Origin of the sequence: Methanoculleus sp., from assembly GCF_035363275.1 — an archaeon.
Classification (GTDB): Archaea; Halobacteriota; Methanomicrobia; order Methanomicrobiales; family Methanoculleaceae; genus Methanoculleus.
The window spans coordinates 1-51359 of sequence record NZ_DAOSET010000014.1 but is presented as its reverse complement, the minus strand read 5'-3'; the positions used below and the strand labels follow the sequence as shown (position 1 = coordinate 51359).

At 63.6% G+C, this 51359-nt stretch carries 49 protein-coding genes and 2 tRNA genes; 28 read left to right on the top strand and 23 right to left on the bottom strand.

Annotation, left to right across the window (positions count from 1 at the left end):
* Both PLN84_RS04560 and PLN84_RS04555 read left to right on the top strand, forming a co-directional pair.
* A partial coding sequence (locus tag PLN84_RS04560; RefSeq protein ID WP_348531933.1) for an SLC13 family permease occupies nt 1-460 on the top strand: 460 nt, incomplete at its 5' end.
* A 5-nt stretch (nt 461-465) separates the two neighbouring features.
* Nucleotides 466-915 (top strand): universal stress protein, encoded by a 450-nt coding sequence (locus tag PLN84_RS04555; RefSeq protein WP_292384901.1) that lies wholly within the window; start codon nt 466-468, stop codon nt 913-915.
* Between the two features lie 678 nt (nt 916-1593).
* Here the strand turns inward: PLN84_RS04555 and budA are convergent.
* The 3 genes from budA to PLN84_RS04540 form a co-directional block, all read right to left on the bottom strand.
* Nucleotides 1594-2418 (bottom strand): acetolactate decarboxylase, encoded by an 825-nt coding sequence (gene budA / locus PLN84_RS04550; RefSeq protein ID WP_292384903.1) that lies wholly within the window; start codon nt 2416-2418, stop codon nt 1594-1596.
* 10 nt (nt 2419-2428) lie between these two features.
* Nucleotides 2429-2851, bottom strand: a complete 423-nt coding sequence (locus PLN84_RS04545) for a nucleoside deaminase (RefSeq protein WP_299952506.1) — start codon at nt 2849-2851, stop codon at nt 2429-2431.
* 357 nt (nt 2852-3208) lie between these two features.
* Complete coding sequence (locus PLN84_RS04540) at nt 3209-3751, bottom strand: HEAT repeat domain-containing protein (protein WP_292384907.1); 543 nt, start codon at nt 3749-3751, stop codon at nt 3209-3211.
* Nucleotides 3752-3858: 107 nt separating this feature from the next.
* Between PLN84_RS04540 and PLN84_RS04535 the strand changes: the two genes are divergently transcribed.
* Nucleotides 3859-4284, top strand: coding sequence for a hypothetical protein (locus PLN84_RS04535; RefSeq protein ID WP_292384908.1), 426 nt, complete (start codon nt 3859-3861; stop codon nt 4282-4284).
* A gap of 36 nt (nt 4285-4320) precedes the next feature.
* Here the strand turns inward: PLN84_RS04535 and nadC are convergent, their stop codons facing one another.
* The 3 genes from nadC to nadX are packed head-to-tail and all read right to left on the bottom strand — an operon-like array spanning nt 4321 to nt 6838.
* The gene (nadC, locus tag PLN84_RS04530) at nt 4321-5175 is read right to left on the bottom strand and encodes a carboxylating nicotinate-nucleotide diphosphorylase (RefSeq protein WP_292384910.1); all 855 of its coding nucleotides are present in this window, start codon (nt 5173-5175) and stop codon (nt 4321-4323) included.
* A 5-nt stretch (nt 5176-5180) separates the two neighbouring features.
* Nucleotides 5181-6077: a quinolinate synthase NadA gene (nadA, locus tag PLN84_RS04525; RefSeq protein ID WP_292384913.1), complete on the bottom strand. Its 897-nt coding sequence runs from the start codon at nt 6075-6077 to the stop codon at nt 5181-5183.
* A 2-nt stretch (nt 6078-6079) separates the two neighbouring features.
* A complete protein-coding gene (gene nadX / locus PLN84_RS04520; protein ID WP_292384915.1) occupies nt 6080-6838 on the bottom strand; it encodes an aspartate dehydrogenase in 759 nt (252 codons plus the stop codon).
* Nucleotides 6839-6985: 147 nt separating this feature from the next.
* On the opposite strand from nadX, the gene PLN84_RS04515 reads away from it, so the two are divergent.
* The 6 genes from PLN84_RS04515 to PLN84_RS04490 all read left to right on the top strand — a co-directional run bounded on the left by PLN84_RS04515 (nt 6986) and on the right by PLN84_RS04490 (nt 11830).
* Nucleotides 6986-8224 carry a MiaB/RimO family radical SAM methylthiotransferase gene (locus PLN84_RS04515; protein ID WP_292384917.1) on the top strand — a complete coding sequence of 413 codons (1239 nt, stop codon included), beginning with the start codon at nt 6986-6988 and terminating at the stop codon, nt 8222-8224.
* 43 nt (nt 8225-8267) lie between these two features.
* Nucleotides 8268-8708 carry a metal-dependent transcriptional regulator gene (locus PLN84_RS04510; protein WP_292384919.1) on the top strand — a complete coding sequence of 147 codons (441 nt, stop codon included), beginning with the start codon at nt 8268-8270 and terminating at the stop codon, nt 8706-8708.
* A gap of 66 nt (nt 8709-8774) precedes the next feature.
* Nucleotides 8775-9677 (top strand): zinc ABC transporter substrate-binding protein, encoded by a 903-nt coding sequence (locus PLN84_RS04505; protein WP_292384921.1) that lies wholly within the window; start codon nt 8775-8777, stop codon nt 9675-9677.
* Nucleotides 9674-10441 carry an ABC transporter ATP-binding protein gene (locus PLN84_RS04500; protein ID WP_292384923.1) on the top strand — a complete coding sequence of 256 codons (768 nt, stop codon included), beginning with the start codon at nt 9674-9676 and terminating at the stop codon, nt 10439-10441. Before PLN84_RS04505 ends, PLN84_RS04500 begins: the two co-directional genes overlap by 4 nt.
* A gap of 4 nt (nt 10442-10445) precedes the next feature.
* Nucleotides 10446-11255 (top strand): iron chelate uptake ABC transporter family permease subunit, encoded by an 810-nt coding sequence (locus tag PLN84_RS04495; RefSeq protein ID WP_292384925.1) that lies wholly within the window; start codon nt 10446-10448, stop codon nt 11253-11255.
* Nucleotides 11256-11305: 50 nt separating this feature from the next.
* On the top strand, nt 11306-11830 hold the full coding sequence (locus PLN84_RS04490) for a hypothetical protein (RefSeq protein ID WP_292384927.1): 525 nt from the start codon (nt 11306-11308) through the stop codon (nt 11828-11830).
* Nucleotides 11831-11956: 126 nt separating this feature from the next.
* Here the strand turns inward: PLN84_RS04490 and PLN84_RS04485 are convergent, their stop codons facing one another.
* A complete protein-coding gene (locus PLN84_RS04485) occupies nt 11957-12409 on the bottom strand; it encodes a hypothetical protein (protein WP_292384929.1) in 453 nt (150 codons plus the stop codon).
* Between the two features lie 158 nt (nt 12410-12567).
* On the opposite strand from PLN84_RS04485, the gene serS reads away from it, so the two are divergent.
* Both serS and PLN84_RS04475 read left to right on the top strand, forming a co-directional pair.
* Nucleotides 12568-13845 (top strand): serine--tRNA ligase, encoded by a 1278-nt coding sequence (gene serS / locus PLN84_RS04480; RefSeq protein WP_348531934.1) that lies wholly within the window; start codon nt 12568-12570, stop codon nt 13843-13845.
* A gap of 144 nt (nt 13846-13989) precedes the next feature.
* Entirely contained in the window at nt 13990-14205 is a 216-nt protein-coding gene (locus PLN84_RS04475) for a hypothetical protein (RefSeq protein ID WP_292384932.1), read from the top strand.
* Between the two features lie 462 nt (nt 14206-14667).
* On the opposite strand, the gene PLN84_RS04470 is transcribed toward PLN84_RS04475, so the two are convergent.
* Both PLN84_RS04470 and PLN84_RS04465 read right to left on the bottom strand, forming a co-directional pair.
* Nucleotides 14668-15369 (bottom strand): ABC transporter permease subunit, encoded by a 702-nt coding sequence (locus PLN84_RS04470; protein ID WP_292384934.1) that lies wholly within the window; start codon nt 15367-15369, stop codon nt 14668-14670.
* Nucleotides 15366-16298 carry an ABC transporter ATP-binding protein gene (locus PLN84_RS04465; RefSeq protein WP_292384936.1) on the bottom strand — a complete coding sequence of 311 codons (933 nt, stop codon included), beginning with the start codon at nt 16296-16298 and terminating at the stop codon, nt 15366-15368. Before PLN84_RS04465 ends, PLN84_RS04470 begins: the two co-directional genes overlap by 4 nt.
* Before the next feature lie 245 nt (nt 16299-16543).
* Between PLN84_RS04465 and PLN84_RS04460 the strand changes: the two genes are divergently transcribed.
* Nucleotides 16544-17827: a solute carrier family 23 protein gene (locus PLN84_RS04460; RefSeq protein WP_292384938.1), complete on the top strand. Its 1284-nt coding sequence runs from the start codon at nt 16544-16546 to the stop codon at nt 17825-17827.
* A 40-nt stretch (nt 17828-17867) separates the two neighbouring features.
* Here the strand turns inward: PLN84_RS04460 and PLN84_RS04455 are convergent.
* Nucleotides 17868-17940: transfer RNA gene (locus PLN84_RS04455), tRNA-Ile, on the bottom strand.
* 231 nt (nt 17941-18171) lie between these two features.
* Nucleotides 18172-18244 (bottom strand) — tRNA-Ile (locus tag PLN84_RS04450).
* 105 nt (nt 18245-18349) lie between these two features.
* On the opposite strand from PLN84_RS04450, the gene iorA reads away from it, so the two are divergent.
* The 3 genes from iorA to PLN84_RS04435 all read left to right on the top strand — a co-directional run bounded on the left by iorA (nt 18350) and on the right by PLN84_RS04435 (nt 22306).
* Entirely contained in the window at nt 18350-20119 is a 1770-nt protein-coding gene (iorA, locus tag PLN84_RS04445) for an indolepyruvate ferredoxin oxidoreductase subunit alpha (protein WP_292384939.1), read from the top strand.
* Nucleotides 20116-20712: an indolepyruvate oxidoreductase subunit beta gene (locus tag PLN84_RS04440; protein ID WP_292384942.1), complete on the top strand. Its 597-nt coding sequence runs from the start codon at nt 20116-20118 to the stop codon at nt 20710-20712. The genes iorA and PLN84_RS04440 overlap by 4 nt, the downstream gene beginning before the upstream one ends.
* A gap of 73 nt (nt 20713-20785) precedes the next feature.
* Entirely contained in the window at nt 20786-22306 is a 1521-nt protein-coding gene (locus PLN84_RS04435) for a methyltransferase domain-containing protein (RefSeq protein ID WP_292384944.1), read from the top strand.
* 37 nt (nt 22307-22343) lie between these two features.
* Here PLN84_RS04435 and PLN84_RS04430 read toward each other — a convergent pair whose 3' ends face one another.
* Both PLN84_RS04430 and PLN84_RS04425 read right to left on the bottom strand, forming a co-directional pair.
* Nucleotides 22344-23327: a hypothetical protein gene (locus PLN84_RS04430; protein ID WP_292384946.1), complete on the bottom strand. Its 984-nt coding sequence runs from the start codon at nt 23325-23327 to the stop codon at nt 22344-22346.
* Between the two features lie 170 nt (nt 23328-23497).
* Nucleotides 23498-24130 carry a hypothetical protein gene (locus PLN84_RS04425; protein ID WP_292384948.1) on the bottom strand — a complete coding sequence of 211 codons (633 nt, stop codon included), beginning with the start codon at nt 24128-24130 and terminating at the stop codon, nt 23498-23500.
* A gap of 230 nt (nt 24131-24360) precedes the next feature.
* Here PLN84_RS04425 and PLN84_RS04420 point away from each other — a divergent pair, with 230 nt between their 5' ends.
* Nucleotides 24361-24774, top strand: a complete 414-nt coding sequence (locus tag PLN84_RS04420) for a hypothetical protein (protein ID WP_292384949.1) — start codon at nt 24361-24363, stop codon at nt 24772-24774.
* A 22-nt stretch (nt 24775-24796) separates the two neighbouring features.
* On the opposite strand, the gene PLN84_RS04415 is transcribed toward PLN84_RS04420, so the two are convergent.
* Together PLN84_RS04415 and PLN84_RS04410 are read right to left on the bottom strand one after the other, a co-directional pair.
* On the bottom strand, nt 24797-27220 hold the full coding sequence (locus PLN84_RS04415; RefSeq protein ID WP_292385256.1) for a DNA-directed DNA polymerase: 2424 nt from the start codon (nt 27218-27220) through the stop codon (nt 24797-24799).
* Between the two features lie 19 nt (nt 27221-27239).
* Nucleotides 27240-28106, bottom strand: a complete 867-nt coding sequence (locus tag PLN84_RS04410) for a lactate dehydrogenase (protein WP_292384951.1) — start codon at nt 28104-28106, stop codon at nt 27240-27242.
* Between the two features lie 204 nt (nt 28107-28310).
* Between PLN84_RS04410 and PLN84_RS04405 the strand changes: the two genes are divergently transcribed.
* Nucleotides 28311-29198, top strand: a complete 888-nt coding sequence (locus tag PLN84_RS04405; protein WP_292384953.1) for a dihydroorotate dehydrogenase — start codon at nt 28311-28313, stop codon at nt 29196-29198.
* On the top strand, nt 29191-29955 hold the full coding sequence (locus PLN84_RS04400) for a dihydroorotate dehydrogenase electron transfer subunit (protein WP_292384955.1): 765 nt from the start codon (nt 29191-29193) through the stop codon (nt 29953-29955). The genes PLN84_RS04405 and PLN84_RS04400 overlap by 8 nt, the downstream gene beginning before the upstream one ends.
* Nucleotides 29956-29973: 18 nt before the next feature.
* On the opposite strand, the gene PLN84_RS04395 is transcribed toward PLN84_RS04400, so the two are convergent.
* From PLN84_RS04395 to PLN84_RS04375, 5 genes are all read right to left on the bottom strand, one after another.
* On the bottom strand, nt 29974-31209 hold the full coding sequence (locus tag PLN84_RS04395) for a WD40 repeat domain-containing protein (protein WP_299952530.1): 1236 nt from the start codon (nt 31207-31209) through the stop codon (nt 29974-29976).
* 197 nt (nt 31210-31406) lie between these two features.
* Complete coding sequence (locus PLN84_RS04390; RefSeq protein ID WP_292384959.1) at nt 31407-32042, bottom strand: molybdenum cofactor guanylyltransferase; 636 nt, start codon at nt 32040-32042, stop codon at nt 31407-31409.
* Nucleotides 32043-32058: 16 nt separating this feature from the next.
* A complete protein-coding gene (locus PLN84_RS04385; protein WP_292384961.1) occupies nt 32059-32970 on the bottom strand; it encodes a ketopantoate reductase family protein in 912 nt (303 codons plus the stop codon).
* Between the two features lie 21 nt (nt 32971-32991).
* Nucleotides 32992-33462: a methylated-DNA--[protein]-cysteine S-methyltransferase gene (locus tag PLN84_RS04380; RefSeq protein ID WP_292384962.1), complete on the bottom strand. Its 471-nt coding sequence runs from the start codon at nt 33460-33462 to the stop codon at nt 32992-32994.
* Nucleotides 33450-35462, bottom strand: coding sequence for an ATP-dependent DNA helicase (locus PLN84_RS04375; RefSeq protein WP_292385258.1), 2013 nt, complete (start codon nt 35460-35462; stop codon nt 33450-33452). The genes PLN84_RS04380 and PLN84_RS04375 overlap by 13 nt, the downstream gene beginning before the upstream one ends.
* Nucleotides 35463-35737: 275 nt before the next feature.
* On the opposite strand from PLN84_RS04375, the gene PLN84_RS04370 reads away from it, so the two are divergent.
* The 9 genes from PLN84_RS04370 (at nt 35738) to PLN84_RS04330 (ending at nt 46471) form a co-directional block, all read left to right on the top strand.
* On the top strand, nt 35738-35989 hold the full coding sequence (locus PLN84_RS04370; RefSeq protein WP_292384964.1) for a DUF5654 family protein: 252 nt from the start codon (nt 35738-35740) through the stop codon (nt 35987-35989).
* A 61-nt stretch (nt 35990-36050) separates the two neighbouring features.
* Entirely contained in the window at nt 36051-37091 is a 1041-nt protein-coding gene (corA, locus tag PLN84_RS04365; protein ID WP_292384966.1) for a magnesium/cobalt transporter CorA, read from the top strand.
* Between the two features lie 29 nt (nt 37092-37120).
* A complete protein-coding gene (corA, locus tag PLN84_RS04360; RefSeq protein ID WP_292384968.1) occupies nt 37121-38344 on the top strand; it encodes a magnesium/cobalt transporter CorA in 1224 nt (407 codons plus the stop codon).
* A gap of 132 nt (nt 38345-38476) precedes the next feature.
* Nucleotides 38477-40513: an acetyl-CoA decarbonylase/synthase complex subunit alpha/beta gene (gene acsB, locus PLN84_RS04355; protein WP_292384969.1), complete on the top strand. Its 2037-nt coding sequence runs from the start codon at nt 38477-38479 to the stop codon at nt 40511-40513.
* 12 nt (nt 40514-40525) lie between these two features.
* A complete protein-coding gene (locus PLN84_RS04350) occupies nt 40526-41437 on the top strand; it encodes an acetyl-CoA decarbonylase/synthase complex subunit delta (protein ID WP_292384971.1) in 912 nt (303 codons plus the stop codon).
* A 3-nt stretch (nt 41438-41440) separates the two neighbouring features.
* On the top strand, nt 41441-42775 hold the full coding sequence (gene acsC / locus PLN84_RS04345; RefSeq protein ID WP_292384972.1) for an acetyl-CoA decarbonylase/synthase complex subunit gamma: 1335 nt from the start codon (nt 41441-41443) through the stop codon (nt 42773-42775).
* Entirely contained in the window at nt 42775-44697 is a 1923-nt protein-coding gene (locus PLN84_RS04340) for an ASKHA domain-containing protein (protein WP_292491918.1), read from the top strand. The genes acsC and PLN84_RS04340 overlap by 1 nt, the downstream gene beginning before the upstream one ends.
* Entirely contained in the window at nt 44685-45719 is a 1035-nt protein-coding gene (locus tag PLN84_RS04335; RefSeq protein ID WP_348531932.1) for a hypothetical protein, read from the top strand. The genes PLN84_RS04340 and PLN84_RS04335 overlap by 13 nt, the downstream gene beginning before the upstream one ends.
* The gene (locus tag PLN84_RS04330) at nt 45716-46471 is read left to right on the top strand and encodes an AAA family ATPase (RefSeq protein ID WP_292384978.1); all 756 of its coding nucleotides are present in this window, start codon (nt 45716-45718) and stop codon (nt 46469-46471) included. The genes PLN84_RS04335 and PLN84_RS04330 overlap by 4 nt, the downstream gene beginning before the upstream one ends.
* Nucleotides 46472-46993: 522 nt before the next feature.
* On the opposite strand, the gene PLN84_RS04325 is transcribed toward PLN84_RS04330, so the two are convergent.
* The 3 genes from PLN84_RS04325 to PLN84_RS04315 form a co-directional block, all read right to left on the bottom strand.
* On the bottom strand, nt 46994-47383 hold the full coding sequence (locus PLN84_RS04325) for a cupin domain-containing protein (RefSeq protein ID WP_221058091.1): 390 nt from the start codon (nt 47381-47383) through the stop codon (nt 46994-46996).
* Nucleotides 47384-47423: 40 nt separating this feature from the next.
* Nucleotides 47424-48416, bottom strand: a complete 993-nt coding sequence (locus tag PLN84_RS04320; RefSeq protein ID WP_221058090.1) for a TIGR03557 family F420-dependent LLM class oxidoreductase — start codon at nt 48414-48416, stop codon at nt 47424-47426.
* A 455-nt stretch (nt 48417-48871) separates the two neighbouring features.
* On the bottom strand, nt 48872-50278 hold the full coding sequence (locus PLN84_RS04315) for a PAS domain-containing protein (protein ID WP_221058089.1): 1407 nt from the start codon (nt 50276-50278) through the stop codon (nt 48872-48874).
* A gap of 281 nt (nt 50279-50559) precedes the next feature.
* Here PLN84_RS04315 and PLN84_RS04310 point away from each other — a divergent pair.
* Nucleotides 50560-51359 (top strand): lyase family protein (locus tag PLN84_RS04310; protein WP_348531931.1); only part of this gene is annotated, 800 nt, incomplete at its 3' end.

The window sequence follows — 51359 nt, the reverse complement described above, 5'->3', positions numbered from 1 at the left end:
GATCTTTGAGAAGATCGAGTGGCCGGCCCTCTTCTTCTTCGGCGGGCTCTTCGTCATCGTCGGCGCCCTCGTCGAGACCGGGATCATCTCAAGCATCGCCCAGGTCATGGTCGAGAACGTCGGATCGACCGGGGAGGCGATGTTCATCGTGACCTGGTTTGCCGCCATCGCCTCGGCGATCGTGGACAACATCCCCCTGACCGCGGCGATGATCCCGCTCATTCACGACCTGGGGGCGACAATGGACGTCTACCCGCTCTGGTGGTCCCTCGCCCTCGGTGCGTGTCTCGGCGGGAACGGCACCGCCATCGGTGCGTCAGCAAACGTTGTGGTCATCGGTATCGCCGAGCGCGAGGGGATCGGCATCACCTTCATCGACTTCCTGAAGGTGGGGATGCTCGTACTCTTCGTGACGGTTGCAGTAGGATTTGGAATACTCTGGCTGAAATTTGCGGTGTGAATGACATGAAGATTCTGGTGCTTATCGACGGTTCGAAGTGGAGCCAGAAAGCGGCTCTGCACGCGATTGGACTGGCAAAGCGGAAGAATGCCGAGGTGGTCCTCTTCTCGGTGCTGGATATCGCGGAGGCAAAAGCGATGACGTTCAACTTCTGCGCTCAGAGCGGCATCTGCGGGCAGTTGAAGGACTATGAGGGCAGGATCTGGAGGGACATGCATAAGAGCATCGAGGACGACCAGAACAGCCTCCTCTCCCGCTACAAGGGGGAGAAGGTCCTGTGCTCGGGAAAGATTGTCGAGGGCAACGTCCGTGATGAGGTCGTCAGGGAGGCGAACACCGGTGCATACGGCCTGGTTGTCATGGGCGCGTTCGGCAAAAGCGGGAAGACCCGCATCAGTGCCCTGCTTGAAGAGATCGGAGGTGCGGTCAGACCGCCGTTGCTCGTCGTCCGATAACCTCCCTTTTTCCAGCAGGATCTCAACCCCGCCCACATCTTTCTCTCACGCGAAGAACGACTTCCCCGGAAGTGCGACGGTTCAGGATCATGGGCCGAGGAGCCCCCCGACTTGAGTCGGGGGAGGAATCGGCCCCCCGCATATCCCGATACACTTTCACCCCGCAGGGACGCCCATTATGTCGGATGAGCACGAAGAGAGATCTGGTTGCGCCGCAGAAGGCACGAAGCAGGAACCCTCTCCTGTGGATTACCGTTCCATGCGATTGGCGCAAACGACACCACAGTGCAGCGATCTTGCTGCCAGGGCCGCCGTCAACCGGCCTATTGCGGTCCGCTCCCCCGACGCCGGGGGAGAGGTGGAATCGCAAGCCTACAAAGAGCATGGTGCCACCCACGGCAGCATGCCCCCGACTGAAGTCGGGGGTAGTTGACAACGTGACAGGCCAGAGGGCAGGAGCGTGAGCACCGTTAGGTGCGAGGAAAGAGTTCGAGCACCACGAGGCTGCGAGCCGCAGAGAATATGACATCCGGTTGATGAGGGGTGGCAGCCCTCTTCTCGGCTCGAGGCCTGAAGGCTTCTCAAACTCAGCCCATCGCACTTCGCGGACTTCTTCCGTGTATGACTTGCGCCTGTTCAGGCAAAGATGCGAAAGAAAAAGAGGGATTTTTCCCGGGTTTACTCGACCCGCTCAAGGTCGTCCGAGAGGTCTGCCGAGAGGTCGACCGTCCAGAAGTCGCCGCTCGCGGGGAACGCCATGGTGAAGTTCGTCGTGGTGTCAACCTGCGCGCTGCTGCCCGCAGGCACCATCATATCAAGCAGGTGCCCGCCGGCGGTGCGATCGGCAGTGATGAAGTGGAGATGGTAACCCGGGACGTTGATCCCTTCTGCGAGCGTCGGTGTCCAGAACCCGACGAAGGTCCCGGTGACATTCTCGAACGTAAAGACCGTCTGGTTTGCCGTCACGTCGACGAGCCGCGGATAGGGCTTTTCCTGGGCGGGCACGCTCCGGGTCACCACCCGCGGGAAGGTGCCGTCCATCCGGATCGCATAAAAGAGGTTCTCGGAGGGGAGCTCCGCCTCCAGGCAGCGCCCGAGATCGGTCAGGTTCATCGGTTCATCGATCGTGACGGAGAGATCCGGGTCAAAGAACGTCGTGGCCGCAAACGGCGTCGTCGCATTCCCGGTGGCAGGGTAGGCCCGCCCATCAACCCGTACCAGGTACCATTCGCCGTCGATGCCGATCAGTTCTCCGTCGAGCCGATCGCCGCACCCGATCCCGAGATCCCCGTAGGTCGCGAGATTGTCGTATGTCACACTCCCGTCATACGCGCCCTGCAGGAGTGCATCGATCGTCGAGACCTGAAAGAGTGTCTCCCGATCGACGTCATTGCCGGATACAGGCCCGGCAATGATGGGCGCGACCGCAAGGGCGACCCAGGCGCCGATGAGGAAGAAGACGACGGCAACGACGGCGCAAGGAAGCAATGCACGTTTAGCCATGGAACTTCACTCACAGCACCCCGATATCCTCGTACCAGAGCTGGGGATGAGCCTCGATGAACGCATACATCATTGTTTTGCAGATATCGAGATCAAGGTCGAGCACCTCGACCCCGTGGGACTCAAGGAATTCCCGTGCTCCCGGGAAGTTTGCCGACTCCCCTGCCACGACCTTCCCGATCCCGAACTGGACGGCTGCTCCGGCACAGAAGTAGCAGGGCATCAGCGTGGAGTAGAGGGTACACCCCGCGTAGTTCCGGATCCTCCCGACGTTTCTCAGACAGTCGATCTCGGCATGGAGCAGGGGATCGTTGCACTGGACACGGCGGTTCCGCCCCCTTCCGATGATCCGACCGCCGCGAACCAGCACCGCCCCGATGGGTATCCCACCTTCCTGCAAGCCCTCTTCCGCCTCTTCAATGGCACACTTCATGAATAAGTCCATCTGACATTCTCCCGGGACGCTACTCTTACTATATAAATGGAGCGCAACTGGTAGTCAAATACATGAAGTTGTTACTAGATTATAAACCCATATGGGACGAAGGCCGCATACCCGGGCTATGATAGGCAGGATGGCCTTCCTGGTGGAGGGTACCACCTCTGATGGGAAAGTGAACGGCCGGGACCGCATCATAGAATGTCCGGCAAGGTTGAATGGTTCTGGAAACAGGGCTCTGAAGAAATGCTCCATACAACCCCCGGCACTACCGGTTGCAGACCCCGAACACGATCTCGTATTTCGCGTGAGCCGTAATGGCCCGGCCGCTGGAGAGAGACGGCACCCCCGTCAGATGCTCGGGATCTCCCGCTCGGTCCCGAGCTCGTCGAGCGCCTGACGGGCAGCAAGCCTGACGTCGCGGTCGGCATCGCCAAGGAGGCGCGCCAGAGGTTCCCTGGCTCGCGGATTGCCTATCCGACCGAGGGCCCGTGCTGCCAATCTCCGGACCCGGGGCTTTGCGTCGTCGAGCGCCCGGATCAGCGGCTCGACAGCCCTGGGGTCACCGATGTTTCCGAGCGCCCACGCCGCCCCCGACCGGACCCAGGAACTCTCGTCCTCCAGGCCCCGTATCAGCGGAAGCACAGGTTCGCGTTCATCGAGGCTCCCGAGCGCTCTCGCCGCCTTCCAGCGGACATCGACATGCTCGTCCTCCAGCGCCCGGATTAGTGGCTGCACCGCACGGTGGTCCCCCAACTCTCCGAGAGCATCCGCGGCCCGCCACCGATCGTTGAGATCCCCGGACTCCAGCATCGAGAGATACCGATGAAGTTTCTCCTCCCTGCTGAGGATCTCGACCTCTCCCCCCGGCAGCAGCGAATCCTTCCCCGCCATAGGCCACCTCGCGGCCATCTTGAACCGCCGGAGTATAAGGTTTTGCCCCGGCAGGGGAGACGCTCCCGTGAGGTGCATTTTTCTACTTTCCCGGCCATCTCCATAGTATGGAGAGTCCGACCGGCACACTGGAGGGTACGGCGTTCCCGCCGGACCTGGAACGCCTCGGTATCGTCCTGGGAGCGAAGATCGACATCAGAGAACTCGATAACCTGGGAAAGCGTCACAACTTCCAGGTCTTCCTCTATTTTGAGGAGGATCTGGCCCGGTCTTCCACGCTCCGGAAAGACCTGCAGGAGTACGGTGACGTTCCGGACCTCGAGCGCCCGTTCATCAGGCTGGATGCGTTCCTCCGATTTGCCAGCGAGTCGGACCCACTCTTCACCCGGCGCCTGGATGAACTTCCGCTGGTCATCGAGGTCGTCGCCTACGGGGAGATCACGATGCAGGAGGGGAAACTCCTGCCATACGTCAAAGGAGTGATGCCGTTCCTTGACGAGCTCACGATGGAGGAGACGCCGGGCGCCTCCTGAACCCCTCGCTCTTCTCCCGGGCGCCGCCGGCACCGGTCATAGGATCCTGACTGTGCCCGCTCCCGCAAGGATGTCCAGACTCACGTCGAAGTTCCTGACCGTATGGGTGAGCGCACCCATGCTGATAATATCGATCCCTGTCGCGGCATACCCGGCAAGGTCACCGGCGGCAACCCCCCCGGAGACCTCCAGAGTCACCCCCTCCCGGAGACCCCGCCCGGCGAGTACCCGGACGACCTCGCTGACCGCGTCCGGCCTCATGTTGTCAAGCAGAATAAGGTCAGCATCGGCCTTTGCAGCCGTGACGGCGTCCTCGACCGTCTCAACCTCCACCTCGACCAGCCGGTAGAGGCTCTGCTGCTTCGCCCTCCGGATAGCTTCGGGGAGCGGCACCAGCGCGAGGTGATTGTCCTTGATCAGGACCATATCCGAAAGAGTCCAGCGGTGCGGGTCGCCCCCGCCGAGCACCACCGCCTTCTTGTCCAGCACCCGCAGTCCCGGAGCGGTCTTCCGGGTCGCGGCAACCCGCACCTCCGGTGAAACCGCCCGGACGGTATCGACCGCCTCCCGGGTCCGGGTCGCAATCCCGCTCATGCGCCCGATGATGTTGAGCGCCGTCCGCTCCACGAGAAGGATCGCCTGCGCCGGCCCGTCGAGTTCGAGGAGGGTCGCTCCCGGGGCGACCGCTCTGCCGTCAACGGAACGCTCACGAACCGTGACCCCGAAGTGCTCAAAGAGCGCCCGCGCCTCGGCGAGACCCGCGACGGTCCCGGAGTCTTTTGCCCGGATCACCGCCCGACAGACAATGTCGGGGACGATCGCTTCAGAGGTGGCGTCGCCCCACGGCGCATCCTCCCGGACGAACCGGAGCAGGTCCTCGATAGAGATCATGCACTTCACGCACCGACGGCGATCATCCGCTCGATAACCCGCCGTGCCCGGTCCATGACCTCCGGGGAGAGGATGATCTCGTGCTCTTCGCGTTCGAGCGCCCGCCGGAGGTCGGGGATGGACGTCTTCTTCATATCCACGCAGACCGCCTCCGGTTTCTCATAAAAGACCCTGCCCGGGTAGAGCACCCGGAGGCGGGAGACCATCTCCCGTTCGGTGAAGACCGACCAGGGCTCGTTTCCGCCGGCGGCGGCATCCCGGACCATGCCCCCCGTGGAGACGGTCCGGTCGGCCTGCTCCTGGATCTCCGGCGGGCACTCCGGGTGACATACGATCATGCCGCCCCTTCCCCGTGCCGCTTCGGCATCGGCACGGGTAAACCCGGCGTGGACATAGCAGTGCCCGCCGGGGGGAACCGGGATGATCGTCTTTTCAGGGAGCTGCCGCTGGACGTATGCCGCAAGGTTTGCATCCGGCCCGAAGAGGATCGTATCGTTTGAGAGCGACGCCACGACCTGGACCGCGTTTGCAGAGGTGCAGGTGGTATCGGCGAGCGCCTTGACTTCCGCCGTGCTGTTGACATAGACCACTACGGCAGCATCGGGATGCTGCACCCGCGCCTCCCGGATCAGGTCCGGGGTCAGGAAGTCGGCGAGAGGGCACCCCGCATCCTCGACCGGGATGATGACCTTACGTTCCGGGTTGAGGATCTTTGCCGTCTCGGCCATAAACCGGACACCACAGATGACAATCAGGTCAGCCCTGGCTTCCTTTGCCTTCACCGCGATCTCAAGGCTGTCACCCACAACGTCGGCAAGCCTCTGGATCTCCAGGGGCTGGTAGTTATGCGCCATGACAACTGCATTCTTCCTGGCTTTAAGCGCACGGATCCTCTCTTCCATCGTTACGTCCCCACCACCAGAGGGTTTTCAAGGTTCTTTAAGAGCGTCAGGATGGAGAGAGCCGCCATATAACTCGTGGCGGGGTTATCGGGGCTCGGGACGTTCCTGACCCTGACGTAAATGTCCCCGAAGTCGCCCTCGACGAATAACTCGTGGATGTTCCTCTCTGTTGCAGGGTCAACCCAGAGTTCCACATCGGCGTCCCTGCCGGCAGCGAGTTCCAGCGCTATCGCGACGTTGATGTTCTTCGGGTATTGCTTAATACAGTCGTTTGCCAGCCCTTTGAATATCTCCGTCCGGGCCGTGATGGGGAGCCCCAGCGACGCGGGGGGTTTTGTTGTCCGCAGGAGCAGTTTCCTCGGCGGCGAGACCTGACCGATCTTGAGGTTATCGAGGCCAACGATGGCACCGCTCGGAATACGGATCTTCTTCCCGAATTCATGTGCGGTGTTGACAAGGCGCTCGCGGAACTCCTCATCCGCGAGAGCCCCCCCGGAGAGGACGATGATATCTCTCCCCGAGCGGAGGACCGCCTCTGCATAGCATCTGACTGCGTCGACCGAAGCGGCTTCCACGACGATCGAGAAATCTTCCTGCATGAAGGCGTCGAAGTCCGTGTATGGCCGGGCACCGCAGCGCTCTGCCAGTTCCTCTGCCCGCCCGGGAATAATATCGAAGACAGCGACAACCTGGATGCTCTCGGCGTGCGTGGCGATGATCCGCCCGACGTTGCCGCATCCCAGCAACCCAATTTTAATCATCGAATAAAGAGATTGTAATATCAGCGGTTAAGTATTGTGCTTGGCACAATATCGGTCGGAAGCGGGATAGAATACCCTCAAAACGGCAGGGATGTTCACCGCGAGAGGTCGAACCGGTCACCGGCTACGCGCAAGGAGTTAAGGGCCATGACGCTGGAAGAGCTGCGTGGAAGACCGATCTACATCGAGAGTTACGGGTGTACCTACAACCACGCCGACACCCAGAGGCTGAAAGAGATACTGGAAGGTCTCGGCTGTACGCTGACCGGGCCCGACGAGGCAGACGCCGTGATCGTCAACACCTGTACGGTGATCGACGCAACCGAACGGAAGATGATCCGGCGTCTCGCGGCCTTCGCCGATCGGGACCTCTACGTGACCGGGTGCATGCCGCTCGTCCAGATAGAGAGGATTCGCGCGGTCTGCACGCCGCACGTCATCCACCCGGACGAGATCCACGAGCAGTCCTGCGGCATCGGCACCCGCAGTTCAGGAGCGGTCGGCGTGGTGCAGGTCGCAAGCGGGTGCCTCGGCCGGTGCAGTTACTGTATCACCCGGCTCGCGCGCGGAAGGCTCGATAGCGCGTCGCCCGGGGAGATCCTCGATGCCGTCCGGTGCCTTGTCGCGTCGGGTGCATACGAGATCCAGTTGACCGGGCAGGACGTGGCCGCCTGGGGGTTTGACCGGGGCGAATCGCTCCCCGACCTCCTGCTGGCGATCAGAGAGATCCCCGGGCGGTTCGCCGTCCGGTTGGGGATGATGAGCCCTGCTTCGGTGCTCGGGATCCTCGAGCCCCTCGTCGATGCCTACGAGAGCGATAAGATCTTCCGGTTCCTCCACCTCCCCGTCCAGTCGGGCTCGGACTCCGTCCTTGGGAGAATGCAGCGCGGCTACCGCGCGGTCGACGTTCTCCGGATCGTCGATGCGTTCCGGGAACGCTACCCGGAGATGATGGTCTCCTCCGACTTCATCACCGGGTTTCCCGGGGAGACGGAGGAGGAGTTTCGGCAGACACTCGAACTCATCGAGCGCGCGGCATTCGTGAAGGTGAACATCACCCGCTACTCCCGGCGGCCCGGCACGGCCGCCGCAGCCTTAAAAGACCTCCCGGAGCGGATACGCAAAGTTAGATCCCGGGCGCTGCTCGCCGAGGCGAACCGGATCTATGACCGTTACAACGAACGCTGGATCGGGAGGGAGACACCGGTCGTCGCGACCGAGAAGAACACGCCCGGGTCAACCGTCTGCCGCAACCCCTGCTACCTCAACGTCGTCATCGAAGAAGACCTGCCGCTCGGGTTCTCGGGGCGGGCGGTGATCACCGGGAGCCGGCGGCACTACGTCACCGGCAACCTTGTCCCGAAAGGGACCGGCGACAGGATTTAGCCCCACCGAAACTTTTTCTCCAGGAAGAGCATACTCTCCTACCATGCAGGGGATCACCGGGCACGAACTCTCCTCACGAAAGGCAGAATACCTCAAGTACATCCACATGCAGGGCGACGTCGTGAAGACGACCGAGATCGCCGCCCGGTTCTCGGTCGCACCCTCGACGGTGACAAAGGCGCTCACGGAGATAGCAAAAGCGGGATACATCGAGCATAGGCCCTATCACGGGGTGCGGCTCACGTCTGCAGGCACCGAGTACGCCCGGTTCCTGCTCCGGCGTCACCGGATCGTCGCCCTGGTTCTCAGCCGCCACGGCCTTGAACCCGACGAGGCCTGCAGGGAAGCAGCGAAGATCGAGCAGTGCTTCTCAAAGGACCTGACGAACAGGATATGCTCCTCGCTCGGACACCCGATGATGAGCGGCTGCGGAGAGATTGAGCACGATCACTGCTGCTGCCCCTCCTGCGGGCACCAGGGGTGACGTCAGCACGTTCTTCTGCCTCCAGGGATGAATGTTTAGACCCATACCAAATTCCGGGTGAGGTACATGGAATCACAAAAAAGGGGCCGAAAAACCCCGCTAGCACGAATTCTGGCAGCGCTTTTAGTCCTGCTGCTGGCAGCAGCCACGGCGGGATGCACCGGAGCCGACCGGCAGCAGGATGAACGGATCGTCGTCGCAGTCACCATCCCTCCCGAGCAGGAGTTCGTCGAGCGGGTGGGAGGCGATAATGTCCGGGTGGTCCTGCTGGTGCCGGCGGGAGCCGACCCGCACACCTACGAACCGCCCCCGGGGGTCATCGCCGATGTCGCGGAGGCGGAGATGTATGCCGTGGTGGGCTCGGGGATCGAGTTTGAACTCGCCTGGAAGGAGAAGATCGCCGCCCTGAATCCCGACATGCTGGTCGTCGACTGCTCGCGCGGCGTCGACCTGATCTCGACCGGCGAGGACGGCCATGCGGGGATCGACCCGCACATCTGGGTCTCCCCGCGGAACGCGAAGGTCATGGTCGAGAACATCTACCAGGGTCTCGCGGAGGTCGACCCGGAGAACGCCGGCGACTACCGCCGGAACGCCGACGCCTACCTGGAAGAACTCGATACCCTGGACGCGGAGATCGCCGGAACGCTCGCCGGGTCAGGGGTGACGACCGTCATGGTCGACCACTCGGCATGGGCCTACCTCGCCCGGGACTACGGTCTTACCGAGATCTCGATCGAGGACGAGGGAAAAGAGCCCTCCCCGCAGAGGCTGGAGCACCTCATCACACAGGCAAAGGAGGAGAGAATCGGGGTTATATTCGCCTCGCCCGAGCATTCCACCCGGAGCGCCGAGGTTATCGCGGACGAAATCTGCGGCACCGTGGTGACGGTAAGCCCGCTTGAAAAAGAGTACCTGGAGAACATGCGGTACGTAGCCTCGGCATTCGCAGGGAGCGGCAGGCCATGAGCGCGCCCGTGATTGAGGTAGACGACGTCTGGGTCAGGCTGCGCGGTCAGAACATACTTGAGGGAGTGAGTCTTGCCGTCTACCCGGACGATGTCTACGCAATCATCGGACCGAACGGTGGCGGAAAAACGACGCTCCTCCGGGTGATCCTCGGCCTCCTCACTCCCTCCCGCGGCGTCATCCGGATCCTCGGCGGTACGGAGATGGAGATGCGCAGGTACCTCGGCTACGTCCCCCAGTTCAGGACGTTTGATTTTGAGTATCCTATCACCGTGCGGGAGATGGTCCTCTCCGGCCGCCTCGGCCACATCACCCGCCTTCCAAGGCGCTACGGCGAAGAAGACCGTGCCCGGACCGAGGAGGCGCTCGATACGATGCAGATCGCCCATCTTGCGGACCGACAGATCCGGAATCTCTCGGGTGGGGAGCAGCAGCGGGTGATCATCGCCCGGGCGCTCGTCGGCGACCCGAAGGTGCTCCTCCTCGACGAACCGACGGTCTACGTGGACGCCCCGACCGAGGCGCAGTTCTACGAGATCCTTGATGGGCTCCGCGACCGGATGGCAATCGTCCTCGTGACACACGACATCGGGGTGCTCCCGGCCCGCGTGACCCGGGTCGCCTGCTTAAACCGGCGTCTCTACACACACGACACGAACGAGATCACGCCGGATATGCTCGAGGCCGCATACCGCTGTCCGGTGGACCTGATCGCCCACGGCATCCCGCACCGGGTTCTCCCGGAACACTCAAGGAAGGAGTGAGAAGATGCTCGAGGTGCTCGGGTTTGAGTTCTTCAGAAACGCGCTCGCCGCCGGAGTGCTCGCGAGCGTCGCCTGCGGCATCATCGGCACCTACGTCGTGGTCCGGCGGATGGTCTCGGTCAGCGGCGGCATCTCCCACGCGGCCTTCGGGGGGATCGGCCTCGGCTACTTCCTCCACATCGACCCGCTCATCGGCGCCGCCGGGTTCACCGTGGCAACGGCGCTCGGGATGGGCGCGCTCGAGATCCGCGCCCGACAACAGATGGATACGCTCATCGGCGCGGTCTGGGCGGCCGGGATGGCCATCGGGATCCTCTTTGTCTACCTGACACCGGGATTTGCCCCCGATCTCTTCTCCTACCTCTTCGGGAACATCCTCCTCGTGCCGTGGGAGGACATCCTGTTGATGGCGACCCTCGTGGCCATCATCGTCGCCGTCGTGGCCTTCCTCTACCGGGAGCTCCAGGCGGTCACCTTCGACCCGGACTACGCGACGGTCATGAACCTGCCCGTCGAGCGGCTCTCGCTCCTTCTCCTTGTGCTGATCGCGCTCACGGTGGTGATGCTGATCCGGGTGGTGGGGATCATCCTTGTGATCGCGCTCCTGACCCTTCCGGCGGCGATCAGCCGCCTCTACACCACCCGCATCTGGAGTATGATGCTCCTTGCCGTCGTCCTCGGCATCGTCTTCACTCTGACGGGAATATGGCTCTCCTACCTCTTGAACGTCCCATCCGGGGCGACGATCATCCTGGTGAGCACCCTCGCGTATGCAGGCTCCCTCGGCATCGAACGCCTCAGACAGGGCGACTAACGGGACAAACCGGTGCGCTTATGCCGGCGCACGCGAGAGTTAGGTGAGCAATGGATCCGATCATCGAAGAGGGATATACCCGGCTCCTCGAGACCCTCGGGGACCTGCAGGCGAAGAAGGAAGAGTCGGCATCCGGACTCCGGGACAACATAGGAGCACTCCTTGCGCGGATGGCCGCCGATACGGCGCCGGTCGTCGGCGAGATCGGCCTGGAGATGCTCCGGCGCGCAAAGAGGGAGGCGTCCGGGGAACTCTACGACCAGGAGTTCTACGAGAAGAAGATGATCGTTCTCGGAAAGACCGACCCGCTTCCGTACCGACCCGACGACCCGACCCTGCCCGTCGACGCTCAGATATGCGTCCTCGGTGAGGATGGGGTCTTTTACGAGGTGATGTACACCCACACCGAGATCCGGATCGACTCCTACCTCGCGACGCTTGCGCCGGAGGAGGCGTTCGACGTCTACGGCTACGACCTTGTCTGCATGCTTTACCGGGCGATGTTTGAGTACGCACAGAAAGAAGAGGAACTGACGGCCGCACTCGCACGGACGCTCGAGTACCTCGCCCCATAAGATCTATCTATACTCCCGGATGCTGATGAACCGCCGACGCGAACCCCCGGGGGCTTTCCACTCTGGTCTGCCGGAAGCACCCGCAAAAAACCCTGGCGGGAGAGAGTTCTCGCGCGCCGTCTCCTCTCACCGGTGCCCGAATATCGGAAACATCGGCTCGGTGGGGTCGCGCCCCGGCCCGAGCGCCGTGAGAGCGTACGAGCGCGAGAACTCCCGACCGACAGGGTTTTCATAGGTTATGACCGCTTTTGCCTCGGAGATCATGGAACCAAGACTGAACCCGGATTCCTCGTCCGGATCGAGCGAGGCGAGATCGAACTCGATGTTGAGCGGAACGAGGGCGACATGGATATTCTGCGCTCTCGTGGTTCCCGCATTGGTGACGATGATCTCCCGGGCGTTCTCCGAGAGTTCTGCGGTGACGAGCGGGTATTCAGCGGTATCCCTCATGATGTGAATACTCATCAGGAGGGCCAGTACACCGACCAGAGCGATGAGGGCGAAGAAGGGCTCGATGTAGAAGAGCCCGAGCGTGATGAGACAGCCCACGACCAGGATGATCTTCTGGTTCTTTTCCATGCTACATGAGTTGGTTCGCCGGAAATTATAAGAGTAGGTTTTAGGCGGGAGCGGCAGGACGATCGGATCGCGTTCTGCCCGGGGAGTTGCCGGCACTCACCATGCAGGAAGGGCAACATGACCATATACCGTCATGGCAAAGTATGTACAGAGACAGCATGCTTGAGTTGAAGTTCGTTCGTGCACACCCCGATATCGTCAGGGCAGACCTCATCAAGAGAGGAGATACCGAGAAGCTGGCCTGGATCGACGAGGTGCTGGAGATGGACCGGAGGGCACGGGAACTCACCGTGGCGATCGGCAACCTGCGCAACCGGAGGAACGTCATATCCCGCGAGATCAGCCAGGCGAGGAAGGCAGGGAGGGATGCCGCAGATCTCATCGCCGAGACTGCAGGTCTTCCCGGACGGATCAAGCAGGCGGAGACGGAGCGCGATACGCTCACCGAGGCGGTGAAGTACCGCCTGATGCGGCTCCCGAACATCCTCCACGAGAGCGTTCCGATAGGGAAAGACGACACCGAGAACGTCGAGATCCGGCGCTGGGGTGACCCTAAGACCCCCGCATTCGACCTGAAGAACCACGGGGCGCTCGCCGTCGAGCACGACTGGGCGGACTTCGAGCGCGCGGCAAAGATCTCCGGGGCCGGGTTCTACTTCCTGAAGGGCAGGCTTGCCCTGCTCGATATGGCGCTCCAGCGGTTTGTGATGGACCTTCTCGTCGAGCGGGGATACACCCCGATCATCCCTCCCTATATGATGAACCGGGCCGCATACGAGGGCGTGACCGACCTTGCCGACTTCGAGAACGTCATGTACAAGATCGACGGCGAGGACGAGTACCTGATCGCGACGAGCGAGCACCCGATGGCCGCGATGTACAGCAACGAGATCTTCGAGGGGAAGGACCTGCCGCTCAGGCTCGCGGGCTTGAGCCCGTGCTTCCGGCGCGAGATCGGGGCGCATGGGCTCGATACGAAAGGGCTCTTCCGCGTCCACCAGTTCCACAAGGTGGAGCAGTTCATCTACGCGACGCCGGAGCAGTCCTGGGACCTCCACGAGGAGCTGCTCGCGAACGCCGAGGTGGTCTTCCAGCAGCTCGGCCTCCCCTACCGGGTCGTCCTGATCTGCACGGGGGATATCGGGACCGTCGCCGCGAAGAAGTACGACCTCGAGGTCTGGATGCCGCGCGAGGAGCGCTACCGCGAAGCGGTCTCCTGCTCGAACTGCACGGCCTACCAGGCGGTCAGGCTGAACATCAAGGTGCGCGACCCGACCGAGTTCACCGAGAAGCGCTACCTGCACACCTTGAACAGCACCGCGATCGCGACCTCCCGCGCGATACGGGCAATCCTGGAGAACTACCAGAACGAGGATGGGTCGGTCACGGTCCCGGAGGCCCTCAGGCCCTACCTCTACGGCAGCGAGACGCTGTAAAGAGCCCCAGGGCCCGTGAGGCGCCGACAATACTTCTTCCAGCGGGCACTACCCGCTGGAAAGCAGTCCACTTTTTTTCGCAACCGTGCTATCTCGCCCACCAGCACCGCACAGACCCGGCGCTCTTCGGTGACGTCCTCGTAGGTGACGTACCGCGTCCCGTCGCAGAGTTCAACGGGATGGTTGGGCACCGACGAGATCATCGATACGGAAGGCCATACCAATGATATCCCGGCCTGCCAGTCGCTCCGGTCCCTGCCGGAAATCCCGGCCGACGATCGCTCTCATGAGAAACTGCCGGTCGACTTCGTCATACGAGTCGACGAAGACCCGGACATCGGGAACAAGTCATACCGGTAGATATCCGCCTCCGGCGACAGGTCGGCAAGCTCCATCGCGATCCGGGCGAGGAATTTCTTCGTGAAGCAGAGAAAGGCGGAGATCGGGACATGCCGGACAAGGGAATAGGCTTTGCATTGCCGAGGCTCCGGACGTCGACCTTTCCCGCGATCCGGAGGATCTCGAGGTGCTTTGAGACCGTATTCCGTGACGCCGAACTGTATTGCCACCCCGGTGATGGCCATGCCCTTCGGCCTGAACCGGAGGGCACGGGGGATGCGGGCAGGGAGATCGTGCTCCTCCTGCATGGCACGTGCATCATTACCGGCGACAGGTTATGGGATGCCCGCGGGATATGCAGTATCGAGCATACCTCCGGAATCTCCTTTCCTGGACGGCGCTGTCACGAAGCGGACGTTGCCCCCGGGTGCGGCGCAGGATACCGCCGTGTTCGACCCTCTTCCCCGGAAGAACTCCCCCACCTCACGGGATCGTCCTGACGATCCGTTCCTTCGTCACCTTACCGGCGATGACACGGGCGAGGGCGAGGAGCGCTACCCCGGCCGCCGCGAGAACCGCCTCAGTCGTCGCCGAGATGCCGGGCCCGCCCGGTACGACCTGCTGGAGCCCGATGATCAGGAAGACGAACCCGAAGATGAGGACGAATCCGAGGATCTGGTTCTCACGCATCCCGAGCGCGAGCTGGGCCGCGCCGATGAGCCCGGCCGCGGCAGCGATCCAGACAGGGACGACGACCGCGAGATGGGCGAGAAGCAGCGGTTCGGCGGCGACGGGAGCGCCGGTGAGGCCGGTGACCGCCGCGGCGGTCACTGCGGCCGAGAGGAGGGTCGTCAGGTACGCCGGCACGGCGACCCCGACGGCCTTCCCTTCCCAGAGGCAGCGGAGGGAGACCGGAGTGCAGAGGAGCGTCTCAATGGTGCCGTCCCGCTTCTCGCGGAGGAAGGCATCGGCGCAGAAGATGTAGCCCATGAAGACCCCGACAGGGAGGGTGACCGCGGCGATGCTGCCGGCAAGGGTCGTAACCTCTTCGCCGGCACCCGCAGCGATCCCCATGGCGGACATAACAGGGAGCCAGATGGCAAAGATGAGCCCGGATATGAGGATACTCCGGTTCCGGAGGGCGACCCGCATCTCGCGGCCGGCGATGATGCCGAGCGTGCTCATGCTCCGCCCTCCGCCAGGTCGACGTGTTCGAGGTAGATCTCCTCAAGCGATCTGGATGACCGGCGGACCTCCTCGATCCGGAACCCTGCCCCGACGAGTGCAGCGACGAGATCCGGGGTCGCGCCGGGATCGGCAAGGGTGCAGAGGAGAACGTCGCCGTCCACGTCGCACCCGGCGACGAACGGCAGCCCCATGGCAGTCTCGCACGCGTGGGCGCGGTCGCCCGGGTCGGCGAGGGAGACCGTCACGGCAAGGCGGTCTGAGGCCGCGGTGAGGTTTGCCACCGTATCGAAGGCACGGATCCTGCCGCCGGCGAGGATCGCGACCGTCGAGCAGATCCGCTGGACTTCGTCGAGGTGATGGGAATTTAAAAAGACGGTCATCTCTTCCCGCCGCGAGAGTTCGAGGATGAGGTCACGGACCATCCGCTGCGCGCCGGGGTCGAGGCCGGAGGACGGTTCGTCGAGGAAGACGACCTCAGGGCGGTGGAGGATGGCCCGGGCGATCCCGAGTTTCCGCTTCATGCCGGTCGAGAACGTCCCGACCAGGTCGTCCCGCCGGTCGGCAAGATCGACGAGCGTGAGGAGTTCGTCGATCCTCTCTGCAGGGTCGTCAACGCCGTAGAGCCCGGCGTAGTAGGCCAGGTTGCCGGCTGCGCTCATCCGGTCGGCAAGACCGTTGTTCTCAAAGAGCACCCCGACCCTCCGGCGCGCATCGTCGTCGGAGGCGAGGTCGCGGCCGAGGACCCGGACCTCGCCTGCGCCGGGGGCAAGGAGGCCGAGCAGGATCCGGATGGTCGTGGTCTTCCCGGCGCCGTTCGGGCCGAGATAGCCGAAGACCTCACCGTGACCGACGGTGAACGAAACGTCGCGGAGGATCTCCCGGCCATCGAAGGACCGCGAGAGGCCCCGGACCTCGACGGCGCTCACGCCGGCCGCCTCCGGCACCGGGTAACGATTATCCGGGATTCCCGGGCTGCGGAATCTGCAGAGTGCATAGTGATAGATCTCCGCGCGAAATTGTAAAAGGAGCGGATCTTGTGTGACGGGCGGGCCGGGATAACAGGATCCAGCCAAGGAGGGGGAAACGCTATTTCACCGCAACGAGAGATCCTCCATCATCACGCCGGACGCCCTGCTGCCCGTTCCGGCACCTCAACCGGGAGCCTTTGCAAATGGAGTTCACCTGCGGTATCGACAACCGGCCCGGGCCGGCACACCTTCTCATCTTCGGCCTGCAGTGGCTGGCGGTGAGTGTTCCTCTCGTCCTGATCATCGGGAGGGTGGCGGCCGGCGCTCAGGCGGAGGCGGCGGCCGTTCCCTACCTGCAGAGACTCTTCCTCCTCGTCGGCCTCGTCCTCCTCGTGCAGGTCTACCTCGGCCACCGGCTTCCCCTGGTCCTCGGCCCGGCGACGGTGCTCCTGGTCGGCATCCTCGCAAGCACCGATGCGGGCATCGGAGCGGTCAACGCGTCGCTCCTCGCCGGGGGGCTCCTCATTGCCGGAATAGCGGCAACCGGCCTTATCGGGCGCCTGAAAAGCCTCTTCACGCCCCGGGTGATCACGGTCGTCCTCGTGCTCATCGCGTTCACCCTCGCCCCCACCATCCTCAACCTGGTCACGGACGGAGGCGGCACGGTCCCCCCGGCGCAGGCTTTCCTCTTCTCAATCACGTTTGCGCTCGCCCTCTTCATCGCCGGCGGTTATCTCGCGGGAATGTGGAAGTCGATCCTGGCGCTCTGGGCGATCCTCATCGGCACCCCGGTCTACATCGCTCTCTTCGGGGAGGTCCCCCTGCCTCCGGCGGATACCCCCCTCTTCGCGCTGCCTGGAGACCTGATCGCACCGCTCGCCGTTCCTGACACCGGGATCATTGCGGCGTTCCTGATCTGCTACCTCGCGCTCGCGATAAACGACCTCGGCTCAATCCAGTCGGTGGGCGGCCTTCTCGGCGCCGGGGCGATGGAGGAGCGGGTGAGCCGCGGGGTGACCGTAACCGGCCTTGCGAACGTTCTCGCGGGGCTCACCGGCGTCATCGGCCCGGTGAACTTCTCCCTCTCCCCCGGGGTCATCGCCGCCACCGGGTGCGCGTCCCGCCTCGCCCTGGTCCCGGCAGCGATTGGGCTCGGCCTCATAGCCGCATCGCCGCTTGCCATCGGATACCTGGAGAGCATCCCCGCCCCCGTCATCGGTGTCGTCCTCACCTACGTCATGGCCTCCCAGATCGCGGCAGGGCTCATGCTCGCGCAGGAGAGCAAAGCGGTCGGGAGATTCGAAGACGGCCTGATCATCGGCATCCCCCTCCTTCTCGGGACCCTGGTGGCGTTTCTGCCCCCGGAGATCGCGGCGGGGTTCCCGGCGGCGGTTCGCCCCCTCATCGCAAACGGATTTGTGGTCGGTATCGTAACGGTCCTCGCGCTCGAGCACATTGTCTACCGTCGGGCACGGGGTGAGAGGTGAGATCAAGAGACAACGAGAAAGCAGGGTTCTGAGAAGATGATGGGCCCGGTGCGATTCGAACGCACGACCTCCCGGTTATCAGCCGGGTGCACCACCGGCTATGCTACGGGCCCGGATGCACTCATACTAGTGCCTATAATTGTTGTATAATCTTCGATTTAAAGGTTGTGCAAAGACCTTGCTTCGCCCATTTCGCTACGCGAGGCGGTTTCCTGGAAGCGCCGCCTCCGTGGCCGCCGGTGCCGGGGTCTGCCCGGTTAATCTACGGGAAAGGACGAAGAAGTCAGCAGTCCCGGCGGTGTCGACCCGTGGGGCTCCCCGGAAGAGACTGATCAAAAAGGACATGGGCCCGGTGCGATTCGAACGCACGACCTCCCGGTTATCAGCCGGGTGCACCACCGGCTATGCTACGGGCCCTAAGATTTCCCTCCAACATCCGGGATATAAATACATAATTGTTTTGGTCAGGCATCCAAAGCGCTATGTTAAAACCCGATGATAAAAGTACAGTTGAGTTGAACAATGGCTGTACGATACCTACTCGGAAATGAGGGCATCGCTCACGCATGCCTGGAGGCAAACATCGATTTTGCCAGCGGCTACCCGGGAACGCCGTCCTCTGAAGTGATCGATATCCTCCGGGTGCAGGAAGAGCGGCCCTTCACCGTGGAGTGGTCCACGAACGAGAAGGTCGCCTTCGAGAACGCCCTCGCCGCCGCCTGGTGCGGGGTGCGCGCACTCTGCACCATGAAGCACGTCGGGCTGAACGTGGCGGCCGACCCCCTGATGACGAGCGCATACACCGGGGTGACCGGCGGGCTCGTTATCCTCTCGGCCGACGACCCCTTCGCGCACAGTTCCCAGAACGAGCAGGATACCCGGCGTTATGCGCATTTCGCCCGACTCCCATGCCTTGATCCCTCATCGGTCCAGGAGGCGCACGATATGCTGCGGGACGCCTTCGCCCTCTCCGAGGAGTTCGGCCTCCCCGTCATCTTCCGGCCCACGACCCGGATCTGCCACTCAAAGGGCGACGTCGACATAGGCGTAGTCGGCACCGAGCACCGGACCGCCGTCTTCAACCGCGACCCGAAGCAGTACGTGGTCATCCCCGCGCACACGAGGGTGCTGCACAGGAAGCTGAACGAGAAGCAGCAGGCGCTGAAAGAACGGCTGGTCGAGCTCGGCTACAACCGCCACACAATCCGGGGCACGACCGCCGTCGTCACGAGCGGCGTCGCGGCCGCATACGTCCAGGAGGTCCTCCCCGACGACGTCTCGCTCGCGATCATCGGCGCCTACCCCATCGACGAGGAGTGGCTCAAATCCTTCGTCGACCGGCACGAGAAGGTCCTGGTCGTCGAGGAGCTCGCCCCGGTCGTCGAGGAGGCTGTCCGCCAGGTGGCGACGAAAACGGAGGTCCTCGGCAAGATGACCGGAACGGTCCCGTACGAAGGGGAGTTCACCCCGGCGACCGTCGCTGCCATCCTCGAGAGAGCAGGCATCGCCCCCACGGTAACCTTCCCCACACCCGCCCCGGTCCAGGGGGTGCCGCCCCGCCCGCCGATCCTCTGTGCAGGGTGCATGCACCGGCCGACGTTCTACGCGATGCGGAAGGTCTTCCGCGACGGCATCTTCCCGAGCGACATCGGGTGCTACACCCTCGGCCTCCAGCTCGGCGCGGTGGACACCACCATCTGCATGGGCGCCTCGATCACCGTCGGGAGCGGCATCGCCCGGTCGGGCGAGGAGCACCCGGTGGTCTGCACCATCGGCGACTCGACGTTCCTCCACACGGGAATGCCGGGGCTCTTAAACGCCGTTTACAACGGCGCCGATATGGTCGTCGTCATCCTCGACAACCGGATCACCGCCATGACCGGCCACCAGCCAAACCCCAACACCGGGCTGACGGCCGCAGGCGTCGAGAGCACCCCGATATCGCTCGACGCGATCTGCCGGTCGTGCGGGGTCTCGTGGGTCGAGACGGTCGACCCCTACGATCTCCCGGTCCTCCTCGACACGTTCCGGAAGGCAAAGGAGCGCAAAGGCGTCCGGGTCATCATCGCGAAGCAGCCCTGCGTCATCACCGCACGGCGGAGCGGGATCAAACGCAAGGTCTACGCGGTCGACCTGGAGCAGTGTACGGGCTGCGGGGTCTGCCGGTCGTTCGGCTGCCCGGCGATAGCGTTTGCCGGGAAGAACGCGACGATCACCGAGCTCTGCGCCGGGTGCGGCGTCTGCGCGGACATCTGTCCGTCAGGGGCCATCGGTATGGAGGGACGGCGATGAAACCCTCGTTCGATATCCTGATCGTCGGTATCGGCGGGCAGGGAACCGTCCTCGCCTCGAACGTCCTCGGCGAGGCGTGCATCCTCGAGAACCGGACCGTCCGGAGCGCTGAGACCCACGGCATGGCGCAGCGCGGCGGGTCGGTCGAGAGCCACATCCGGATCGACGGGAAGTTCGGGTCCCTGATCGCGCCGGGGACGGCTGATCTCCTCATCGCCTTCGACCTGCTCGAGGCCCTCCGCTACCGCCACTACCTGCCGGCCGCGGGAAGGCTCATCGTGAACCGGAACCAGGTCGTCCCCACATCGGTCTACCAGCAGAACCTGGACGTGCCCGACGAAGAGAGCATCCTCGCCGCGCTCGCCGATCTCGACGTCACCTGCATCGACGCCGCAGCCCTCGCGGAGGAGGCGGGGAGCATCCTCTCGCAGAACATCGTGATGCTCGGCGCCGCGTCCCGGTTCATCCCGCTCCGGCCCGAGACCCTCGACGAGGCGGTGCGGCGGTGCGTCCCGAAAAAGACCGTCGAGGTCAACGCCGCGGCCTTCCGGCTCGGCCGGGAAGCGGGAGAACGGGGCGCGGACACGCCCTGATCCCCGCTCTCCACCCATCACCGTTTTTCTCTCCCCGCAAACTGTATTACCCATCCTGCCGACCTGATACGCCATGAGCGAGCGGGATATCGTTGCAGCACTCACGAGCCGTGCAGGCGCAGAAGGGGAGTTCCGGCTCTCCGAACTGCAGAAAGACCTGGGAACCGGGCAATCGCTCGAGCGCCTTGCCGGGGAGATCCGCCCGCACCTCGACAGCCTCGGCCTCGCCATCAGGCCGGCCGGGGATGACTACGTCATCGGCCGCCGCCCGGACGGCGGGATCCTCGCGGTCGACGACGCCGGGCGAGAGCGCCAGCTCGCGTTCTTCCGGAACCCCGGTGTGCCCGGCTACATCCAGGAGCTGGTCGAGTCCTACATCGAAAAGAAGACCAGCAAGTCCTGGGACGACACTGCCGTCCTCGACCGGATGCGGAACGCCATCCTCGCCCAGAAGAGCCAGTACTGGAAGGAGAAGCAGGTGAGTTACCGGAAAGCCTACCCGGTCCTCGGGTATCTCGCCTACCACGCGCCGGTCTACCTGGTGCAGTTCGAGCACATCCTCTGGCAGATCATCAGCCGGGGGCTCGCAAAGCCCGAGATGCGCATCCTTGACCTCGGCACCGGGCCGGGGGTCGTCCCACTCGCCGTCATCGACCTCCTCGGAAGAATCGGAACGGGAGCGGCGGACATCTACGCCGTCGAACGCTCCGAAGAGCACTTCGAGGCCTACAACGCCCTCGTCCCGGCCGCAGCCGCGGCGCAGGGAGGTAGGGTGCGGGTGGAAAAACTCATCCGGGCGGATATCGGGACGCTCGCGGCAAAGGACCTGCCTGAGGGGATCGACCTCATGGTCTTCTCGAATGTCCTTGGCGAGCTCCGCCAGATGAGCATCGACCAGCGTGCCGACCTCGTCGACGCTCTCGCCGAACGGCTCGCCCCCGACGGGACGATCGTCATCGTGGAGCCCGCCGACCTCACCAACGCGACCGTGATGCGGCAGACCGTGCGCGCGATCGCAGACCGAGGGCTCACCGTCTTCAGCCCCTGCTCGTTCATCTGGGGCACGACCTGCAACCCCGCGCGGTGCTGGACCTTCGAGCAGAAGGGCGACATCCAGCCGACCCGGCTGATGGAGCGCCTTGCAGAGGGGAAAGACGGCTACCGGTTCATCAACGTCGACATCAAGTATGCCTCGACACTCCTGCGGAAGGATGCCTCGGTGCAGCACGCCTATCGGGTCCCGCCGGGAGCAAAGTTCGCCCGCCTCTCCCACCTCCGCCAGCACCGGGACAAGAAGATCAACGTCGTCGCCGCGCTGATGTCGGGGAACCTCGGCGATACCCGGACAAAGGTCTACAAGGTCTGCGACGGAACGCCCGCGGACCAGGTCTACGCCGTGGTCCCGGCGACCCTCCGCGGCACGAACCGCGACGCGCTCGAGGGTCCCGCCTACGGGGATATCGTCCGGCTCTACGGTGTCCTCGTCAGGTTCAACAAGGACCACAACTCCTACAACCTGGTTATTCTTCCCGGAACCCGGGTGGAACCGGTCGGGTCCCCGTCGGGAGAGGCTGCCGGGACCGGGGCCACGTAGGTTCCCGGCTCCCGCAGGCCCACCGGAGACTAAGGGGCTACGCCGCCCCTCCGCCCGCGCCGGGCTGGCTGACACCCCTGAGTGCATAAAGGATCCCCCCGTAGCCGAGGCTGACCGCGACGACCTGGACGAGCGCTCCGAGGAGCGGGATGAAGGTGAGGATCTGCAGGATCACAAACCCCAGGATGAAGATACCCATGGGTCCCGGCCTCCACCCCGTCCGCGAAGCGATGACGTCCCCAAGGGCGTATGCGACAAAGAGCGACGAGAGCAGGAGAGCGACGATGAAGAGGAGTCCCCCGACGAGCGCGATCGGGAGGCCTATCACGGTGATGGCGACGATCAGGAGGAGAATTGCCGTCACGATTATCGCGAGGAACCCGAGAACGGTCAGGACGACCGGGTTCTTCTCGACCTCCCCGACGATCGCCGCGAACGGGCCGGGGAGGAATTTGATGAGGAGGAGGCCGAGGATGAGGGCCCCGATCGCGGTGAGTACCGCAAAGAGGCCGGGCAGCGCCGGCCCGGGTTCCTGCTGCTCCTCAAACGTCACGTTTCCGGCCGTGCCGGTGTTGTTGAATGTCCCGGCCGAGACGGTAAGGTTGCCGAGGACCGATCCCTCGTTCACGACCTCGCCCGCGCTGATCACCGCGTCACGCTCTATGACGGCATCTTCCCCGATCCGAACCGTGCCCCCGGTGACGAGTGCGTTCGTCGCGTTTCCGTTCAGTTCAATTTCGCCACCAGCGGCGAGCACCTTCCCACCGACATCACCGTTGACTACCAGGGTGCCGCTCGCGGCGATGACGTCGCCGGCCACCGGGGCATCCACCGTCACCATGCCCCCGGCGACGGTCAGGCTGTCGACGGGGGCCCTGACGGTCACGGACCCACCCGAGGCGACCACGTCGTCGGGGATGGGGGTGTCAATCAACTGCTGGTCGGCGCTGAGGAAGGTGAGTGCATGTGCTCCGGAAGGGATGAGCAGCAGAGCAAGGATGAAGACTCCCAGGAATTTCATATAGCGACGATGTTTTTCTCCGAGAAAAAGGTTGGCGGCCGTGGAGAGAGGCAACGAAGAGGCGCCACTCCGGAGTCGCCAGGGGGGCCTGCGAGAAGGGGGATCACGCCGGACCGGACCCTGTCAGCGTGAAAACCCGGATCGACTTAAGCGCAGCGGGCCTCCGGCTTCTACACCCGGATCTCAAGGCGGCGCTTGAGTTCAGCGATCGCCTCGTCTTTCCCGGGAAGATCTGACTCCTGGAGTGAACTGATGTTCTCCTCGATAGACGTGGCGAGCCAATCGTTCGGGACGCCGGATGCCGGAAAGAGTTCCTGCCACTCGTCGGAACCGAACGGGATTACCTTGACCAGTTTCCCGAGAATGTTCCAATCGACGACCTTATAGTCCTCGCCGGTGCTGGTATCTGCGACCTGTATCGAGCGGTCCTCATTGCACCCGATGACCCGCCCGTGGATGACATAGACACTCACTTCATTTTTATCGGTGAAGGAGATCTGGACCACGTCACCCGGCTGCGGACTCTCGGGCACCATGTAGAGGACGATATCGCCCGGGTACATCAGGTCAGGTTCATAACGGTCTGCGATGCCGATATACCCGGTATCGGAGACATAGAGCCGGAGATACTCCTGGTAGAACTTCCGGACGATCCAGTAGACTGCTCCCGGGTGTGTCTCCGCCAGTTTCAGGAGGAGATTGTGGATAGCACTCGGGATGCTCTCCGGCCGCTCCAGCACCTCACGCGCCAGCCTCTCGTACGCTTCTACAACCCCGGCATCTGTCTGCATTATTTCTGCCATACTAACAAACCCCGCCGCATAGTACCGGTAGTAGCATAAAAGTGTTCCTTCGGATCTTCCGGTGCTCCGTCCATACCGACCACACCTTCACCTCGTGATCAGTCGGGGAGAAGAGAATTAAGAGAATCCACTGATAACCGCCACAGGACACCTGTTGCAGCACCGGGGAGGGAGAGAACTATAATACTTATATTCGACCATGACCATACAGTAAAGCAGAGGATATTGATATGGGTGGCATAAAGGATTCCACGTATCTGGATGTCAAGAAGACCCTTGCCCGGCGGTTCTCTTCCCGGGACGGGTGGCAGTGTGCATCGTCTCCCGCCGGGAGTGTTCAGCCGGAGTGCGTGCTCTCCCGCCGGGTCGCCGGCAGGACGGAGCGGGTGCTCGTGAACGTGAATATGGCCCCTGTGGTCCAGGCAGGTGCCGTCGAGGCGCTCCAGGCTGCTGCAAGCGCCGGCAGCGTCGATAAGGCGGTCCTGGTCGTACCCGGCGGGGCAGACGTCTCCCGGGTTCCGGCAGGGATTGATGTTATCGAGCTGGGTACCTGGCAGGTCGTCAGCGGCCGCATTGCCTGGTCAAAGAATATCGAACGCAGCGCCTTCCTCGAGGAAGAGCGTGTAAAAAGGGGTCTCGCGTAAGGCACCCCCTCAAAACCTTTTCTTATAATCCGAAATCAAAGAGCGTCGTCCGTGACGGATCGACGTCGTGCCAGTCCCACCCGAGCGGCTCGATGATCCGCGAGAGGGGACTCTTGAGTGTCTTTTCAAGCATCGTCTCCCAGTCGACGACGAACTCCGGCGGCACCTGGTCGGCGTACTCGAAGCAGATCACGTCCGTCCTCGGGTACTTCGCCGTGACGGCCTTAATGTAGACGCGCTTGGGCTTGCTGCCCCGCTTGAAGTCGGTCCCGAGATATCTGTTCGAGTACTTGGCGCCCCGGATATGGGCGTCGTCGTTCTCGTAACTATCCAGGTTCTTCCCGATCCCGCCGGGAATACCGGCTTCATCGAGAGGGTACTCCCCTCGACGGTACTTCCTGATGACGTCGCGGAGATACGCCTGCACGTCGCTGAATGCGTCCCCGCGGAGTATCATCTCGATGACGGTGCGCTGCACCTCCCGCGTGATCTGCGGCGAATCGCTCCGTCGGATCTCGAACCCGACGACATCGATCTCATCGACGTCCTTGCCCTCCTTCCAGACCAGATGCCCGGCGTAGCGCTTTTTCTTGCCTGCCTGGAAGAAACGGCGGTAGACCTTCTCGAACTTGATGGAGAAGTAGTGGGTATCGGCGTTCAACTCGGCCTTCGCGAAGTCGCTGTAACTCGCGTTCAACCGGGCTTCGATCGTCCTCGCCCTTGCGATCGTCTCCGAGAGATCTCCCGGCGGAACCTGCACCATGCACGAGTCAGTGTCCCCGTAGAGGACCGTGTAGCCGAGGTCGGTGATGATGTCGCGGGTGTGCCTGATGATTGCCCGCCCGACCGACGTGACGGCCGACCCGATCTCGCGGTCATAGAGCCTGAACCGGGTGTAACCCGATACCCCGTAGTAGGAGTTCATGATCACCTTCAGAACGTTCTGCTGGAGGTCGTAGAGGACGTACTCCGGCGACCCGAAGGGGAACTGGTTGCGCAGGCGCTTGCGCTCGTCGCGCTCCACGAGGAGTTCTGAAATGATGCTCCGGGTCAGTCCGTCCGGCTCCCGGGAGAACCGGACGCCGTTCGGCGCCCGGAGTTCGCCTTCCGGGTTCTTCGTCTCGGGCGAGGCGTTGATCGTCATCATCGCCATCGGGTAGAGTGATTTCAGGTCGAGGACCACCACGTTCTCCCGGAGGCCGGTGGCTGGCTCAAAGACGGTCGCCCCCTCAAACTCATCCCCGGCGGCGAGCCCCTTTGAGGGAAGGACGAATGTGCCCCACGCTTTTCGAAGGACATAGATATCGATGACGTTCGACGAGTTCAGCGTCCGGTCGAGCGGGCACCCGACGTACCGGGAGATCTCCCGGTAGAACTCGATAATGTTGTTCTTTTTATCGATCCCGACGCAGAGTTCGACATCCCGGCAGTTGTACTCCACAAGCCGTGCGGGGTCGGACCGCCAGAGCGCCGTGATCGTCCCGCTGTAGCGGACCTTCGTCACGCCGAGTTCCTCCTCGGCGATCGCATCAAGCCGGTAGGACTCCTTCTGGGCCTGGTGCATCTTCCGGTAGGCGGAAAGAAGGTCGAAGAGTGCCCGTCCACGGATGGCGTCTCGTTCGGTCTGCCCCGGGAGGCGCGCGAGGTCCTCGGTTCGGAGGCCGATCGCTGCCATCCGTTTCAGGATATACGGAATGTCGAACTCCACAAAGTTCCAGCCCGAGAGGATGTCCGGGTCGCGCTCCCTGATGTAGGCAACAAGCCCGCGGAGCATCGAGACCTCATCGGGGTAGCGGACGACCCGGTGCTGCTCATGAACGCGGAGCGCAGGGTCGTCGACGGGCGCATCGCCCGGCACCCCGCCAGGCTGCCAGAGGAGGGTCGTGTAGTCGTCATCGAACGAGTCCCAGCAGGTGACGCAGATGATCGGGTCGCGTTCGGGCTCGGGGAACCCCTGCTCGTCCACGCACTCGATATCCATGATGCAGGTGCGCGCGGGAGCCGCGACGCTGGACGGTGCGAGTTCGCGGTAGTCGACCACGGAGGTCCCCGCGGGAAGTTCCACGCCGGCGGAGAGGCCGCAGTCTATCATGAATCGGGTGGCGAACGGAATATCGGCCTCGTAGTGCTCGCTAAATAGATTGCGGACGTCACGGACATCGCCGGGGCGCCGGGTGTAAAGGCGCCGGAGCGGCTCGCCGCGGATGGAGCGGTAGGTCGTGCCGGGCTCCAGATCGACCTCACGCGGGAGGGGGGCAGCGTCCGCCAGGCTTGCCGGCACGTAGAAGTAGGGTCGGAACCCGGTCACATCGACCCGGACCGCTCGCCCGGAGGCGTCACGGCCGAATATATGGATGACCGGGATCTCGGCCCCGACGCTATACTCCACCTGGTGGATGCCGATCCGGGCCTTTCTGAAATCGTCCAGGGTAGCCGCGGTGCTCATGCGTGATCCCGGCACCTGATCAGCCATCGAATCTCCTGCAGAGGTCCTGCACGAACGCTCCCGCCTTCGCCATCCTCGCATCCTCCCACGGATCGAGGTCCCATTCCTCGATGCCGAGGATGCCTTCCCGGCCGATCCGGGCAGGGACGCCGAGCGAGCAGCCCGAGAGACCGTATTCACCGTCAAGCACGCATGAGCAGGGGAGTACCTCCCGCCGGTCGTCGAGAACCGCGCGTATCAGCATGGCTATGTGGTACGCGGGACCGAAGACCGTGCCCCCCTTGCCGCGGATCACCTCCATGCTTGCCCCCTGCATCCGCGAAAGGATCGCTTCCCGCTGTTTTTGGCCGACAACCTCACCGGTCTTAGAGAAGAGCGGCACCTGGTGCTCGCCGTGCTCGCCAAGCACCCAGCCAGGCCCGGGGATTCCCGCATCCTTGAGGAAGCGAGTAAAGCGAGCGCTGTCGAGCTGGCCACCGAACCCGATGCACCGTTGCCGGTCGATGCCCATCATCTTCCAGAGGCCGTAGTTGTTTGCGTCCATGGGGTTCGTGACAGTGATGACGATCCCGTCAAATCCTCGCAGAAATTCGCTGCAGCGCTTCACCACGGGGATGTTGGCCTCGATGAGGTCGGCCCGGGTCTTTATGTCGGGCGTCCTCGGGGTGCCTGCTTCGAAGACGAAGATGTCAGCCTCCCGTATCGCCGCCGTATCGGTAGAGATCGTGACATCAATACCCGTGTGCTGCAGGTCAAGCACCTGTGCCCGGAGAATGGGCTCGTAGACGTCGTAAACGATGATCTCATCGGCGAGACCGAGCGCGGCGGAGAGGAACGCTGTCTCGCCCCCCACCTTTCCTACACCTAAGATTGCGAGCGAGGTCATAGTATCGGTCCTGATTCTCTATATCGGCAGAGATTGTGCGCGCAAAGAAGCCCCGCTTCACGGAGAATAACGATCCGGCAGGGGAAAGGGACGTCTTACCGCCTTCCATACCGGGATCCGGGCTCCGGAGAGCGAATCTCAATCGTCCCTTGCTAGTACACTTGGCGCGAGAGTATAATAATACCCTCCTCCCACCTATTTTCAATGGTTGCGCTTTATCCAGGCCCCATTGAGGTCGGTGGCATCCAGTTGAAGAATCATCTTCTCCTGGCAGCCGGCATCCTCGGAACCACCGGGGCATCGCTCGCCCGCGTCCTCGCAAGCGGTGCAGGCGGAGTGGTCACGAAATCCATCGGGCCGAGCCCGAAAGAGGGGCATCCGGGCCCCTGCCTGATCGTCGTCGACGGCGGTATCATCAACGCCATGGGCCTGCCGAACCCCTCGGCCGCATTCGTGGAGGAACTGGCTGTCCTGCAGGACGAACCGGTTGTCGTGAGCATCTTCGGGGGGACGCCCGAGGAGTTCCGGACCGTCGCCGGGTGGTTTGCCGGGACGGCATCCGGGCTCGAGCTGAACCTCTCCTGCCCCCACGCAGAGGGCTACGGGGCGGCGATCGGGAGCGATCCGGCTCTCGTGGAGGAGTGCACGAGGGCGGCAGCCTCCCTCGGGATCCCCACCTGGGTGAAGCTCACCCCGAACGTCGCCAATATCGGTGATATCGGGGCCGCCGCGGAACGCGGCGGAGCGTCGGCGGTCGTCGCCATCAACACGGTGAAAGCGATGCGGATCTCAACGGCCCTCCGCCGCCCGGTGCTCGGGAACCGTTTCGGCGGGCTCTCGGGGAAGGCGATCTTTCCCATCGCCGTCCGATGTGTCTATGACCTCTACGAGGCGTGTTCCATCCCGGTTATCGGGTGCGGCGGGGTCTCCACCGCCGACAACGTCGTCGAGATGATGATGGCAGGAGCAAGCGCCGTCGAGATCGGGAGTGCGGTCATCGACGACATCGGCATCTTCGCTGCGATCGCAAAAGACCTCTACAGCCCGGACGGCCTCGACGCGGGCGAGATCGTGGGGTGTGGCCATGCATGAGCAGATGCCCGTCGGGGTGACGATAACAGAGATCGTGGAGGAGACGCCGTCGATCAGGACGTTTGTCTTCGACCGCGAGATCGCTGCCCGGCCGGGGCAGTTCGTGATGGTCTGGGTGCCGGGTGTGGACGAGATCCCGATGGCCCTCTCCTCCCCGTCCTCGATCACCGTTCTCGAAGTCGGGGACGCGACCGCCGCCCTCTGTGCAATGCACGAGGGGGACCGGATCGGGATCCGCGGTCCCTACGGCAACGGGTTTACCGTCTCAGGGAGGACACTTGCCATCGGCGGCGGCGTCGGGGCCTCCCCGCTGCTGCCGCTTGTCACGGCCGGCCAGGTGGACACCTTCCTCCTCGGCGCCCGGACGGCTTCCGAACTTCTCTTCGCCGATCGGATCCGGGAGGCCGCGACGCTGATGATCGCGACCGACGACGGCACCGCCGGTCACCACGGGTTCGTGACCCAGCTGATCTCAAGGGTTGACCTCACCGATTTCGCCCACATCTGCGTCTGCGGGCCTGAGGTCATGATGGCAGCGGTGCTCGCCGTCCTCGACCGGGAGGGGTGCGCCGAGCGGGGACAGTTCTCCCTCCACCGTTACATGAAGTGCGGTGTCGGCGTCTGCGGTTCGTGCTGCACCGACCCGCACGGCCTGCGGGTCTGCAGGGACGGGCCTGTCTTCTCAGGCGACGTCCTGCTCGATAGCGAGTTCGGGCATTACATGCGCGACGCGAGCGGGAGCAGGCACGGGGTCTAGGGCCCAAAAAAAAGGGATTCAGGCGAGGAAGCCTTCCTGGGGCTTAAAGAGGAGGGCCAGGACGTTCTCCACCCACCCAAGCACGAGCGAGGGTATCGAGTTGTCCTGCGTGTCCGGTTCCGCCGCTGCACCCATCCTGTCGTCTGCAGAGTACGGGGGAGCGGTCACATCGCCTGATACCCCGTCCAGCGGGTCGGTCTCGTTTACTGCAGTCTCCGTCGAATTCCCATTCTCGATGAAGGTCGCATCGTTCGTGAAGAGGCGGATGAACCGATCGTCGTCGCCGCCTCCGATAGTGAGGAACGAACCGTCAGGGGTCACAGCAACGGACTCCACACGGCCGTCGAGGGCGATCTGCTGGAGCTCGATCCCCGCTCGGTCGAGAACGAAGACAGTCCTGCCGGAGGCGGCGAAGATCTCGCTTGCCTCGTTTGTCAGGGCCGTCGAGCGGACGGCGTCTCCCGTGGGATATTTCCAGAGGTGCTCGCCCTCCCCCGTCGAGAGGTAGACGCATCGGTCAAGTGACCCGGCTGCCACGAACCACGCATCGGGGGTGAGGGCAATGCCTTCAACGCGCTTGCCGGTGCCGTAACTCCAGGACTCCCCTTCCCTGCTGTTAAGGTAGTAGACCCCGCCGTTGTCACAGCCGATCGCGATCTTACGGCCGTTCTCCGATATCGCGATTCCGTAACTGTCGGTTCCCATATCATAGTCCCAGAGCTGCTCCTGGTTCCGATCGAAGATGAAGATCGCACCGTTGTCGCATGTGGCAGCGATATACTCGCCGTCTGACGAGAGCGCCACATCGCGGTAGATAAAGGTCGTCTTCTCGGTCCAGAGCAGATTCCCATCTCTGTCAAAAAGGTAGAGTTTGTCTGCAGCGACGCCGACGTACGATCCTTCGGGCGATATCCCGACGCCGTTCACGCTGGAGCCGGCAGCGGCCTTCCAGAGAGTGGTGCCCTGCTGGTCCAGGAGGGATACCACCGACCCTGCACCTGCAACGATCGTAGAGCCGTCCTGCGAGATTGCCACAGAACTGACGGCGTCATTTGCTCCCACCTCCCAGAGGGGAAGGTATGCCCCCCCATCAGCGGAAGCAACCCCACACAGGAGGGCAGCAAGACAGCAGAACAGAATGAGCGATAGTGAGAACCGGCCGGTCCGAGAGCGGCGACGCCTGCAACAGGAATGCAGTGCTCCCACAATTCCGGGATCGCCCGGACTTGCAGCGGTAGAACTGGTAGAAGTCATTTCCCCCGATGGCATCAGGCCCTGACTTCTCGGAGAAGATATATAACGTTTGCGGAGGTCACACCGACCCAGTCCCCTGCACGGCTCGCCGGTTCCCCTCCTCTCCCCCTCCGGGGCAACACGGGACTGCCTGGCCCCGGAGATACCCTGTAAAACCTTTAGGGGGCCGGAAAGCCCGGGGTCCCTCTTCTGCCGGGCTACGACGACTCCTGGCCGGGTCCGCGCGCATCATCCCAGTCGGGCTCTGCCGGCGGGTCGATCAACTCAAGGTCTTTTAAATTATTGATATTCGTAAACGTCAGCAGGCCAGGATCGATCTCCCGGATCTTCTCCACACGAACATATCGGGTGTTGAGGCTTCTCACCATCGGGCGGAGCGAGAGCGACTCGTGCTCCTCTAGATAGTCGAGTAACGCCCCCCGCCGGTAGACCGCGTGGAGCGGCTCGAGCATATCGGCGTTCCAGCAGGGGATGGCGGCATCATACCCGACGGCGGCGTCAAAGAGCAGCCGGACCACTCCGGGGTGGATGCAGGGCATATCGCAGGCGGCAACGAAGAGATATTCGCCACGCACCGCGAGCGCTCCCGCGTGCAAGCCGCCAATGGGCCCGAGGTCCCTCCTGATGTCCGGTATACATCGGATCTCCCCGAGGTGATTGAACCGTTCGCACTGTCCCGGGTCCCGTGCGACCACCACAATCTCGTCCGCCACCCCCCGGAGGGTATCGATGAGACGGTCTATGAAGGTCTTTCCCCGGAAAGTGAAGAAGTACTTCTCCCGCCCGCCGGCACGCCGCGCCGCCCCACCTACAAGGATTACTGCCGACCGCATACTTCTCTCCCGACCGTCAGAGCCGCTCCCGGAAGCGGATCAGTTCGGTGATGCAGGCATTGCAGGGTGCGTCGATACCGTGCTTTTGGGCGAGCGCCACGACAGCACCGTTCATGAAGTCGATCTCGGTCTTCCGTCCGAGAGTGAGGTCCTGGAGCATCGACGAGTGATGGGCCGCCGTTGCCGGGAGTTGATCGGTTCGGAGATACTCCAGATACGCCGCCGGCGTCTTCCAGGAGAGGGCGATGTGCTCGGCCTCCGCCACCCGGTAGGCCTCCCGGACGATCGTGGTGACGACCGCCCAGGCATGCGGGTCGGTGAGGGCGCCGTAGGGGACGTTCATGAGGGTGCCGAGCGGGTTTAACGCACAGTTATAGAGGGTCTTTCCCCAGAGGGAGGTCTGGATCGCATCGGTCGCCTCCGCCTGGATACCGGCAGTTCGGAGAAGGTTCACGAGAACTTCGACTGCATCGTCCGCACCGGATGGGAACCGCCCCACTCTCATGGGCGACGCCTCCACCGAGACGTGGACCGCTGCATCGCCCCGCCACTCGAACCCGGTGATGATCATGGCGCCGATGACCCGGTCGGTGAACCGCCCGATGATCTCCTCGTTTCCGATGCCGTTCTGGAGACTCACCACCTCGCGCCCCGGGATATATTCGGCGAACTGGCGGCAGACGGCCTCCGTATCAGTGGACTTTGCGGTGATGATGTAGTAGTCGGCTTCTCGCCACGCGCGCGGGAGATCTTCGGAGCAACTGAAACGATACGCTCCTTGCCCCCATATACCGGTCATCAGGAAACCCCGTTCCCGCACCGCGTCCGCATGCCTCTTCCTCGCGACGGCATGAACATCCGCGACGCGGGATAACTTTGCGGCGACGGTCAGGCCGACCGCTCCCGCACCCAGGACGACGATCTTCATCTCAACTATAGTATGGTGAAGTTACCTGTTAACTCCTCCCTTTTCCGGCGTGCAGGGCCCGGACGTGCGGCCTTCCATGGCGAGGAGGGCCTCCTTGATCGCCGGATCCGGGGTGAACCCGCCGATACCGGTCTTCGCGACGACCCGGTGGCAGGGCACCACGAGCGGGGTGGGGTTCCTCGCCATCGCCGAACCGACCGCCCTGGGCACGGTTCCGACCATCCGGGCGACCTCGCCGTAGGTGACGGTCTCCCCGCAGGGAACCCCATGGACCGCGCGGTAGATCCGGGCGCTGGTCGATTCACCCTCGGTCGCGACACTCCGGAGGGAGGAGAGATCAGCCGGGCGGCCGGCACAGTAGCGCAGGATCTCTTCCGGGACCGGACCGTCGAGGCCCTCCCGGGCGAACCGCACCCGGTAGACGAGGTCGTCCTGCCATGCCACGTGGACATGCCAGAGGCCGAACCGACACGACCCGTTCACGATCGCCATCGTCCGGCCTCCTTCCGGAACTCTTCGACGGTAGAGACGGTCATCTCCTCCTGCATCCACGGCGGCAGCCCGGCATGGACCCGGGACTCGAGGAACCTTTTCTCGCCGAGGACGAGCATCCCCCGGTCTTCAGGTGTCCGGAGCACCCTCCCTAATGCCTGCAGGGCGCGGTTGATCGCCGGAAGAGTGTAACTGATGAACTCCCCCTCCTCGCCGAACTTCATCCTGAAGTAATCGATCACCATCTTGCGGACGCGGTTGAACGGCGCGAGCGGGAGACCGATGACGAGCGCTCCCGAGAGCATCTCGCCCCGGTAGTCGAGACCCTCGCTCCACTTGCCGCCGCAGACCGCAAAGAGGATGCCGGAGCGGCCCGTCCCGGGGAGGGCCATGAACTCTCGGAGCATCGTGGCTGACGCCGAGGTATCCTTGGACTCGATATAGATCTGTTTCTTCCGGATACGAGGAGCGCATCGTTCCGCGAAGGTGTTCAAGAGGTCGTAGGAGGGGAAGTAGATAGCAAGGTTCCCGGGGAGGGCTGCAAATGTGGTGATGTAGTCCTCCGTTCGCGCAAGGTTCCCGGGGTCCCGGCGCATCGAGTAGGCGGTGGTGATGTCGTTTGCGCAGAAGAGTCGACGGTTCTCCGGGGGGAAGGAGTTCGGGAGCGATACCGTGGTGACGTCAAGATCGCCGAAGTAGTAGCGGCGGTAACTCTCTATGGGGGAGAGCGTCCCGGAGATCAGGACAGCGCAGGCGTGCGCCCGGGCGATATCCTGGAGTTTGGTGCTCGGGTCGATGTTCCTCACCTCGAGCGCCACCGTGCCGTCGTCTCCCTTCCGGTAAATCGTCAGGTAGGCCGGGTCTGCTGCGGACCGGAAGATCCGGTAGAAGAACTCGGTCAGCCGTTCGATCGCGCTCTCCCTGAACTCGCCCGCCTGCATGTTCTTCTCGCGGATCCCCTCGCTGATCTTGAGGAGATCGTCCACGACCCCTTCCAGGTTCTGGTAGAGCGTGCCCGAGAGGATCATTCGCTGGAAGATGGTGGGGTCGAACCAGTCCTCAACCTCATGCGAGGCCTTGAGCGCCTCCATGAACCGGGTGATCTGCGGCAGGATCTGGGTGATGGCGTCCGCCTGCTGCTGCGACCGCCGGCGTCCGGCGAGTTCGTGCCCGGCCTGGATGATATCGCGCTCCTCGATCGTCACGCTCTCAATGCTCTGGACGACGTCGCCGCAGTTGTGGGCCTCGTCGATGAGCAGCAGAGTGTCGTGCCCCTCGATCCCGAGCGACTGGTAGAGCTGCTCGCGGATGACGTCGTCGAAGAGATGGTAGAAGTTCACGAGCACCACGTCGGCGTCTCGGGCGGCGTGCATCATCGTATCGTAGGGACAGATGTCGCCGCAGAACCCGGCGAGCTGGTCGGGCCAGATCAACTCGGTGCTCACCCGCTCCGCCCTGACGCGCAGGGCCGCCGACGGGATCATCTTCAGCCCCGCGTCCTCGGGCTCCACAAAGGACTTGCCGTGGATGAAGTAGGGGCAGATGAGCGGATGATCCGGGTCCATCTTCCGGATCTGCTGCCGGATCTGGCGATCGTTTGCCGGGACGAGCGCTCCCTTCTGCGCCCGTTCGCGCATTAGCGCCGTTGAAAAGGCCTTGACACCCTCGCACCGCCGGTAGACGTCCCCCTCGCCGCCGAGCGGGCACATGCTGGACTTGCCGATGAGGTAGGCGAACTTCAGGCCGCCGCGCTTCTTCCGGATGAGATCGAGCTCGCGCATGAACGTGGCAAGCTGGCTGATGGTGCGGACAGCGACGAGCACCTTGCGTCCCCGACTCTCTGCGAGGAGCGCGGAGACCACGCTCGACTTACCGCTCCCGGTCGGCGCATCGATCATGGCGATACCGCCGTCGCGTGCGACAGATGCGGCCAGTTCAAGCATCCCCCGCTGGCCAGATCGGTACTCCCGGTAGGGGAACCAGTCGTCGAGAGTATCCATTGCATACAGGTCGACGGCTGACATCAATGTAGTTTGGGTTCCCGGGGTGAAAGTGAAGGGGACCGGAAAGTTCTCATATGGCCACGCAACGCCAGGCGCAACACGTCATTGGACGGCACTCACCCGAAAACCCTCCCCCTCGACAACAACCGTACCTGCAACACCCTGGCAGCCGGCCGCCCTCCCGGAAGGGGCGTTCTTCCAATAGGATCCACAGGAGTCAATTTCAGAAACTATTATATATCGGCCAACATATCGCTCACTGGTGAGACTCTATGTCACTCAAGGCTGAGGTCATCGACAAAATATCGGCTCTTCTCACGGCCGCATTCGGCCTGGTCGCCGCTCTCGCATGGAACGGCGCCATTCAGGAACTTTTCGCGCTGATCTTCGGTGATCAGAGCACGCTCGTTGCAATGTTTGTGTATGCCGTCGTCGTGACGATCATCGCGGTGATCGCGGTCATCCTGATCGGCCGCGCCGCAGGGAAGGCAAAAGCAGAAGATGAGGCGGCGGCAAGGCGGTGAAACCCGGAAATTTCCCCCTTTTTGGCAACCATCTCCGACCCGAAAACCGACCTGATCTCCGATGAACCGGCTTGACGACCGACCAGAGGGGCTCATCTACACCGGCACTACTCGTGCGCGACCGGTCACCGTCACGGTCATCGACTACGACGAATCCCATCTCGACGAGCGGACCTGCACCCGGCCCGGGGACCTCCGGGCCCTCACCCTCCGCCCGACGGCGGTTACCTGGATCAACATCGACGGCGTCCACGAGACCGGGATGATCCAGGCAATCGGGGAGGCTGCCGGGATCCACCCGCTGACCCTGGAAGACATCACAAACACCCGCCAACGCCCGAAGGTCGAGGACTACAGCGAGTATCTCTACGTTGCAGTCCGGATGCTCGCTCCCGACGGCGACGGTGAGTTCTGGAGCGAACAGGTCAGCCTTGTGCTCGGGAAAGGGTACGTCGCATCGTTCCAGGAGCAGCCGGGGGATGCATTTGAGCGCATCCGGGAGCGCCTGCGTGCCGGGGCGGGACGGCTCAGGAGCGAGGGGGCGGATTACCTCTTCTACGTCCTGCTGGACACGATCGTCGACGGGTATTTTTCCGTGATCGAGGCATTCGGGGAACGCATCGAGGCGGTAGAGGAAGAGGTGGTGGCAGATCCCGACCACGAGACCCTGCAGGTGATCTACGCCTTAAAGCGGTCTCTGGTTGCTCTCCGGAGGGCGGTCTGGCCGCTCCGCGACATGGTGGCAGAACTCGAACGGGGAGAGTCCCCTCAGATCCGGGAACCGACACTCGTCTACTTCCGAGACGTCTACGACCACACCATAGAGGTCGCCGAGACCGTGGAGACTTACCGTGAGATGATGTCCGGGACCCTCGACGTCTACCTCTCAAGCCAGAGCAGCCGGATGAACGAGATCATGAAGGTCCTCACTATCATCGCCACCATCTTCATCCCGCTCACCTTCATCGCCGGGGTCTACGGCATGAACTTCGCGTACATGCCGGAGATCAGCCATCCCTGGGGCTACCCTCTAGCCCTCGCCTCGATGGCGGCCGTCGCGGGGGTGATGCTCCTCTACTTCAGGAAGAGAGGCTGGATCTGATCCGCAGAGGCCTCGGGGAGGGGCTCCCGGTGAGACGGGAGCCTCTCTTCCCCTCCTGTCTCGTTCATCGGGGGAGAGCGGGGGGATCGGCCCGGCGGTGGCGTTTTATACCATGGGGCGAATGCTCCCTCCCGGAAGTCACCCCGGATCCGGCGGAGCAGGCGCTCGCGTATCGGGATATCCCGATCGAATGCGAGAGGGCGGATCAGCCCCGGGTGGCCCCCATCTCCGGGGCAAACAGTCCGGAGGTGAAGATGCAGCCGGAAGAATCCTGTCAGATACTACCGATCCGGGTGATGGACTACACGGAGGACCGTATTGAGGAGCACGAATGCATCGAACTCACGAAGGCCTGGTCGTGGATCAGCCGGGAGACGGTCACCTGGATCGACGTCGTCGGGGTGCCGGAGCATGACGAACTCGTGGTGCTGGGAGAACAGGCAGGCATCCACCCGCTCACGATGGAGGATATCACAGTCCCTGACCAGCGGCCGAAGGTAGAAGAGTTCGGAACCTACGTCGCCGTCATCGCGAGGATGCTCTCGGAGAGAGACGGCAGGGTCGCAAGCGAGCAGGTCAGCCTGATCTTCGGGGAGAACTACGTCATAACGTTCCGCGAGCAGCCCTTCCAGGTCTTCGAACTGGTCAGGGGACGGCTCAGGAACGAACTGAGCGTCCTCCGGGGCATGGGACCGGATTATCTCACCTACGCGCTCCTTGACGCCATCGTGAGTGTTTACCTCGCCATCCTCGACACAGTCGACGACCGGGTGGAAGACCTCCAGGGCAGGGTTCTGGCTTCCGCGGACCCGCTTGCCTTAAAACAGATCTACGAACTCAAGGAAGACCTCCTGACCATCCGGAGAGCGGCCGTTCCGGCACGCGAGGTTCTTGGGTCGCTCGCAAGCCGGGAGTTGAGCCTTGTCCGGAGGGAGACGATCCCGTACTTCAGGGACACATACGACCGGTGCATCCAGGCGGCAGAAGTTGCGGAGTATACCAGAGATACCCTCTCCGGCGTGATGGATCTCCACACCTCGAACCAGAACAACCGGCTCGCCGAGATCACGACGATCCTCACCATCGTCGCGAGCATCTTCATCCCTTTAAGTTTCATCACCGGGTTTTATGGGATGAATCTCAGGAACATACCGCTCGAAGACTCGCCCCTGGGGTATCCTCTCGTCCTCCTCCTCATGCTGGGTGTCGCGTTCGCGATGCTCCTCTACTTCAGGAAGAAAGAGTGGATCTGACGCTGATCCCGGACGGTTCCCGGCAACCGGCAGCGCGTGTTGCCGGAGAAACCCCAGGACCGCGGTGGCCGCCGCTTTGCACGGAAACAATCATTTATGACCGTGCGCAGAGTATCACCTGCTGATAGCATCATGAAGGATAGACTCACGGACTCTCTTGCTACGGCGATAGAGCACGGCCGCACCGGCCTCGATGCGAGGATGCAGGCACTCTCCGGGAAGCTCGCCTACGCGGACACGGCATATGCCCTCCCCGTGACCTACGCCGTCACCGGCATCGCCGTGCGGGACGCGGACGGAGCGCGCGAGGCATACCGGCAGTCCGGCAGCAACCTCCTCGTCGCCTGCGAGTGCCTGATGGCCGGCGAAGGCGGCGTGGAGATCCCCTACACAGGTTTCATCCCGGACGCAGTCCTCCGGAGGCTCGGTTACACCCTGGTCGACGGGAGCGTCACGGGCCTCGGCCTCCTGGTCGGGACGCCGGAGAGCCCCGACGCCGCCGCGGCGATCTGCCGGGAGATGCAGGAGAAGTACCTGCTCACCTTCCTTGCCGGCGGGGTCGTGGAGGCGCTCTCCGGCGCCGGCGTCCGCCTGGGGCTGGATTACCGCCTGGTGCCGCTCGGTCCGGAGAGCGCCCGGGGCATCCACTTCGCCGACATCCTCGCCCGGGTCGCGATGATGTTTGGGGGGGTGCAGCCGGGAGACGTTCACTCCCTGCTCGGCTACGCCGCCGAACGGGCGAAGGCGTTCGTGATCGCATTTCCGGGCCTCACCGACGAAGAGGCCGCGTTCGTCGACGCCCTGCGGGTGCTCGGGATACCGATCCTCGCGGCCGGCAAGGGCTACGAGGGAGGGGAGTGGATACCGGTCGCTCCCGCAACGGCGGTCCGGACCGGCATGGACCTCCGGGGGATCCGGGTCACGGTCACGGCGATCCCGATACCCATGGCCTGCTCCCCCGCGTTCGAGGGGAAGAGCATCCGCAAAGAGGAGATGTACGTGGAGTTCGGCGGCGGGAGGACCCCTGCCTTCGAGCTCCTCCGGATGCGGCCCCGCGAGGAGGTGAAGGACGGGAAGGTCACCGTCGTCGGACCGGAGGTCGACGCCGTCCCGGCAGGCGCCGCCCTCCCGCTCGCGATCCTGGTGGACGTCGCCGGCGCGAGGATGAGAGCGGACTACGAACCGGTGCTCGAGCGGCGGATCCATACCTTCGTCAACTACGGCGAGGGGTCCTGGCACGTTGCGCAGCGGGACCTCATCTGGGTCAGGCTCTCGAAAGAGGCAGTGGCGAAAGGCGTCAGGATCCGGGACATCGGGACGTTGCTTGCCCACAAACTCAAGGCGGAGTTTCCGGACCACATCGACGCGGTCCAGGTGACGCTGGTCACCGACAGGCAGAAGGTCGAGGGGATGCTTTCGGAGGCGCGGGAGGCCTACGCACGGCGCGACGAGCGGATTAGCGGCATGAAGGATGAGGATGTGGAGACCTTCTACTCCTGCACCCTCTGCCAGACGTTCGCCCCGAACCATGTCTGCGTCATCACGCCGGAACGGCCGGCGCTCTGCGGGGCAATCACCTGGCTCGACGCCCGGGTTGCCCACGAGATCGCTCCCGCCGGGGCGAACCAGCCGGTCCCGAAGGGGGAGACGGTCGATGCCGTCTGCGGTGAGTTTGCGGGGGTGAACCGGTTCGTAAAGAAGGCATCCCACGGTGAGGTCGACCGGATCTCCCTCTACAGCATGATCGAGAACCCGATGACCGCCTGCGGGTGCTTCGAGTGCATCGCGGCCATCGTGCCGGAGGTGAACGGGATTCTCGTCGTCAGCCGCGACTTCACGGGGGAGACCCCGCTCGGGATGACCTTCTCGACGCTCGCGGGGACGATCGGGGGCGGCGCGCAGACGCCGGGGTTCATCGGCATCTCAAAGAACTATATCCTGAGCGACAGGTTCCTCCAGGCCGAGAACGGTATTACGCGGGTGGTCTGGATGCCGGCCTCCTTAAAAGAGGAACTCGGAGACCGGCTGCGGGAGAAACTTGCTGCACTGGGGATGCCGGACCTCTTTGCGAAGATCGCGGACGAGGTCTCGGCGCCGACGATCGAGGACCTCGTCGCGTTTCTCGAGCGCGTCGATCATCCCGCACTCGCGATGAGGTCGCTGATCTAGGAGGGATGGTGCGTGACAGAGCAGAGTGACGAGGGATTGACGATCCGCGAGGTGCGTCTCGGCGCCACGCGGGAGGAAGGGGGAACCAGGGAGGTCTCCTACGTGATCGGGGGCGAGCGGGATCTCCCGTTCTCCGGAGACGGGGCCGGACGGCCTCTGGTGGCGCTTGAGATCTGCGACGACCCCCGGTTCTGGCCGCCGGTCGTCCGCGACTACGTGGGCGACCTCGCGAACGACACCGCTGAGTGGGCGCGGGCCGCAGAGCGCACCTACGGCGCAGACCTGGTGCGGCTGAACTTCACGAGCACGAAACAGCGCGGATTCGATGCGTTCGACGCGATCGCCGCGACGACGGAGGAGGTGCTCGCGGCGACGGCCCGGCCCCTGATTGTCGAGGGGAGCAACGAACCGGAACTCGACAGCGAGGTCTTCCGCCGCTGCGGGGAGGCGGGTGAGGGCGAGCGGCTCCTCCTCGGGACCGCGGAGGCCGACCGCTACCGGAGCGTCGCCGCGGCGGCGCTCGCCTACGGCCATGCGGTGATCGCCCAGTCGCCGATCGACGTCAACCTGGCGAAGCAACTGAACATCCTCCTCCGCGAGACCGGCGTGCCGCAGGACCGGATCGTGATCGACCCCTACGCGGGGGCGCTCGGCTACGGGTTCGAGTACTCCTACTCGGTGATGGAGCGGATCAGGCTCGCCGCCCTCTCCGGCGATGCGGACCTCGCGATGCCGATGATCTGCGCCCCCACCGACACCCTCTCGGTCCGGGAGGTGCGAGAGGCCGCACCGGCGGATCAGGAGGCGATGGCGGTTGCCTGGGAGTTCTACACCGCCTACGCCGCCATTGTCGCCGGCGCGTCGATCGTCTGCGTCCGCCACCCGCTGACCGTGGAGAGGCTGAAGGCGGCCCTGGAGGGCTGAAGCATGGCGATGAAAGCGCTCGACATCTACAAGCACCTCCCGAAGACGAACTGCAAGAAGTGCGGGTACCCCACCTGCCTTGCCTTCGCCATGAAACTCGCCGTCGGAAAGGCGGAGGTCGAGGCCTGCCCGGACCTCGACCCCGACACGAAGAGCCTCCTCGGCGGGGTGACCCGGCCGCCGGTCCGGCTCGTCACCATCGGCGCAGGCGAGCGGTCGATCGCGGTCGGCGAGGAGTTTGTTCTCTTCCGGCACGAGAAGACCTTCTACCACCCGCCCGGCATCATGGTGCAGGTCTCCGATACCTGGCCGGAGGACGAGGTGCGCTCCGTCGTGGAGACGGTGAAAGAGACCGTCGTCCAGCGGGTGGGGCAGGACCTCGTCGTGAATGGGGTGGCGGTGAAGTACGAGAGCAACCGTCCCGAACGGTTCGCAGCGACCGTGGCGCTCGCCGGGGGCGGGAGCACCCTCCCCCTGGTGCTGATCGCCAGCGACCCCGCAGCCTTTGAGGCGGGCCTCGCGGTCGCGGGACACTACCGGCCGCTGGTCCACGCCGCGACCGAAGAGAATTGGGAGGGCCTCGCTGCCCTCACGAAGCGCTACGGGTGTCCTCTCGCCGTCCGGGCCGCCGGTCCCGCCGAACTCGCCAGCCTCGCCGGGAAGTGCGCGGAGGCAGGGACCCCGGACCTCGTGCTCGACCCCGCACCGTCGTCGCTCGCCGGCTTCATCGCCACTGCAACGGAGATCCGGAGATCCGCTATCGGGCGGACCGAACCGGCGCTCGGGTATCCCCTCTACCTCGACGCCGGAGCCTTCGGAAAGACCGATGCGGCCCTTGCGGCGGGTATCCTGAAGTACGCGGGGATCATCGTCACCCCCCCGCTCGCCTCCGCCTCGCGCGAGGCGGCGCTCACCCTGCGGCAGAACATCTACACCGACCCGCAGAAGCCCATCCAGGTGACGCCGGGCATCTACCCGATCAATGAGCCCGGACCGGACGCCCCGATCCTCCTCACGGTGAACTTCTCGCTCACCTACTTCACGCTGCTCGGCTATCTCGAAGCGTCCCGGATACCCTGCTACCTCTTCATCGCGGACACGGAAGGGCTCTCGGTCCTCACGGCCGTCGCCGGCGGGAAACTGACCGAGACCCTCGTCGCCGACTCGCTTAAGAAGTTCGGCGTCGCGGACCTGGTGGACCACCGGCTGCTCGTCATCCCCGGTTACGCAGCCCCGCTCTCCGGGAAGATCGAGGACGCGACCGGCTGGAAGGTGCTGGTCGGCCCCCGGGATGCGGCCGATCTTCCCGGATACCTGGAGAAGGAGTGGAAGGCCTGATGCCGACCGTGACGTTCCTCCCCGGCTACCGGAAGGCGACCGTGCCGGAGGGGGCAACCCTCCTCGACGCGGCCCGCGCTGCCGGCCTCTCCATGAACGTGGTCTGCGGCGGAGAGGGTAAGTGCGGGAAGTGCCAGGTCTACGTAAAAGACGGCACGGTATCGTTCGACCGCGAGAAGTACCGCCGGTTCTTCTCGGACGAGGAGATCGCCCGTGGGGCATGCCTTGCCTGCCAGGCGACCGTCGCCGGCGACGTCCAGGTCGAGGTCCCGGCCGGGTCGCTCATCGAGGAGCAAAAGATCCTCGTCGAGGTCCCGGGCATGAAGGAGATCCCGCTCAACCCCACCGTCAGGAAGTATGAGGTCCGCCTCGAACCGCCGTCCCTTGAGGACACGACCCCCGACCTCGCCCGCCTGCTCGAAGGGGTCGAACGGCAGAGCGGGCCGCCCCCGAACAGGGTCTACGCGCCGCTCGGCGTCCTCTGCTACCTCCCGCAGGTGCTCCGCCGGAGCGGGTGGCACGTGACCGCCACGGTCGCCCTGGTCCCCGGCGGCTACCGCCTGAGCAGCGTGGACGAGGGCGACACCACGGGGAGGCTCTACGGGGTGGCGGTGGATCTCGGGACGACCACGATCGTGGCCTACCTCTGGAGTCTCGTCGACGGGCGGATCCTTGCTACGGCATCGAACTACAACCGCCAGATCTCCTGCGGCGAGGATATCCTCTCGCGGGTGAACTTCTCCCGCAGAAGCGGCCTTACCCGACTGCAGCAACTTGCGGCGGAGAGCATCAACGAGGCCCTGACGACCGCCGCCGATGCCGCGGGGATCGACCGCGAGGAGATCTTTGAGGTGATGATCGCCGGGAACACGGTGATGACCCACCTCCTCCTCGGGATCGACCCCGGCTACATGATCGCGGAACCCTACGTCCCGGTCGTGCGCCGGATGCTCTCGACGGCCGCCGGGCGGATCGGCATCGCGGCCCACCCAAACGCCGGGGTCTACACCTTCCCGGCGGTCTCGAACTTCATCGGCGGCGACATCATCGCCGATATCCTGGCCACCGGGATGGCCGAGCGCGAGGAGGCCACGCTCATGGTGGACATCGGCACGAACTTCGAGGCCGTGCTCGGCAACAGCGACTGGATGCTCTCCTGCGCGGGCGCGGCCGGGCCGGCCCTGGAGGGCGGGGAAGTGCTCTTCGGGATGCGGGCAAACCCGGGCGCGATCGAGCGGGTCCGGATCGACCCCGATACCCTCGCGCCGTCGTTCTCGACGATCAACGGCGTCCGGCCGCGGGGAATCTGCGGCTCGGGCCTCATCGACCTGCTCGCGGAGCTCTTCCGCGCCTGCGTCATCGACCGGACGGGAGGGATCAACCTGGAGCTTGACCATCCCCGGGTCCGGAAGGGGCAGTATTACCCGGAGTTCGTCGTGGCCTGGAAAGAGGAAACGTCGATCGGGAAGGATATCGTCATCACCGAGAACGACATCAAGAACCTGATCATGAGCAAGGCGGCAATCCACGCCGCCTGCATGACGCTCCTCGACGCAGCAGGCCTTGCGCCCACCGATATCGGCAGGGTCTGCTTCTCGGGAGCGTTCGGGAACTACCTCAACAAGGAGAACGCCGTCACCATCGGTCTGATTCCGGAAACCCCACCGGAACGTGTCGGAAACATCGGGAACGGGGCGATCACCGGCGCGAACATCGCCCTCGTCGACCGCAGGCGAAGGAAGGAGCTCGACGGGCTCGCCCGGCGGATCACCTACATCGAACTGAACGCGGACCCGTCGTTCATGGACCGGTATACGTCGAGCTGTTTCCTGCCGCACACCGACTTTGCGCTCTTCCCGCACGTGCAGCAGACGCTTGAGGCGTGCCGGGCGAGGCAGGGGGTGAGGTCATGGCAGGCATGATCCCGTCCCCGGATCTCCTCGCGACCGGCGTGGGGGCCCTCCCTCACCGCGATCCCGACGCGGCGTGCCGGGCGGTGCTCGCGGCCTTCCCCCGGATCCCCTACGTCCCCACCCTGCCGAACCGGGGACTTCTCGAGGCGATCGTCTTTGCCGACGCCGAACACCTCCCCGGCGGGGTGGTCCGGGACGCGAGACTCGTGGTCGATCGGAGCGCCGATCCCTCGGAGGCGATGGAGCGGGTCCTGCTCGACTACCTTGAACGGAACGCAGAGCCCTACCGGGTCGGCGAGGCATACGGGTCGGGGTTCCACGCGATGATGACCCGCGACCTCTCGGACGCACTCCTCGTCAAGTGCCAGGTGACCGGCCCGGTGACCTTCGGGATGCAGGTGGTGGACGAAACGCGCCGGCCCATCCTCTACGACCCGGAGTACGCCGACCTGCTCGGGAAACTCCTCGGCCTGCGGGCCCGGTGGTGCGAGACGGCGATGCGGGAGCGGATGGGCGCACGCGCGACCCTTGTGGTGCTGAGCGAGCCCTACCTTGCGTCGCTCGGCTCGTCGGTCGTCCCGGTGGATGCCGGGGTGGCGGCGTCCGCCTTCGAGGATATCGCCGCCCTCCTCGACGGGGGGCTCGGGATCCACTGCTGCGCCAACACCGACTGGGGGTTCGTCCTCGGCCTTGCGCCGGCCGTGGTCTCGATCGACGCCTGGACCTACGCCCGCGAGTTTCTCCTCTACGCCGACGATATCGCCCGCTATATGGAGAGGGGAGGCGTGGTGGCCTGGGGGATCGTCCCCGCGGACTACAGTGTCTTTGCGGCGGAGAACCCCGATTCGTTCTTCTCCCGGTTCCAGGATATCCGCGCCCGTGCGACGGAGACGATCGACCCCGACCTCTTCGATCGCCAGTCCCTCATCACGCCGACCTGCGGGATCCGGAACGCCTCCGAGAGAGAGGCCGTCGCGATCATGGCGGCGACCGCGTCGCTCTCCCGCCGCCTGCGGGGTGAGGAACCATGATCCGGCCCTGCACCGTCGTCATATCCGGCAAGGGCGGGACCGGGAAGACGACGATCGCGTCGCTCCTGATCGACGCGCTGATCGCGGCCGGAGAGCGGCCGATCCTCGCCGTGGACGCCGACCCGAACGCGAACCTCCACGAGGCTCTCGGGATCGCCCTCACCGAGACGCTCGGGAGCATGCGGGAGGAGGCCTTCACCCGGTCCATCCCCCCGGGCATGGACCGGACTGGATATGTCAGATACCGGTTCCGCCGGGCGCTCGCGGAGGCGGAGGGCTACGACCTCCTTGCCATGGGCCGGCCGGAGGGGTCGGGGTGCTACTGTTTCCCGAACGCCCTCCTCACCGAGTGCATCGAGACGCTTGAGCGTGGTTACCGGCTCGTCGTCGTGGATTCCGAGGCCGGGATGGAGCATATCGCCCGGGGGACGATCCAGAGCCCGAAGGTCCTCCTGATCGTGAGCGATCCCGGGGCCCGCGGGATGCGGACCGCCGGCCGCATCCGGGACCTCGCGGAGTCGCTCGGCCTCTCGCGGGAGAGGATCTTCCTCGTCGTCAACCGTGACCGGGGCGACGACACTATCGAGAGCGATCTCCCCCTCATCGCCCGTATCCCGGAGGACCCGGGCATAGGGGAGGCGGATCTTGCCGGGACGCCGATCGTCGGGATCCCGCAGAACAGCCCGGCGCGGGCGGCGGTGCGCGATCTTGCCGCCCGGCTCGTTGAGGAGTGCGCCCGGCGAGGGGAGTGACGGCGCCGCGCCGGGACAACGCAACGGTTCCGGCGCAATCATACTGTCCGGACCCGCATTGCCCGGGACGGTGAAGGCGCAACAGGAAAACCTGTGGAGAACTCTCGATCCGGGTCGTCGACTGCACGAAGGAGCATGAGTGCGTCGAACTCACCGGGGCCGGGCCATGGATACGCCGACAGACGGCCACCCGGATCGACGTCGTCGTGGTGCCCGGCAGGCAGGCATCCGCCCGTTCATGATTCTGCGCAAAGTTCAGTATATACTCAAACTCCGACATTCCCGACTATCCGACAACGATCGTCTCGATGAACGCCGTCGCGGGGGGTAATGCTCCTTTACTTAAAAAAGATGAGGCGGATATTGAAGGTGCCCCCGGGTGGGTTCCATCGGCTTATAAGGTGGAGATGCCGATTTTTTCAGCAGGGAGATGTGTGATAACGGGGCGGAAATCCCCGTACCCGGGGGCACCGGACACGGAGGTGTGATATCGGGAAGAATGAGGCCGGGAAACCCCTGCCATCACTTCGGGCCGGTAACAAATACTGCCAGCAGTGCGAGATCCTCCTTGTCGGCGATGACGGTGTGACGGACGCCGGGCGGCGTGGTGAAGGTGTCCCCGGGCTTGAAGAGTATCTCTCTCCCATCGAGGATCATCTTCCCGTGCCCGGCGAGGATGGCGTTCCACTCCCACTGGCTCTCGTGAAGGTGGTCAGGAACCTCACAGTCCTTACGCACCCTGACGAGATGGGAAGAGAACGACCCCTTCGTGTCCGCTCCCGGCGCGAGATCCGCCAGGGCGACACCGGTCCATGCCGGGTTCGAGTACCACACGGGTCGCCTGCCCGCTTTCTCTGCAGGGAAGAAGGCGGCACCCTCCTCCATGAGCCGGGCAATGTTCTGGTTTTCCATCGTTTCTCCCATAGATCGGGATGGACCGGGCAAGCCCGGTTCATTCCGTGACGGCGGGGATGATCTCCTTGAAGATATCGATGCCGAGGTTCACGTTCGGGCTCGAGTTGCCGAGACAGAAGTGGTTGATGCCTGCAGCCTTGAACCGCTCGATCTCCTTGATCATCCCTTCGGCGTCGGTTGCGACCATGAAGTTGTCCTTCATCATGTCATGTCCGACAAGGTTTGCATGGAGTTCGACCTCCTTTGCATCGGAGACCTTGTATTTGAACATGGCGGGAACCAGGCAGCCGGCCCAGAAGCGCAGTGCCTCAATGGCTTTGTCATAGTCGGCGTCGACCGAGTACCAGACGAGCATGGCGTGCTCCATCTTGCTCGGGTCCTTCCCGGCCTCGCGGGCGCCTTTCTCGAAGTTCGGGATGGTGACATTCTTCAGCACGGAGGGCGGCGCAGACACCGTCATGAGGTGGTCGGCGTGCTTCCCTGCCAGCTGTGCTCCCTTCGGACCCATTCCGCTGAAGTAGAGCGGAACCTTGTCGTCGGGCTTGGTGTACAGAAACGCCTTGTCGAAGGTGTAATACTTGCCCTTGAAGGAGACGGGCTCCTTGCTCTCCCAGAGTTTCTGCATCACTTCGACGGCCTCGACGGTCATGTCCTGCCGCACCGGTACGCTCGGCCACTCGCCGGTGACCGGCACCTCGTTCAACGCCTCGCCGGCGCCCACGGCAATGCCCACACGACCGGGGTACATCTGCCGGAGGGTGGCGAACGTCTGTGCGACGACTCCCGGGTTGTACCGCATGATCGGGCAGGTGATGCACGTCGAGAAGAACGCCTTCTTGGTGGCCTGGAGTGCTGCACCCATCCAGGCCCAGGCCTGCCCCGTCTGTGCATTGGTGTGATACCAGGGGTGGAAGTGGTCGTCTACCCAGATAGAATCGAAACCGACATTTTCTGCTCTGACTGCCTGTTCAAGCGCATCCATGGGGCGGTACTGCTCAATAGATGCAAAGTAACCCATCTGTGTCTTCATGGTACTGGTCTCCTGATGATCGGCAAAGTCACCTATCCAGGGGCAGGCCTACCCAAATCTTGATACGCTACCAGTTCCAACGAGAGCACTGGTACGGCAGCTGAGGTCCACACATCTAATCCCACTTATCTGTGGTGGATCACGGCCATCCTACCCCATTGAAGGTTCTCTTCCGATCCTGTTGTGGTGTGCGGACTAGTTCTCCGCAGAAAGAATAATGTTTGCGACTGACTATATAGATATCGTTTAATGTTCAACAATGCCCGGACGGCGATCGGAGATATTGGCCTGCCCCGCGATTCATCTTGGATCATACCACCGGGGGATCGTCAAATTATCAGGAGAATCGTTGGGATTCCAGCACGAATAGCCCGACAATCCCCAGGACACGCGGGGAGCGGGGGGTTACACCCGGAGGGCAGGAGGGGGGCTGTGTTCAACAATAAGAGAATGTTTTATATACTAATTCCAGAAAAGTCATTCTCTCGCGTTACACGAGCATTGCACGCCTGGAACGGCGCTTCAGCCTCCTTACGGACAGCATCCGATACGTCGATCATAAAAGACGCGATCTCTCCGGAAGGTAGTTTGAAGACATAATGGGAGATCCAGGGAAAGTCCTCGCGGTTCCGGTATTTGAGCGGTGTAACAAACTCCGGCTTTTCGGTGGTCAGAACGCGATACAGGAGATCGTGCACGTACGGGTTCGGGAGATCGGGGAATTCCTCGAAGAGTTTCCTCCCGACGAGGTCTTCTTTGTTCATCCGCAGGAGGGCTGCTGTTACCCCGTTAACGTCTTTGATGATGTACTCGTTTCCTCCCTCAATCGGCTCGTAGATCAGGACGCCGTTGCAGGCCTTCTCGAAGAACGACCGGTAGCGCGTCTCCTTGAAGGCCAGCTCCTTCCGGGCCAGCCGCTCAGTGGTGATATCCCTGAAGAGGATGGCGAACTCGTGTGAGGTCACCCCGCCGTCTGGAGTGATCGGGGTGAAGACCACGTCGAAGTAAGCGACGCCCGACCGGGTGCTCGGAATCCGCTGATCCCGTTTCAGGCGGTCGAAATCGCAGGCGAGTTCCGTCTCGGCGACTTTTCCCTGCCGGATCAACTCGAGGATCTTCCCTTTATAGCAGGAGATATCGAAGATATTTCCTTCCGCCAGTTCCTGAACCCCGTTCAGGCCGAGGATCCCCAGGGACGCACGATTTGCGTTGAGAACGGTCCCATCGGCCGTAAAAAGGATGATCCCGCTGGGAACCCTCTCGAAGATCGTCCGGATCATCTTCTCCGAGTACTTCAGGGCGGCTTCGGTGTTCTTCCACGCCGTGATATCCTGCAGGCTGATCAGGATCCCCGGCTTCCCCACATGGGAGACCGTCGGGGCAAACTCGATGTGATAGATGTGGTTCGTGCTGTCCTCGATGTACTGCATCTCGGAGAGGTAGGTGCCGGACTGCCGGACCCTCTCGATATTCCGCATGATGGTCGGGTCCGAGAAGATACGGAGGTTCAGGTCGAAGAGGGAGGCGCCGAGGATGTTTCTCCCGCGGTGGATGCCGAGAGTCCTGATGAAACTCGTATTCACCATGAGGATCTGGAGGTCGGCGTCCAGGATGACGATCGCGTTTGAGAGGCGGTCAAAGAGTTCCGAGAGCGGGACCCGCTGCGCCGGGGTGTACAGCTTCGATCTTCCGAACCGCTGCATGCTCACGTCCCCGCTCGACTGGAGCATCTCGAGGTACTTGGCGACGGTAGCCCGGTTCATCCCGAGTTCGCGGGAGATTGCGGAGATGGAGAGGCCCTGCGGCGATCGCTTCTCAAGAAGGCTGACAATTCTACCGAATATATCCTGATACTCGCTCATGAATGCTATCCTCCGGACCTCACGGAGTTCACCGGGATCGGTTGTCGGTCGGGAGATCTCCCGACAAGATCATTAGGGAGATCGTGACTAGTATCTTTCGGGCTTCCGGGAGAGCCCCCCATTGCCGGCGGTCCGGAGACTCTCCACCGGACAACTCCCACTATCGCTACGGAATAGGCCTCCATAGCGATAGAACCGGGGCGACAGTCTGCTTCCCGGGGAGTGGAGAGCAGCCTTCCGGCAACCCTTTTTTGTAGCGAGAATGCCAACACTTCTCTACTATGGCAATCCATCCCATCGACTACCGGTACGGCACCCCGGAGATGCGTGCCGTCTGGAACGAGGAGAACCGCTTCCGGGCGATCGTCATGGCCGAAGTGGCGCTGGCCCGTGCCGAGGCGGCGCACGGGATGATCCCCCGCGAGGATGCGGAGACTATCGCGGCTTCTGCACCGAAGGCACGCCTTGAGCGGGCGAAGGAGATCGAGGCCGAGATCAACCACGACATGATGGCGATCGTCAAGGCCGTCACCGAGGTCTGCGGCGACGCGGGCAGATGGATCCACTATGGCGCGACCTCAAACGATATCCTGGATACCGCGACGGCCCTGCAGCTCCGCGACAGCCTCGCGCTCATCGAGGAGAAACTGGGCAAACTCCTCTGCGTGCTCCTCACCCGGAGCGCCGAGACGAAGACCCTGGTCTGTGCCGGCCGCACTCACGGGCAGATCGGCGTCCCGACCACTTACGGCCTCCGGTTCGCGATCTGGGCGAGCGAAGTCTCCCGCCACATCGAGCGGCTCCGCCAGATGCGCTCACGGGTCGTCGTCGGGCAGCTCACGGGAGCGGTGGGGACCCAGGCAGCGCTCGGGGATAACGGCATCGAAATCCAGGCGACGATGATGGAGTTTCTCGGGATCCGGTCCGTGGACGTCTCAAACCAGATCGTATCGCGGGACCGCTACGCGGAGTACTTCATGTTCCTCGCAAACGTCGCGACAACACTCGATAAGATCGGGCTTGAGATCCGGCTGATGCAGCGCTCGGAGATCGGGGAACTCGCCGAGGCGTTCGGGAAGAA

Coding starts and splice junctions, on each gene's coding strand:
- PLN84_RS04370 (WP_292384964.1), top strand. CDS start 35,738: ATGTCACTCAAGGCTGAGGTCATCGACAAAATATCGGCTCTTCTCACG.
- budA (WP_292384903.1), bottom strand. CDS start 2,418: ATGGCTAAACGTGCATTGCTTCCTTGCGCCGTCGTTGCCGTCGTCTTC.
- PLN84_RS04330 (WP_292384978.1), top strand. CDS start 45,716: ATGATCCGGCCCTGCACCGTCGTCATATCCGGCAAGGGCGGGACCGGG.
- nadC (WP_292384910.1), bottom strand. CDS start 5,175: ATGATCTCTATCGAGGACCTGCTCCGGTTCGTCCGGGAGGATGCGCCG.
- PLN84_RS04315 (WP_221058089.1), bottom strand. CDS start 50,278: ATGAGCGAGTATCAGGATATATTCGGTAGAATTGTCAGCCTTCTTGAG.
- corA (WP_292384966.1), top strand. CDS start 36,051: ATGAACCGGCTTGACGACCGACCAGAGGGGCTCATCTACACCGGCACT.
- acsC (WP_292384972.1), top strand. CDS start 41,441: ATGGCGATGAAAGCGCTCGACATCTACAAGCACCTCCCGAAGACGAAC.
- PLN84_RS04470 (WP_292384934.1), bottom strand. CDS start 15,369: ATGAGCACGCTCGGCATCATCGCCGGCCGCGAGATGCGGGTCGCCCTC.
- PLN84_RS04410 (WP_292384951.1), bottom strand. CDS start 28,106: ATGACCTCGCTCGCAATCTTAGGTGTAGGAAAGGTGGGGGGCGAGACA.
- acsB (WP_292384969.1), top strand. CDS start 38,477: ATGAAGGATAGACTCACGGACTCTCTTGCTACGGCGATAGAGCACGGC.
- PLN84_RS04485 (WP_292384929.1), bottom strand. CDS start 12,409: ATGGAAAAGAACCAGAAGATCATCCTGGTCGTGGGCTGTCTCATCACG.
- PLN84_RS04500 (WP_292384923.1), top strand. CDS start 9,674: ATGAGCGCGCCCGTGATTGAGGTAGACGACGTCTGGGTCAGGCTGCGC.
- PLN84_RS04495 (WP_292384925.1), top strand. CDS start 10,446: ATGCTCGAGGTGCTCGGGTTTGAGTTCTTCAGAAACGCGCTCGCCGCC.
- PLN84_RS04460 (WP_292384938.1), top strand. CDS start 16,544: ATGGAGTTCACCTGCGGTATCGACAACCGGCCCGGGCCGGCACACCTT.
- PLN84_RS04435 (WP_292384944.1), top strand. CDS start 20,786: ATGAGCGAGCGGGATATCGTTGCAGCACTCACGAGCCGTGCAGGCGCA.
- nadX (WP_292384915.1), bottom strand. CDS start 6,838: ATGATTAAAATTGGGTTGCTGGGATGCGGCAACGTCGGGCGGATCATC.
- PLN84_RS04540 (WP_292384907.1), bottom strand. CDS start 3,751: ATGGCGGGGAAGGATTCGCTGCTGCCGGGGGGAGAGGTCGAGATCCTC.
- PLN84_RS04325 (WP_221058091.1), bottom strand. CDS start 47,383: ATGGAAAACCAGAACATTGCCCGGCTCATGGAGGAGGGTGCCGCCTTC.
- PLN84_RS04390 (WP_292384959.1), bottom strand. CDS start 32,042: ATGCGGTCGGCAGTAATCCTTGTAGGTGGGGCGGCGCGGCGTGCCGGC.
- PLN84_RS04400 (WP_292384955.1), top strand. CDS start 29,191: ATGCATGAGCAGATGCCCGTCGGGGTGACGATAACAGAGATCGTGGAG.
- serS (WP_348531934.1), top strand. CDS start 12,568: ATGCTTGAGTTGAAGTTCGTTCGTGCACACCCCGATATCGTCAGGGCA.
- PLN84_RS04440 (WP_292384942.1), top strand. CDS start 20,116: ATGAAACCCTCGTTCGATATCCTGATCGTCGGTATCGGCGGGCAGGGA.
- PLN84_RS04490 (WP_292384927.1), top strand. CDS start 11,306: ATGGATCCGATCATCGAAGAGGGATATACCCGGCTCCTCGAGACCCTC.
- PLN84_RS04515 (WP_292384917.1), top strand. CDS start 6,986: ATGACGCTGGAAGAGCTGCGTGGAAGACCGATCTACATCGAGAGTTAC.
- PLN84_RS04535 (WP_292384908.1), top strand. CDS start 3,859: ATGGAGAGTCCGACCGGCACACTGGAGGGTACGGCGTTCCCGCCGGAC.
- PLN84_RS04405 (WP_292384953.1), top strand. CDS start 28,311: ATGGTTGCGCTTTATCCAGGCCCCATTGAGGTCGGTGGCATCCAGTTG.
- PLN84_RS04555 (WP_292384901.1), top strand. CDS start 466: ATGAAGATTCTGGTGCTTATCGACGGTTCGAAGTGGAGCCAGAAAGCG.
- PLN84_RS04385 (WP_292384961.1), bottom strand. CDS start 32,970: ATGAAGATCGTCGTCCTGGGTGCGGGAGCGGTCGGCCTGACCGTCGCC.
- PLN84_RS04335 (WP_348531932.1), top strand. CDS start 44,685: ATGGCAGGCATGATCCCGTCCCCGGATCTCCTCGCGACCGGCGTGGGG.
- PLN84_RS04375 (WP_292385258.1), bottom strand. CDS start 35,462: ATGGATACTCTCGACGACTGGTTCCCCTACCGGGAGTACCGATCTGGC.
- iorA (WP_292384939.1), top strand. CDS start 18,350: ATGGCTGTACGATACCTACTCGGAAATGAGGGCATCGCTCACGCATGC.
- PLN84_RS04380 (WP_292384962.1), bottom strand. CDS start 33,462: ATGGCGATCGTGAACGGGTCGTGTCGGTTCGGCCTCTGGCATGTCCAC.
- PLN84_RS04320 (WP_221058090.1), bottom strand. CDS start 48,416: ATGAAGACACAGATGGGTTACTTTGCATCTATTGAGCAGTACCGCCCC.
- PLN84_RS04420 (WP_292384949.1), top strand. CDS start 24,361: ATGGGTGGCATAAAGGATTCCACGTATCTGGATGTCAAGAAGACCCTT.
- PLN84_RS04510 (WP_292384919.1), top strand. CDS start 8,268: ATGCAGGGGATCACCGGGCACGAACTCTCCTCACGAAAGGCAGAATAC.
- PLN84_RS04395 (WP_299952530.1), bottom strand. CDS start 31,209: ATGACTTCTACCAGTTCTACCGCTGCAAGTCCGGGCGATCCCGGAATT.
- PLN84_RS04505 (WP_292384921.1), top strand. CDS start 8,775: ATGGAATCACAAAAAAGGGGCCGAAAAACCCCGCTAGCACGAATTCTG.
- nadA (WP_292384913.1), bottom strand. CDS start 6,077: ATGGAAGAGAGGATCCGTGCGCTTAAAGCCAGGAAGAATGCAGTTGTC.
- PLN84_RS04545 (WP_299952506.1), bottom strand. CDS start 2,851: ATGAAGTGTGCCATTGAAGAGGCGGAAGAGGGCTTGCAGGAAGGTGGG.
- PLN84_RS04425 (WP_292384948.1), bottom strand. CDS start 24,130: ATGGCAGAAATAATGCAGACAGATGCCGGGGTTGTAGAAGCGTACGAG.
- PLN84_RS04430 (WP_292384946.1), bottom strand. CDS start 23,327: ATGAAATTCCTGGGAGTCTTCATCCTTGCTCTGCTGCTCATCCCTTCC.
- PLN84_RS04340 (WP_292491918.1), top strand. CDS start 42,775: ATGCCGACCGTGACGTTCCTCCCCGGCTACCGGAAGGCGACCGTGCCG.
- PLN84_RS04415 (WP_292385256.1), bottom strand. CDS start 27,220: ATGAGCACCGCGGCTACCCTGGACGATTTCAGAAAGGCCCGGATCGGC.